A 57,671-nucleotide genomic window follows, 5' to 3' on the forward strand; every position below is an offset into this window, starting at 1 on the left:
TTCATCTCGATCTTGATGGTGCCGTCGCCCGAGCAGTTCTCGCAGCGGCCGCCCTTGACGTTGAACGAGAACCGGCCGGGCAGGTAGCCGCGGACCTTGGCCTCCTGGGTCTCCGCGAACAGCTTGCGCACGTGGTCGAAGACGCCGGTGTAGGTGGCCGGGTTGGAGCGCGGGGTGCGGCCGATCGGCGACTGGTCGACGTGCACCACCTTGTCGACCAGGTCGGTGCCGGTGATCCGGGTGTGCCGGCCGGGGACGCTGCGGGCGCCGTTCAGCTCGCGGGCCAGGTGCGCGTACAGGATGTCGTTGACCAGCGTGGACTTGCCGGAGCCGGAGACGCCGGTGACCGCGGTGAGGGTGCCGAGCGGGAAGGCGACCGTGACGTCCTTGAGGTTGTGCTCGCGGGCGCCGTGCACCACCAGCTGGCGCTTCTTGTCGCGCGGGCGGCGGGCCGCCGGGATCGGGATGGCGCGCTTGCCGGAGAGGTACTGGCCGGTCAGCGACTCGTCGTTGGCCAGCAGCTCCTTCAGCGAGCCGGAGTGCACCACCTTGCCGCCGTGCTCGCCCGCGCCGGGGCCGATGTCGACGATCCAGTCGGCGGTCTTGATGGTGTCCTCGTCGTGCTCGACGACGATCAGGGTGTTGCCGATGTCCCGCAGCCGGACCAGCGTCTCGATCAGGCGGTGGTTGTCGCGCTGGTGCAGGCCGATGGACGGCTCGTCCAGCACGTACAGCACGCCGACCAGGCCGGAGCCGATCTGGGTGGCGAGCCGGATGCGCTGGGCCTCGCCGCCGGAGAGCGTGCCCGCGGCGCGGTTGAGCGAGAGGTAGTCCAGGCCGACGTCGACCAGGAAGCGCAGCCGCTCCAGCACCTCCTTGAGCACCCGCTCGGCGATCTGCTTGTCCCGCCGGTCCAGCCGCAGCTCGCCGAGGAAGTCCGCGCAGTCGCTGATCGACATCGCGGAGACCTCGGCGATCGAGCGGTCCATCACCGTGACGGCGAGGACCACCGGCTTGAGCCGGCTGCCCTTGCAGGTCGGGCAGGGCACCTCGCGCATGTAGCCCTCGAAGCGCTCGCGCCCGGCGTCGCTCTCCGACTCGGAGTGCCGGCGGGTGACGAACGGGACGACGCCCTCGAACGCGGTGGTGTACGAGCGCTCGCGGCCGTAGCGGTTGCGGTAGCGGACCTCGACCTGGGTCTTGTGCCCGTACAGCAGCGCCTTCCTGGCCCGCACCGGCAGCCCGGCCCACGGGATGTCGGTGCGGAAGCCGAGCTCGCCGGCCAGCGCGTTGACCAGGCGCTGGAAGTACTCCTTGGTGGCGCCCTGCGACCAGGGGTGAATGGCGCCCTCGTCGAGCGACTTCTCCTCGTCGGGGACGATCAGCTCCGGGTCGACCTCCATCCGGTTGCCCAGGCCCGAGCAGTCCGGGCAGGCGCCGAAGGGGGAGTTGAAGGAGAAGGAGCGCGGCTCCAGCTCCTCGAAGGAGACGTCGTCGTACGGGCAGTAGAGGTGCTCGGAGAACATCCGCTCGCGCTCGGGGTCGTCCTCCGGGAGGTCGACGAAGTCGAGCACGACCATGCCGCCGGCCAGCTTGAGGGCGGTCTCCACCGAGTCGGTGAGCCGGCGCTTGGCGCCCGCTTTCACGGTGAGGCGGTCGATGACCACCTCGATCGTGTGCTTCTCCTGCTTCTTGAGCGTCGGCGGCTCGGTCAGCTGGACGGTCTGCCCGTCCACCCGGGCCCGGGCGTAGCCCTTGGACTGCAGGTCGGCGAAGAGGTCGACGAACTCGCCCTTGCGCTCCCGGACGACCGGGCTGAGCACCTGGAAGCGGGTGCCCTCGGGCAGCTCCAGCACCCGGTCGACGATGGCCTGCGGCGACTGCCGGGCGATCGGGCGGCCGCAGTGCGGGCAGTGCGGCTTGCCGATCCGGGCGAACAGCAGGCGCAGGTAGTCGTACACCTCGGTGATGGTGCCGACGGTGGAGCGGGGGTTGCGGTTGGTGGACTTCTGGTCGATCGAGACGGCCGGGGAGAGGCCCTCGATGAAGTCCACGTCCGGCTTGTCCATCTGCCCGAGGAACTGCCGGGCGTACGAGGACAGCGACTCGACGTAGCGCCGCTGGCCCTCGGCGAAGATCGTGTCGAAGGCGAGGGAGGACTTGCCGGACCCGGAGAGGCCCGTGAAGACGATGAGGGAGTCCCGGGGCAGGTCGAGCGAGACGTTCTTGAGGTTGTGCTCGCGTGCACCGCGGACGACGAGGCGGTCTGCCACTGCTACTGGCGCCTTTCTCCGGGTCGAAGTGGGATCGGGAGGAGGGTGGTGTGCTTCTTCCAGGATGCGCCCGCCAGCGTACTAGCTCATTCGTTCGAATCTGAGCCCGTCCAACGGCGGCCACCCGTACGGGTGAAGGGCACCCTCGCTCGACGGTAGCGCCAACGACTGACAACCGGCCCGGGCAACGCCCGGACCGGTCGCCGCACGGCCGCTCGAACGGGGACGGCCCGCAGGTGCGCCGGGGTGACGAGGGTCTCGTCGGTCCCCGTTCCGCCCTGCCCGCGCTCCCCCCGATGGAATGATGGTGACCGGTTGACGAGGGTCCAGAGCAGCGAACGAGGAGCGGCGTGATGACGTACCACGGAGCGGTGAAGGTCGGCGGGGCGCCGGACGTCCGGGAGCTGGCCCACCTGATCGTCACCAAGCTGGCGGTCGGCCCGCACGACAACAACGCCTACCTGCTGCGCTGCCGGGCCACCGACGAGCAGCTGCTGATCGACGCGGCGGCCGACGCCCCGGTGCTGCTGGAGACGGTCGGCCCCCGGCTGGCCGCGGTGGTCACCACCCACAGGCACCGCGACCACTGGGGCGCGCTGGCCGAGGTGGTGGCCGTCACCGGCGCCCGCACGATGGCCGGCCGGATCGACGCGGAGGGCATCGACGTGCCCACCGACCTGCCCCTGGAGGACGGCTCGGTGGTGCGCTTCGGGCAGGTCGAGCTGACCGTGCGCCACCTGGTGGGCCACACCCCGGGCGCGATCGTGCTGCTCTACGACGACCCGCAGGGCCACCCGCACCTGTTCACCGGCGACTGCCTGTTCCCGGGCGGGGTGGGCAACACCTGGGGCGACCCGGCCGCGTTCGACTCGCTGTTCCGGGACGTCAACGAGAAGGTCTTCGACGTGCTCCCGGACGAGACCTGGGTCTACCCCGGCCACGGCGACGACACCACCCTGGGCGCCGAGCGCCCGCACCTGCCGGAGTGGCGCGAGCGCGGCTGGTGAGCCGCGACCCCGGCCGGTGAACGCGGTGGGCCCCGTCGGACGCGCGTCCGGCGGGGCCCACCGCGTTCACCGGCCGGAGGTCAGGCGTCGACCTTCTCCGGCTCGGCGCCCTCCTCGGCCGCCTGCTTCTTCGCGGCGACCAGGCTGGTGACGGTGGTGACCGCCAGGGTCAGCACGATGAAGGCCAGCGAGACCGGGATGCTGATCTCCGGCACGTGCACGCCGCTCTCGTGCAGCGCGTGCAGGACCAGCTTGACCCCGATGAAGCCGAGGATCACCGACAGGCCGTAGGAGAGGTGGACCAGCTTCTTCAGCAGCCCGCCGATCAGGAAGTACAGCTGCCGCAGGCCCATCAGCGCGAAGGCGTTGGCGGTGAAGACGATGTACGGGTCCTGGGTGAGGCCGAAGATCGCCGGGATCGAGTCCAGCGCGAACAGCACGTCGGTGGTGCCGATGGCCAGCATCACGATCAGCATCGGGGTCATCAGCCGGCGGCCGTTCTCCCGGACGAACAGCTTGGTGCCGTGGTACCGGTCGGTGGAGGGGAAGCGCCGCTCGATCGACTTGAGCAGCCGGTTCTCCTCGAACTCCTCCTCTTCCTCCTCGGAGCGGGCCTCCTTGATCAGCTTCCAGGCCGTCCAGACCAGGAAGGCGCCGAAGAAGTAGAAGACCCAGGAGAACTGGGAGACCAGCGCCGCGCCGCCGGCGATGAAGACCGCCCGCAGCACCAGGGCGATGATCACGCCGAACATCAGCACCCGCTGCTGGTAGATCCTCGGCACCGCGAACTTGCCCATGATCAGGATGAACACGAACAGGTTGTCGACGCTGAGCGATTTCTCGGTGATGTAACCGGCGAAGAACTCACCGGCCGGCTTCCCGCCGCCGTACCACCAGAGGAAGCCGCCGAACAGCACGGCCAGGGCGACCCAGACCGCCGTCCAGACGCCGGCCTCCTTGATCGAGACCTCGTGCGGCTTGCGGCCGCCGATGAAGAAGTCGGCCACCACCAGGGCGATCAGCACCGCGATGGTGCCGCCCCACAGGCCCGCGGATACGTCCATGTCTGCTCCTCCGGCAGATAGGCGAACAATCGTCACTGCCGGAGGTCTCTTCCGCCGCGCGGCCCGCGCACCGCGGGCACCGCACGGCCAGCGCCCCGGGGCGCCGCGATGGGCGCCCGTGATGACGGGGTCGCTGAACGGGGAATACTCCCCTCCGCTCCCAGAAGGTTAACAGGAAGCCCAAGGGAAGGTAAAGAAGGTAAAGAAGCCCCTCCGCGGAACGGTCAGAGGAACGGCTCGATGAAGGGCAGCATGTCCCGGAAGGTGCGGCCGCTGGCGGGGGCGCCGATCGCGGTCATCTTCCAGCCGCCCTCGCCGTCCCGCGCGACCTTGGCCATGATCTGCCCGGTGTGCGGACCGCCGCCGGTCAGCTCGTAGCGGGCCAGCTCCTTGCCGGTGGTCTCGTCGACCAGCCGGCAGTGCGCGTTCTCCACCTCCAGGAAGTTCTGGCCGGTGTACGAGCTGACGGTGAACACGATCTGGGTGACCCGGCGCGGCACCTTGGCCAGGTCGACCAGGATGCTCTCGTCGTCGCCGCCCGCCCCCGCGCCGCCGACCAGGTTGTCGCCGGTGTGCTGCACCGAGCCCTCGTTGCTGATCAGGTGCGAGAAGAACACCACGTCGCTCATCACCTTGCCGTCGTACAGCAGGGCGGAGGCGTCGAGGTCGATCTCGCGGGGGCGGCGGCTGAAGAAGCCGCGCTTCCGGGGAGCGGACTTCCAACCGAGGCCCATCCGGACCACGGTCAGAGTCTCGCCGGTGGACTTCAACAGGCTGACGCTCTGGCCCTTGGCCAGGTTCACGGACACGCTGCCGACCTCTGCTTCCTCCGGGCCCCGCCCGGCGTCCTCGTCGAACATCCGACCGTGCCCGGAACGTTCGGACCCCGGGCAGACCGCGCCCCACCCTAACGCCGCAGCTCCGCCCCGGCGTCCCGGACGGACCGCACTGTGGCCAAACTACGACACACCGGCACCCGCCGGACGGGGATTTACCCGCCGCCCGGCGGTCTGACGCCGGATCAGGCCATTCCGGCCTCGCGCATCTGCCGCAGCTCGCGCTTGAGCTCCTTGACCTCGTCCCGCAGCCGGGCCGCCACCTCGAACTGCAGCTCGGCCGCGGCGGTGTGCATCCGGTCCGTCATGTCCTGGATCAGCTCGGCGAGTTCGGCCGCGGGCAGGCTCTTGGCGGGCTTGCGCTCGATGCCCAGCGACGGGACCGGCGCCTTGCCCTTGCCCTGCTGCCGGTAGCCGGTGGAGAGCAGCTCCTCGGTGTCGACGTCCTCCCCCGCCATGGTGGAGAGCAGGTCGCCGATCTTCTTCCGGAGCGGCTGCGGGTCGATCCCGTGCTCTTCGTTGTACGCCTGCTGGACGACCCGCCGGCGGTTGGTCTCGCTGATCGCCAGCTCCATCGCGGGGGTGATCTTGTCGGCGTACATGTGCACCTGGCCGGACACGTTGCGCGCCGCGCGGCCGATGGTCTGGATCAGCGAGGTGCCGGAGCGCAGGAAGCCCTCCTTGTCCGCGTCCAGGATCGCCACCAGCGAGACCTCGGGCAGGTCGAGGCCCTCGCGGAGCAGGTTGATGCCGACCAGCACGTCGTACTCGCCGGCCCGCAGCTCGCGCAGCAGCTCGATCCGGCGCAGCGTGTCGACGTCGCTGTGCAGGTAGCGGACCCGGATGTCGAGGCCGAGGAAGTAGTCGGTGAGGTCCTCGGCCATCTTCTTGGTCAGCGTGGTGACCAGGACCCGCTCGTCCTTCTCCACCCGCTGCCGGATCTCGTGCACCAGGTCGTCGATCTGGCCCTCGGTCGGCTTGACGACCACCTCGGGGTCGATCAGGCCGGTCGGGCGGATGATCTGCTCGACCTGGCCGTCGCCGCGGGCCAGCTCGTACTTGCCCGGGGTGGCCGACAGGTAGACGGTCTGGCCGATCCGCTCCTGGAACTCCTCCCACTTCAGCGGCCGGTTGTCCATCGCCGAGGGCAGCCGGAAGCCGTGCTCGACCAGCGTGCGCTTGCGGGAGGCGTCGCCCTCGTACATCGCGCCGATCTGCGGGACGGTGACGTGCGACTCGTCGATGACCAGGAGGAAGTCCTCCGGGAAGTAGTCGAGCAGGGTGTTCGGCGGGGAGCCGGGCTCGCGGCCGTCGAAGTGCATCGAGTAGTTCTCCACGCCCGAGCAGGTGCCGATCTGGCGGAGCATCTCGATGTCGTACGTGGTGCGCATCCGCAGCCGCTGGGCCTCCAGCAGCTTGCCCTGCTTCTCCATCCGGGCCAGGCTCTGCTCCAGCTCGGCCTCGATCCCGGAGATCGCCCGCTCCATCCGCTCCGGGCCCGCCACGTAGTGCGAGGCCGGGAAGACGTAGACCGAGTCGTCCTGGCTGATCACCTCGCCGGTCAGCGGGTGCAGCGTGTACAGCGCCTCGATCTCGTCGCCGAACATCTCGATCCGGACGGCGAGCTCCTCGTACACCGGGAAGATCTCGATCGTGTCGCCGCGGACCCGGAAGGTGCCGCGGGTGAACGCCAGGTCGTTGCGGGTGTACTGGATGTCCACGAAGCGGCGCAGCAGGGCGTCCCGGTCGATCTCCTCGCCGACCTTCAGCCGGACCATCCGGTCCACGTACTCCTGCGGGGTGCCGAGGCCGTAGATGCAGGAGACCGAGGCCACCACCACCACGTCCCGCCGGGTGAGCAGGCTGTTGGTGGCGGAGTGGCGCAGCCGCTCGACCTCCTCGTTGATCGAGGAGTCCTTCTCGATGTAGGTGTCCGTCTGCGGGACGTACGCCTCGGGCTGGTAGTAGTCGTAGTACGAGACGAAGTACTCGACCGCGTTGTTCGGCAGCAGCTCGCGGAACTCGTTGGCCAGCTGGGCGGCCAGCGTCTTGTTCGGCGCCATCACCAGGGTGGGGCGCTGCAGCTTCTCGATCATCCAGGCCGTGGTGGCCGACTTTCCGGTGCCGGTCGCGCCGAGCAGGACGACGTGCTCCTCCCCGGCGCGGACGCGGCGCTCCAGCTCGGCGATGGCCGCCGGCTGGTCGCCGTTGGGCTGGTAGGGACTGACGACCTCGAAGGGCGCCACGGACCGCTCGATACTCGTGATGGGACGCACGCCCCCCACCGTACGACCGGCCACCGACAGAGCGGGTGCTACTTCGCGGAGTCCCGGGCCAGCGCGACCAGCCGGGAGACCGCCCGCAGGTACTTCTTCCGGTAGCCGCCGCGCAGCATCTCCTCGGTGAACACCTCGTCGAACGGCACGCCCGAGGCGGTGACCGGCAGCTCCCGGTCGTACATCCGGTCGGCCAGCACCACCAGCCGCAGCGCGGTCGCCTGGTCGTCCACCTGCCGCACCCCGCGCAGGAACACCGCGCCGACCTCGTCCAGCAGCGCGCCGTACCGGCTGGGGTGCACCTCCTTCAGGTGCTCCAGCAGGGCGTCGAAGTCGTCCAGCGAGGCCCCCGGGGTGCGGGCCGCGCGGGCCGTCACCTCGGCGTCGTCGTACGGCGGCGGGGCCGCGGGCAGGCCGCGGTGCCGGTAGTCCTGGCCGTCGATCCGCACCGGGCGGAAGTGCGCGGACAGGCCCTGGATCTCCCGCATGAAGTCGGCGGCGGCGAACCGGCCCTCGCCGAGCTTCTCCGGCAGCGTGTTCGAGGTCGCGCACAGCTTGACCCCGTTCTCCACCAGCCGGCTCAGCAGCGTCGAGACCAGCACGGTGTCGCCCGGGTCGTCCAGCTCGAACTCGTCGATGCACAGCAGCCGGTGCGTGCTCAGCGTCCTCACCGCGCCCTGGAAGGTCAGCGCACCCACCAGGTTGGTCAGCTCGACGAACGTCCCGAACGCCTTCGGCCCCGGGACCGCGTGCCACAGCGAGGCCAGCAGGTGCGTCTTGCCGACGCCGTACCCGCCGTCCAGGTAGATCCCGGCCGGCCCGGTGGGCACCGGCGCCGACCGCCGGAACCAGCCCCGCTTCGGCGGCTCGGCGGCGCCGTTCAGCCCCGCCGCGAAGGACTCCAGGATCTGGACCGCCTCGTACTGGCTCGGCTGCGAGGCGTCCGGCAGGTAGCTGCCGAAACTCACCCCGGCGAAGCGCGGCGGCGGCACCATCTCCGCCACCAGCCGCTCGGCCGGTACCACCGGGCGCCGATCGGCCAGGGCTATCGCGGTGTGAATATCGGACTCCGAGGCAGCAGACACGAGACAACAGGGTACTCGCGCGGGAAAACCCGGTGCGAAACCAGGGGCGCCCGCGCAGCGGTCCCCCGGGCCCCCGGCTGGGAGACTCGGAGGCATGGAGCAACTGATCGGTGACACCCCCGGAACCCCCGGCGAGCTGGAGTGGCTGGCGCAGGCGTACGCGTACCCGGCCCGGGGGGCGTGGCTGCGGGCGAACATGGTCTCCTCGCTGGACGGGGCGGCCCGGCTGGAGGGCCTCTCGGAGGGGCTGTCCAGCGAGGCGGACAAGCGGATCTTCGGGGTGCTGCGGGCGCTGTGCGACGTGGTGCTGGTGGGGGCCGAGACGGTGCGGGCCGAGGGGTACCGGCCGGGGCGGGCCCGGCCGGAGTTCGCGGCGCGGCGGGCGGCGGCCGGCCAGTCGCCCGCGCCGGTGATCGCGGTGGTGTCGCGGAGCCTGGAGCTGGACCTCTCGGCGCCGCTGTTCACCGAGCCGCTGGTGCCGACCGTGGTGGTGACGACGGTCGACGCGCCGGCCGACAGGCTCGCCCGGGTCGCCGCCGCAGCCGATGTGATCACCGCAGGAACGGGCTCGGTGGACCTCCCCCGGGCGGTGGCCGCGCTCACGGAGCGTGGTTGGCGCCGCCAGCTCACCGAGGGCGGGCCCCGCCTGCTCGCACAGCTCGCGGCGGACGGTCTGCTGGACGAGTTGTGCCTGTCGGTGGCGCCCTTGGTGACGGCGGGTGATTCACCGAGGATCGTGAACGGGCCGGGAATCCCGGACGTCCGGCCGATGCGGCTGGTGTCATTGATCGAGGAGAAAGGTTTCCTCTTCACCCGCTACCTGCGACCGACCGATCCGGATCGCTCCCCGAGCGTCCCCGCCCTCGCCTGAGACAGATGAGACACATCCTGACCGATGTGGATCATGTGATCCGTGTGGCGCGTGTGCAGCGTGAGGAATCCTTCCTCCGGGCACTATGAAGGAATGGGGAGCAGGGAGCCGGACCCGGGGGCCCGCACCAGCGAAGGGACTCACGTGTTCAAGACCGTACTGATGATCGAGAAGGCACTCTCCGACGCCGACGTGGAGCTGGTCACCACGCTCCACGGCGAGGAGCAGGTCTCCTTCGTCGTCCTGATGCAACCCCGCGGCAAGCAGGACGAGTTGCTGCGCGCCCTGGACGACGTGGCCCTCGGCCATCTGGACAAGGCGGTGCACGAGCACGACGACGACGCGCAGGACGCGCCCACCCTTGCGGGCGAATCCCTGGAGCACAGCCTGCGCCACCTCCAGCGGGCCGGGGCGGAGGCGGTCGGCGAGGTGGTCGGGGCGCACCCGCTGGTGCGGCTGCGCGAGGTGGTGGAGGAGCACAAGGCCGACGAGGTGCTGGTGCTGACCTCGCCGCACTTCGTCGAGGAGTTCTTCCACCGGGACTGGGCCTCCCGCGCCCGGCACGAGGTCGGCGTGCCGGTGCTCAAGCTGTTCGCCAGCGAAACCTGACCGGGCTCCCGGTTAGGGCAGAATCGTCCCGTAGCTCCGTGAGTGTTTCGCGGAGCTACAGGACGATCCCGCCTCCTCACGCCCGTACGGAGCCAGCCTTGAACGACGCCGCCCACGACCTGCACGCCCCGCACTTCATCGGCATCGGCGGCGCCGGCATGTCCGGCCTGGCGAAGATCCTCGCGGTGCGCGGCGCGACCGTCTCGGGCTCCGACGCGAAGGAGTCGGAGACCGTGCGGGCGCTGCGCGAGCTGGGGGCGACGGTGTTCGTCGGGCACGCCGCGGAGCACCTGCCGGCCGGGACGAGCAGCGTGGTGGTCTCCAGCGCGATCCGGGCCGACAACCCGGAACTGGTGGCCGCGCGGGAGCGGGGCGTCCCGGTGGTGCACCGGTCGGACGCGCTGGCGGCGCTGATGGGCGGCCGCCGGGCGCTCGCGGTGGCGGGCACGCACGGCAAGACCACCACCACCTCGATGCTCGCGGTCAGCCTGGGCGAGCTGGGCCTGGAGCCCTCGTACGCGATCGGCGGCGACCTGGACGCGCCGGGGTCGAACGCGCACCACGGGGCGGGCGAGATCTTCGTCGCGGAGGCGGACGAGAGCGACCGCAGCTTCCACAAGTACGCGCCCGAGGTGGCGATCGTGCTGAACGTGGAGCTGGACCACCACGCCAACTACGCGTCGATCGAGGAGATCTACGAGTCCTTCGAGACCTTCGTCGGCCGGATCCAGCCCGGCGGCACCCTGGTGGTCTCGGCCGACCACGAGGGCGCCCGCGAGCTGACCCGCCGGGTGGCGGACCGGGAGGGCCTGAACGTGGTGACGGTCGGCGCCGCCGCGGACGCCGACCTGCGGGTGCTGGAGGTCGAGGCGCGCGGCATGACCAGCGAGGTGACGGTCGAGCTCGGCGGCGAGCCGCTGACCTTCACCGTCTCGGTGCCCGGCCGGCACTACGCGCACAACGCGGTCGCGGCGCTGGCCGCGGGCATCGCGCTGGGCGTCCCGGCCGAGGGCCTGGCGAAGGCGCTGGGCGCGTACACCGGGGTGCGGCGGCGGCTGCAGCTCAAGGGCGAGGCGCGCGGCGTCCAGGTGATCGACTCCTACGCGCACCACCCGACCGAGATGGCCGCCGACCTGGAGGCGATCCGGGAGGCGGCGGGCCCGGGCCGGGTGCTGGTGGTCTTCCAGCCGCACCTGTTCTCCCGCACCCAGCAGCTGGCCGAGGAGATGGGGCAGGCGCTGGCGCTGGCCGACGCCTCGGTGGTGCTGGACATCTACCCGGCCCGCGAGGACCCGATCCCGGGCGTCACCGCCGAGCTGATCATCGACGCGGCCCGCCGGGCCGGCGCCGACGTCCGGGCCGAGCACGACTTCGCGGCCGCCCCGACGCTGCTGGCCGCGCTGGCCGCCCCCGGTGACCTGGTGCTGACCATGGGCGCGGGCGACGTGACCAACCTGGGCCCGGAAATTCTGGCGGCCCTCGCGGACGTTGCACCTGCTGTCTGACGTCCCCGTTCCCAGCTGGAGACTGCCGTGAGCTACGAGGTCCAGAAGTCCGACGCCGAGTGGCGCGCCGAGCTGTCCCCGGAGGAGTACCACGTGCTCCGCGAGGCCGGCACCGAGCGGCCGTTCGTCGGCGAGTACACCGACACCAAGACGGTCGGCGTCTACGCCTGCCGGGCGTGCGGCGCCGAGCTGTTCAGCAGCGAGACGAAGTTCGACTCGCACTGCGGCTGGCCGTCGTACTACTCGCCGCTGGCCGGTGACTCCGTGGAGTACCTGGAGGACACCAGCCTCGGCATGCGCCGGGTCGAGGTGCGCTGCAAGAAGTGCGGCAGCCACCTGGGGCACGTCTTCGAGGGCGAGGGCTACGACACCCCGACCGACCAGCGGTACTGCATCAACTCGATCTCGCTGACGCTGAAGCCCGCCGAGTAGTACCCGCTCCCCGCACCGACGAGGGCCCTCCCCGGCCGCCGGGGAGGGCCCTCGTGCGCGTCCGGGCTCCCGGTCAGGACAGCCGGGTGCGCAGGAAGTCCAGCAGGGCGGCGTTGAAGCGTTCGGGCTGTTCGGCGCCCGGGAGGTGGCCGGCGTCGGGGACGACGGTGAGGTCGGCGTGCGGGACGAGGGCGCGGACGGCCTCGGAGTCGGCGACGGGGGTGTAGACGTCGTCGGCGCCGACCAGCAGCAGGGTGGGGACGGTGACGGTGCGCAGGGTGTCGCGGTAGTCGGGGCGCTCGGCCCGGCCGCGCAGGGCGGCGGCGGCGCCGCGCGGGTCGGTGTCGCGCATCATGGCGAGGACCCGGGCGGCCGTGTCGGGGAGGGCGGTGACGTTGTAGGGGGCGAGCATCTTGTCGATCACCTCGTCCGCGTAGCCGGCCATGCCCTCGGCGAGCAGCCGGTCGGCCATCCGGTTGCGGAACGCCTTGCCCTCCTCGGTCTCGGCGGGCGCCGAACTGTCGGACAGCACCAGCGCCAGCACGCGCTCCGGGTGGCGCAGGTGGAACTCCATGGCGATCTGGCCGCCCATCGAGACGCCGCCGACCACCGCGCGTTCGACGCCCAGGTGGTCGAGGAGGGCGGCGGTGTCGTCGGCGAAGTCGGCCAGCAGCACCTTGCCCGGCGTCACCCCGCTCTCGCCGTAGCCGCGCAGGTCGAAGGTGATCGCCCGGTACCCGGCCGCGGCGAGCGCGCGGACCTGCGGGTCCCACAGCGTGCGGTTGAACGGGTGGCCGTGGACCAGGACGACGGGGGTGCCGTCGGCCGGGCCGGTCTCGTCGTAGTGCAGCGTGGCGCCGTTCACCGTCGTGTGGCTCATCGAGGGCCTTCCGTCTCGCGTTCCGGAACCGTGTGCGTCCGGAGTGTCGGGCCAGGGTACGGCTGCGGGTGACCCGGGTCCCCGGCGGCATGGAAGACTGTTGCCCTTCCGAACGGTCTTGGACGTGGGTGGGGCGGGCGTGGCGCGGCGGCGGTCTTCCGGGGTGTGGTCGGTACTGGCTGAGGCGCAGCGCGAGCAGCACCGGCGCGCCGAGGCGCAGCGCAGGGCGGCGGCGGCCGCGCAGCGCGAGAACGAGCGGGCCCGGCGGGAGGCGCAGCGGGCGGCGGCCCGGGGCGAGCGGGAGGCGCTGAAGGCGTACCAGCAGGGGCGGGAGTCGGACACCGCCCGGCGGACCGCCGAACTGGACGAGCAGGTCGCCGAGTTGCGCGGGGTGCTGGCGGCGGGGCTGGCCGGGCCGGGGTTCTCGCTGGCCGTTCCGGACCGTCCGGCGGTGCCGCCGTTCGACCCCGGCCCGCTGGGCGCGCCGGTGCCGATGCCGGACCAGAACTGGTACCTGGTACCGGCCCCGACGGGTTCGCAGGCGTACCGGCCGGGGGCTCGCCGGCAGTGGGAGGAGCAGTCGGCGCAGGCCCGGGCCAGGTTCGAGTACGACTGGCAGGCGGCCTGGGCGGCCGAGCAGCACCGGCAGCGCCAACTCGCCGACTACCGGGCCCAGTACGACGCGTGGGCGGCCGAGCGGCACCGGCTGCTGGCCGAACAGGCTTCGCAGGCCGGGCAGTTGGCGGCGCGGCTGCGGGCGGGCGAACCGGCGGCGGTCGCCGAGTACTTCGAGGCGGTGATCGACTGGCGCGAGGACTGGCCGGACGGCTTCCCCGCCGACGGCGAGACCTCCTGGGACGCCCCCGCCCGCCGGCTGGTGGTGCGCTGGGAGCTGCCGCCGTACGAGGTGGTGCCGTCGGTGGGCCGGTACCGGTACGTCCGCTCCGACGACCGCGAGGACGAGATCGCCCGGCCGGTCGCCCAGCGCAAGGAGCTGTACCGGGAGGTGCTGGCGCAGTGCGCGCTGCGGGTGCTCGCGGAGGTGTTCCGGGCCGACCACGACGGGCTGCTCGCCTCGGTCGCCCTGAACGGCGTGGTGGTCGCCACCGACCCGGCGACCGGGCAGGAGGGCGAGCGCTGCCTGCTGGCCGTGGAAGCCGACCGGGACGCCTTCGCGGCGCTCGCCCTGGACCGGGTCGCCCCGCTGGACTGCCTGGTCGGCGCGCTGGGCGGGCGGGTCTCGGCCCGGCCGGAGAAGGCCGAGACGGTCCCCGAGGTTCCGGTTTCCGCTGCCGGGACGGCTGCCGGTGCCCCTTCGGGCGCGGACGCCCGGGCCGTCGCGGCCGCCGCGGACTCCACCGGCTCCACCAGCTTCACGGACTTCACGGACTTCACGGACTTCACGGACGGCGAGGGCCCCGACCTGTTCGAGATGGACCCGCTGGAGTTCGAGGAACTGGTCGCCGAACTGTTCCGCCGCCGGGGCCTGCGCACCAGCACCACCGCGCGCAGCGGCGACGAGGGCGTGGACGTGCTGGCCGAGGACCCGGACCCGATCACCGGCGGGAAGATCGTCATCCAGGCCAAGCGCTACCGGAAGACCGTCCCGCCGAGCGCCGTCCGGGACCTGGAGTCGACGATGCGGCGACAGGGCGCCAACCGGGGCATCCTGGTCACCACGGCGGGCTTCGGGCCGGGCTCGCGCAAGCACGCCGAGGGGCAGCCGCTCACCCTGGTGGACGGCCCGATGCTGCTGGAACTGCTCCGCGAGCAGGGCCTCCCGGGCCGGCTCGGCCCGGTGCTCCCCACCCAACGGACATCCTCCGCACGGGAGTTGACGCCTGGACAGAACACCGTACTGCCCGCCGAGGAGGTCCGCGTCCGATTCCGGGCGGGCGGCGCGGCGGCCGACCTGACCCTGTTGCTGCTGGACGCGGACGGCAAGGTCCGGCGCGACGAGGACTTCGTCTTCTACCACCAGCCGAGCGCGGAGGACGGCGCCGTCACGCTGCGCCCGGAGGAGCACCGCGCGAGCATCCGCACCGGCCGACTCCCGGACTCGGTGCGGCGGGTGGCGATCTCGATCAACCTGGAGACGGACGGCGACGGCACCTGCGCGGACCTGGTCGACCCCCGGGTGGAACTGCACTGCGGCGACGGCCACTGGCTGTTCCGTCCCCCCGCCGACCCCGCGGTCTCCGCGATGCTGGTCGCCGAGGTCTACCGGCACCCCGCCGACGGCTGGAAGCTCCGCGCCCTGGGCCAGGGCTGGTCCGACGGCCTGGCGGGCCTGGCCCGCGACCACGGCGTGGACGTCGCGTAGCCCGCGCCCCGGAGAGAGTCGCTGCGCGACCAGCCAGGCACCCACCGCAGGATCGCGGGGTGGCATCAACTCACCGCCCTCCCCGCGATCTCGCAGGCGTTCACCTGCCGCCGCGCGCAGTTCCCCGCGCCCCTGTCTGCATCATCCCGCCGCGCGCAGTTCCCCCCGCGCCCCCGTCCGCACCACACCACGACGCGCAGCGACTCCCCCTGGCGGGAGCCTATTCGCGGAGCGTCCGGGTGTGCTTCCACTCGGCCGCGCACTCGCGGTAGCCGAGCCAGGCGTTGATGGCCAGCATCGGGGTGTTGTCCGCGTCGTTCTGGGTGTAGGCGGCGGTGAGGCCGCGGGCCTTGGCGCGGTGCAGGGCGTGGACCTTGGCGAGTTTGGCCAGGCCGCGGCCGCGGTGGGTGGAGCGGGTCGCGGTGAAGGCGGACCAGTAGGTGCGGTGGCCGTCGGTCTGGGCGGCGGAGAAGGCGACCGGTTCGCCGTCCGCGAGGACGACCGAGGTGAGGGTGTGGTCCTGGTCGGGGCGCTGCCAGATCTCGGCGAGCCAGCTCTCGTACGGCTGGTCGTCGAGGGCCAGGTCGCCGGGCTCGGCGCGGGTGCCGTCGATGTCGACCAGGTAGATCGGGTACGGGTCGTCCAGGTAGTCGGCGGCGGTGCGCAGTTCGACGCCCGGCGGGGTGGGCGGCAGCGGGGGCAGCGGGGCGGTGAGGTCGAGGCCGGAGAAGCGGCCGGCCCGGCCGCTGCGCCGGTAGCCGCGGGCGGTGGCGAAGCCGAGGGCTTCGGGGGTGTCGTCGACCCAGCTGTGCGCGTCCCGGACGCCGAGGGCGGCGAGGTCCCGCTCGGCGGCGGCGAGCAGGGCGGTGCCGGCGCCGGCGCCGCGGTGCTCGGGGAGCACGCTGATGTTGAGGAAGCCCTGGTGGGAGGTGGTGCTCTCGGGGACCGGACCGAACCGCGCGGTGCCGACGACCCGGCCGTCCCGTTCGGCGACCAGCAGGTGGTAGTGCGGCAGGGCGGACTGCCAGGTGACCACCTCGGGGGTGGTGACCAGGTGCGGGCGGCCGGCCCGGTAGGCCGCGGCGGCGTCGGTGGCGTCGGCGGGTGCGAACGGACGGATGCGGTACGGCGTCGAAGTCATAGGCATGTCACGTTAGCCAGTCGTTCGTCCGTGCGCTGCTGAATTTCCCCCCACCCGGGCGGCGCTCCGTTCAGTACCGGTGGAACCTCAAGTTCAGCTCTGAGTTTCCGTTGTCCCGCTTGGCATCGGCCCGCCGTGGATACACCCTCGACTGCGGGGGGTCGGGCTTGCCGGAAAACCCCGGAAAGAGGGGGTGGAATATGTCTTCGTCCGATATTCCGCGATTGGGCACCGGAATCGGCTGGCGGCCCGAGATCGACACCGCGGTGGAGCGGCTGCCCGGCCTGGACTGGGTGGAGGTGGTCGCCGAGAACGTCTGCGCCGACCACCTGCCGCCCTCGCTGGCCGAGTTGCGCGCCCGCGGCGTCACCGTCGTCCCGCACGGCGTCTCGCTCGGCCTCGGGGACGCCGCCGCACCCGACCCGGCCCGGCTGGCCCGGCTGGCCGCGGTCGCCGAGTCGCTCGGGTCGCCGCTGGTCAGCGAGCACCTGGCGTTCGTCCGGGCGGGCGGCCTGGAGGCCGGGCACCTGCTGCCGGTGCCGCGCACCCGGGAGGCGCTGCGGGTGGTGGCCGCGAACGTCCGGATCGCCCAGCGGGAGCTGCCGGTGCCGCTCGCCCTGGAGAACATCGCCGCCCAACTGGCTTGGCCCGGCGAGGAGTTGACCGAGGCGCAGTTCCTCGCCGAGCTGGTCGAACGCACCGGTGTCCGGCTGCTGGTGGACGTCGCCAACCTGCACACCAACCGGGTCAACCTGGGCGTCGACCCGGCCGCCGAAATCGACCGGCTGCCGCTGGAGGCCCTCGCCTACGTGCACGTCGCCGGGGGCGTCGAGCGCGACGGCGTCTGGCACGACACCCACACCCACCCCGTCACCGCCCCCGTGCTGGAGGTGCTGGCCGAGCTCTGCGCCCGGACCGACCCGCCCGGGGTGCTGCTGGAGCGGGACGGCGCCTACCCGCCGCCCGCCGAACTGTCCGCCGAACTCGACGCGATCCGCCGCGTCCAGCACCTCCACCGCGTCCAGCACCTCCACCGCAGGGAGACCGCCCGTGTCTGAGCAGCACGAGTACCTGATCCGCGACCGCGAGGACGCCGAACTCGCCCTCGCCCGCACCCACCTGGCGCACCGCCAGCAGGAACTGCTGGCCGCCCTGGTGGCCGGCGCCCCGGCCCCCGCCGGCTTCGACCCGGAGCAGTTGCGCGTCCAGGCCGAGGGCCTGCTCGCCAAGCGCCGGGAGATCGCCGCCCACCTGGTGCCGGAACTGCCGGGGCTGCTCGGGGCGGACTTCGCCCCGCTGTTCGCCCGCTACTGCGCCGGTCGGCCGCTCACCGGCGGCCACCGCGCCGACGCCCGGGCCTTCGCCGCATGGGCCCTCGACACCCGTCCGGACGCCGCCTGGCACCCCGGACTGCGCCGCCTGCTGCACCCCACCGCCTCCCGGTGGAGCCGCCTGCTGCCGCGCCGCACCCGCGACCGCGCCGACCGGGCGCTCGCGTAACCGCACCTCACCACGCAGTAGAGAAAGGAACCACGGGGGAATGTGGAACTTCCGGTTCGTCCTGGCGTTCGCGCTGATCGCGTTCACCGTCGCCCTGTCCGCCGTCCACAACCGGCGCTACCGCCGGGTCACCGACCCGCAGGGCCTGCCCGGCCGCGGCCAACCGCTGCTGGACGTCGCCTTCCTGGCCGGCGGCCCGGCCCGGGCGGTCGACACCGCGCTGGTCCGGATGGAGCGCGAGGGCCGGGTGGTGGTCTCCCGGGCCCGCCGGGTCACCGTCACCGACGACCGGACGTCCGACCCGGTCGAGCGCGTGCTGGTCACCGCCGTCGGCGGGCGGGCCGGGCGCGACCTGTCGGTGCTGCGCGCCTCCGTGACGGGCAGCCCCGAGGTGCAGCGGATCGGCGACGGGCTGGCCGCCCGCGGCCTGATGCGCCACCCCACCGCGCTGCGCAACGCCCGGCGGGCCCGTCGGCTGGTGCTGCTGGCGCTGCTGGTCGCGATCGTCCTCGGCACGGTCTCCACCGTCCAGTGGGCGGGCTCGGCGGACCGGGACACCACCGCGCCCCCGTTCATCCCGTACTTCCTGCTCGTCCTGCTCACGGTCATCGTCCTGATCGCCACCCACCTCCCGAAGAGCCGGATCACCCCGGCCGGGCGGCGCCAGTTGCTGCTGGTCCGCGGCAGCGTCCCGTGGCGGCCGCGCGAGGTCGCCGCCGAGCACGCCGAGCTGGTCGGCGCGTTCGCCCTGGACGGCGCCGCCGCGCTGCGCCGGTCCGAGCACCGGGCGCTGCGGGACGCGCTGACCGGCCCGGACGCGACCACCCGCTCCTCCCGTTCCTCCCGCTCCTCCGGGTCGGACGGCGGCGCGGAGTACGCGGCCGGCGCCGGGGCGGCGGCGTGGTGCGGCACGGCCTCGTCCTCGTCCGGCGGTCACTCGGGCGGCTCCTCGCACCACTCCTGCGGTGGTTCCTCCTCGCACTCCTGCGGGTCCTCGTCGCACTCCTGCGGCTCGTCGAGCTCCTGCGGGTCGAGCTGCGGCGGGGGCGGCTGCGGCAGTTCGTGAACCGGCCGCCGAGTCACAGTTCGGTATCGCGGCCCGGCTATTTGTTCCGCTTCCGGCGCGCACAGGACTAGAACAAAAAGCATGTGGGTGTTGCTGCTGATCCCGTCCTGTGCCGCCGCGGTGCTCTCCTGCCTCCGCCTGGTACGGGTCGCCACGATCGCGGACGCCCTCACCGGCCGCGCCCCGCACCCCGGGCACCTCCCCGCGGGCGTCGGCCTGTACGAGACCGCGTACCTGGCCGGCGGCCCCGCCCGGGTGGTCGACCTGGCCCTGGTCCGGATGGCCGGGGTCGGCCGGCTGCACCTCGCCCACACCGGCTGGACCACCGTCGTCGACCCGCGGGGCCGCGGCCGCCTGGAGCGCGCGCTGATCGGCGCGATCGGCCCCGAGGGCCAGTGCCGCACCGCCCAGCTCAAGGCCGCGCTGGCCGCGCACCCCACCGTCCGCGACATCGGCGACCGGCTGACCTCGGCGGGGCTGGCGACGCCGGCCGTCGTCCGGGACCACGCCCTGCGGGCGATCCGGCAGGTCCGCTACGCCCTGGTCGGGGCGGCGGCGATGCTGCTGCTCACCGTCCTGCTGACCGCCCCCGACGGCACCGCCGCCCGCACCGCGGTCGCCTGGTACGCCCTCCCGCTGGTCCTCACCGGCGGCACCCTGCTGATGGCCCGGGTCGACGTCCACGCCTACACCGCGTGGGCCGCCCCCGCCGGGCAGACCCTGCTGCGCGCCCTCCCCTGCCGCCACACCCCCGCGACCGCCGACGACCTGCTCACCGCCGTCGCCATCTCCGGCCCGGCCGCCGTCCAGGACCCGCGCCTGCGCGCGGCCCTCGACTCCTGAGGCGAAACCGGAGAGCACCGCCAGGGGCTCGGGGAACGGCGAGGCCGAGTCTGCGAGAGGTTCACTGCCGGAGCGCGCATCGGCTTCCGGTTCTTGTCACCGCACGCAGCAGCACGAACCTCCGATGGGCTCCGGCCGTCAGCAGCACGGACCCGCCGTTCCCCAGGCCCCTGATTTCGCCCCCGCCGTTCGCACCCGAGCCCCTGATTTCGCTCTCGCTCAGTACAGACCGGCGAGCAGGTCCGCGACCGGCTTGCGGCGGCCGGTGAAGAAGGGGACCTCCTCGCGGACGTGCAGCCGGGCGCGGGAGGGGCGCAGGTCGCGCATCAGGTCGACGATGCGGTGCAGTTCGTCGGCCTCGAAGGCGAGCAGCCACTCGTAGTCGCCGAGCGCGAAGGAGGCGACCGTGTTGGCGCGGACGTCGGGGTAGCCGCGGGCCATCTTGCCGTGCTCGGCGAGCATCGCCCGGCGCTCCTCGTCGGGGAGCAGGTACCACTCGTAGGAGCGGACGAAGGGGTAGACGCAGACGTACTCGCGGGGCCGCTCGTCGGCGAGGAACGCCGGGATGTGCGACTTGTTGAACTCGGCGGGGCGGTGCAGCGCCATGTTCGACCAGACCGGCTCCAGGTGGCGGCCGAGCGAGGTGCGGCGGAAGCGGTTGTACGCCTCCTGCAGGTCGTCGGAGTCCTCGGCGTGCCACCAGACCAGGATGTCGGCGTCGGCGCGCAGCGCGGAGACGTCGTAGGTGCCGCGGACGACCACGTCCTTGGCGGCGAGCTGCTCGAAGAGGGCGTCGACCTCGGCGGCGAGCGCGGTGCGGTCCTCGGGGAGGGCGTCCTTGAGCTTGAACACCGACCACATGGTGTAGCGGATGACCTGGTTGAGGTCGCGGGCCTTCTTCTTCACGGGCTGCTCAGTGCTTTCGGTCATGATCCCATTGTCCCTTCTGCGCGGGTGCTGCCGGTGCCGGGGGTGAGGTGCTCGGCGGCGCGCCGGGCGCCGCCGATGACGGCGGGGATGCCGACGCCGTCGTACGCGGCGCCGCAGACGGCGATCGCGCCGAGCGCGTCGAGGTGGGTGCGGATCCGGGCGACCCGGTCGAGGTGGCCGACGGGGTACTGCGGGAGTCCGTCCCGCCAGCGGGTGACGGCGTGGTCGTACGGGGTGGCGCGCAGGCCGACGGCGGTGCGCAGGTCGGCGAGCGAGCGGGCGACGAGTTCGGCGTCGTCCAGGTCGAGGGCGGCGGCCTCGCGGTGGCGGCCGAGCGAGGTGCGCAGCAGGAAGGCGTCGGGGGCGGAGCGCTCCAGCCAGCCCCACTTGTTGCTGGAGAAGGTGGACGCCTTGATGCTGCGCCGGTCGACCGGGGGGACCAGGAAGCCGCTGCCGGTGAGCGGGCTGTCCGCGAGGTCGGCGCGGCGGAAGGCGAGGGTGACCAGGGCCATCGACGCGTACTCGACGGCGCGCAGTTCGGCGGCGGCGCCGGGGGCGTCGGCGGCGAGCAGCGCGGCGGCCTGCGGGGCGGGGACGGCCAGCACGACGGCGTCGGCGGCGAGTTCGCGTCCGGCGGCGGTGATCCGCCAGCCGTCGGGGGTGCGGCGCAGGGCGTCGACGGGGTGGCCGGTGAGCAGTTCGGCGCCGTGCGCGCGGCCGTGGGCGGCGACGGCGTCGGGGAGGGTGCCGAGTCCGCCGCGCAGGCCCTGGAAGACCGGCCCGGTGGCGGTGGCGCGGCTGCTGAGTTCGCGGATGGCGGCGGTCAACGGGCCGTCCTGCCGGGCGAGTTGGAGCAGCTGCGGGACGGCGGCGCGGATCGAGATCTCGTCGGCGTGCCCGGCGTACACGCCGCCGAGCAGCGGTTCGACCAGCCGGTCGACGACCTCGCGGCCGAGCCGGTCGGCGATGTAGCGGCCGATCGGGGCGTCCTCGCCGAGTGCGGCGGGCTGCTCGTGGCGGGCCCGTTCCAGGCCCTCGGGGGTGAGCACGCCGGAGGCCCGGAGCGCGTCCAGGTCGCCGGGGACGCCCATGAGTTGGCCGCCGGGCAGCGGGCGCAGGCCCTCCCGGGTCCAGATCGCGGCCTTGGCGGTGCTGGGCGGCTCCAGCCGTTCGCCGAGGCCGACCCGCCGGGCCAGGTCGACGGCCTCGGGGCGGCGGGCGAGCATCGACTCGGCGCCGAGGTCGACCCGGACGCCGCCGACCTCGCCGCCGCACAGCTTCCCGCCGAAGCGGGTGGACGCCTCCAGCACGGTCACCCGCACCGCTGCGTCCCCGAGGAAGGCGGCCGCGGCCAGGCCCGCGATGCCGCCACCGATCACCACGACGTGAGGTTTCGCCATGTCGACCAGTCTCCCAGCCCTTATCCGGATCCCCGGGATCGACCCCGGGCGGCCCGAGACCGGGACGAGTCCGCGGTGTGACCGATCCGGTACCGCGCGGGCGGGTCCGTTCCGGGGGCCGCCGCGTCACAGCCGCACGGGGGTGGGCGACCGGCCCGCCCCGGAGGACGGGGAGGGCACGGAATGGACCTGCGGGTACGCAGAGCGGGCGCGGCGGGGGCACTGGCGGCGGTCCTGCTGCTGGCCGGGTGCAGCGCGGACGCCGAGCACGCGTCGTCGTCGGACGCGGCGGCGGTCGCCCCCGCGGTCGGCGAGCGGGCGGCGGACACGGCGGCGGACGCCCCCGGCAAGGGCGACACCGCGCCCGGGGCCGGCGACACGGCGGGCACGACGGGCGCCGCGGGCGCCCCGGGGACGGACGGCGGGCCGGCGGCGACCGACCGCCGGATCGCCTACCAGGCGCAGTTGACCGTGCAGGTCGACTCGGTGGACGGGGCCCGCACCAAGGCCGTCGACCTGGTCACCGGGGCGGGCGGGTACGTCGCCGGAGAGGAGCTGCGCGGCGGCAAGGGCGACGACGTGCGGTCCACGCTGACCCTCAAGGTCCCGTCCGCGTCCTACCAGGGCACCCTGGACGGGCTGGCCGCGCTCGGCAAGCAGCTCAGCCTCACCAGCAAGGCGGACGACCTCACCCAGCAGATCGCCGACGTCGACAGCCGCCTCAAGTCGATGCAGGCCAGCGTGGACCGGGTGCGGGCGCTGATGGCCGACGCGAAGAGCCTGTCCGAGGTGGTGTCGCTGGAGAGCGAACTGACCCGGCGCGAGTCCGACCTGGAGTCCCTCCAGCGCCAGCAGCAGCAACTGTCCTCCCGGACCTCGCTGTCCACCGTGACCCTGCAACTGGTGACGCCCGCCCGGCCCCACGTCGCGCCGCACGAGGAGCGGACCGGTTTCTGGGGCTCCGTCGCCCACGCCCTCGCGGCCGGCTGGCACGCCCTGGTCGCCCTGGTCCGCGGCCTGTTGATGGCGCTGGCCGCCGTCGCCCCGTTCCTCGTCCTGCTCGCCCCGCTCGCCTGGCTGCTCCGGCGCCGCCTGCGCTCCCGCCGCGCCGGGGCCCCCGCCGTCCCGCCCCGCCCGACGCACACGCCGGACGCCGACGCGGACACCGGCGCCGACGCGGACACCGGCGCGGACGCGGACGCCGACCAGGGCGCCGGCGGGGGCGTCGACGGCAGGGCGTGACCCGGGTGGCGGCCCGGTCAGTGGGGGGTCGCGTCCGGCCCGTCCCCGTCGGGGCGGGCCGGGGGCCGGGCGGGCGCCTTCCGCTCCGCCTCCGCCTCCGCCTCCCGACGGCGGGCCTCGCTCCGGTCCACCTGGTTGGCGACGAACAGCACGAAGGTCGACACCGGCATGACCAGCCCGGCGAGCGACCAGTCGTCGCCGAAGACCCCCCTGCCGAACATCCACAGGATCCCCGCCAGGCCGAGCAACCGCAGCAGACAGCTCATGACCCCTCCCCGTGAGGCACGGTAGTCAGCCGGGCGCTCGGTGTAAACAGGGCCGCTGCCGCCCCCGACCGCCTAACTCGCCTCCACCGCACGGCCCTTGGTGGCGCGCAGGGCCGCGAGCGCCGCGCACGGGACGGCGACCAGGGCGCAGAGCAGGGCGGTGCCGGCGAGGGCGGTCCAGGGGAGGACGAGCGGGACGGGGGCGCCCGCGCGGTGCAGGGCGGCGTCCATGGTGGCGAGGGTGGTGAGGGTGGCGGCGGTGCCGAGGAGGGCGCCGACCGCCGTGACGAGGAGCGTCTCGGCGGCGACCAGCCGCAGGACGCGGGCCCGGGTGGCGCCGGCCAGGCGGAGCAGGCCGAACTCGCGGCGGCGGTCGGTGGTGGTGGTGAGCGCGGTGTGGGCGAGGGCGATCGCGGTGTAGAGCAGGGCGAGGGCGAGGACGGCGGCGATCCGGCGGATCCGCTGCGGGTCGTCCGCCGGGTGGTGGGCCGCCAGCCAGGCCGCGCGGGTCTCGGCGGCGGCGCCGTGCGTCCGGGCCAGGGCGGTGACCGCTCCGGCGGGGGCGCCCAGGACGTCGATCCGGTCGGTCCGGGCGCCGGGCGCGTTGCGCGGGGTGACGTAGACGGGGTTGCCGCCCGTCCCCTCGCGCAGGACGGCGGCGACCCGCAGTTCGCGCCGGGTGCCGTCGGCGAGCACCACCCGGACCCGGTCGCCGACCCGCGGGTCCCCCCACTCCGCGGCGAGCAGCACGCTGTCGTCGTCGAGCGCCGCGGGGTCGCCGGCGGCGACGGGCAGCCGGGTGGTGGCGGTCAGCGCGGCCGGGTCGGCGACGGCCCGGCCCTCGGCGCGGACGGCCGTCCCGTCCGTCTCGACGACCGCGAGCGGGGTCGCGGCGCTCGGCGAGACGACCGCCCCGGGCAGTGCCCGCAGCGCGGCGGTCAGCCGGTCGGCGCCGTCGGCGCCGGGGGTGAGCAGCAGTTCGGCGGCGGTGCGGGCGCGGGCTTCTGCTGCGCGGGCCGCGGCGACGGTGGCGGGGGCGCCGACCAGGGTGCCGGCCAGCGCGGTGGCGAGCAGGACGGGGGCGGCGGTGGCGCCGGTGCGGCGCAGGCCGCCGAGCGCGGCGGCCCGGACCAGCCGGGGCGGCCGGACGGCGGGGCCGGTGAGCAGACGCAGCAGCGGGCGGGCCAGCGCGGGGGCGAGCAGCGCGGTGGCGGCGATCAGCAGCATCGGCTGCAGGGTGTAGGTCTTGCGGTGCAGCAGTTCGGCGGGGTCGCCGACCAGCGCGGCGGCCACCACGGCGGCGTACCCGGCGAGCAGCGCGAGGGCGGCCAGCCGGCGGCCGGCGGTCATCACCCCCCGGTCGACGTCGGCCTCGCGGAGCGCTTCGAGCGGGCGGACCCGGCCGGCCCGCCGGGCGGCGACGGCGGTGCCCGCGAGGGCGATCAGCGGGCCGGTGCAGAACGCGGTGGCCGACGGCCAGCCGGGGGTGCCGGTCCGGAAGCCGGCCGGGGCGAGGCCGGCGGCACCGAGCGCGTGCGCCAGGGCGGGGGTGGCGGCCCGGCCGAGCGCGCAGCCGGTGGCGGCGGCGAGCAGGCCGAGCAGCCCGGACTCCAGCAGGACGGTGCGGGTGAGCTGGCCGCGGGTGGCGCCGGCCAGGCGGAGCAGGCCGAACTCGCGGCGGCGCCGGGCGATCCCGTAGGAGGCGGTGGAGGCGACCACGAACCCGGCGGTGAACAGGCTGACCCCGCAGGTGGTGCCGAGTTGGGCGATCAGCGCGGTGCGGTCCTCGCCGGGCGGCAGGCCGACGGCCGCGGCGAGGCCGGACAGGGTGGCGGCGATCAGCGCGACGCCGAGGGCGAGTGCGGTGAACGCCCCGAGCAGGGCGGTCCGTCCGGCGTGCAGGGAGCGCACGGCGATCCTGGTCAGTGCGGTCGTCATGGGCTCCAGCCAAGCGGCGGGCGGCCGTCCGCACATTGACGCCAGGTCCACCCCGAAGAGTGGAGACAGCCCTACCGACAGCGGCCGGGGCGGGCTCCTAGGGTGGGACCGTCTCGTGGAGGGAGGTGCCGGGTGTCCGGCTGCTGGCGGGCGCTGCGGCGTCCGGGGTTCCCGCTGACGGCCTGGCCGTGGCGTTCGGCGGCGTACCTGCTGGCCTGCGGGCTGTCGGGGGCGGTGCTGTGCGCGGTGCTGCTGCTGTGGGCGGCGGTCGGCGGGGTGCTGTCGGTGCTGCTGGTGGGGGTGCCGCTGCTGGCGGCGCTGCCGCTGGCGGGGCTGGTGTCCGGGGCGTGGGAGCGGCGGCTGGTCCGCTGGATGGGCGGGCCGCCGGTGCCCGATCCGCACCGGGTGCCCGACGGTCCGGGCCCGCGGGCCTGGCTGCGCGCCCGGTACGCCGAGGCGGCGACCTGGCGGGAGGCCGGCGGGGCGGCGCTGTCGGCGTTCCTGCTCTGGCCGCTGGAGCTCTCGGTGCTGGCGGGGGCGCTGCTGCTGCCCGCCTGGCTGGTGACGACGCCGCTCCAACTGGCCCTGGACGGCGAGCAGGTGAACGTGCTGAAGGTCTGGCAGCTGCACGCCGCGGGCCCGGCCTGGGCGGTGGCGGCGGCGGGCGCCGCGCTGCTGGCCCTGGCCGGGTACCCGCTGACGGTCGCGGCGGGCGCCCGGGCCGCGCTGGCCCGGCTGCTGGCGGGCGGTCAGGAGCGGGTCGGCGAGCTGGTCCGCTCCCGGGCCCGGCTGGTGGACGCGTTCGAGGCCGAGCGCCGCCGAATAGAGCGGGACCTGCACGACGGCGCGCAGCAGCGGCTGGTCGCCCTGTCGATGTCGCTGGGCCTGGCCCGGCTGGACGCGCCACCGGGCGGTCCGCTGGCCCACCGGCTGGCCGCGGCGCACGCCGAGGCGGACGCGGCGCTGGCCGAGCTGCGCGAGCTGGTGCACGGCATCCACCCCCGGGTGCTCGCCGACCGCGGCCTGCCGGACGCCTGCGCCGACCTGGCGGACCGCTCGGTGCTGCCCGTCGCGGTGGACGTCTCGCTCCCGGGCCGGCTGCCGGCGGCCGTCGAGTCGGCGGGCTACTTCGCGGTCGCCGAGGCGCTGGCGAACGCGGCCCGGCACGGCGGCGGGTCGACGGCCCGGGTGCACGGCCGCTGGTCCGCCGGCCGCCTGCGGCTCGACGTCGCGGACGACGGCACCGGCGGCGCCGACCCCGCCCGCGGCACCGGGCTGACGGGGCTGGCCGACCGGGTCGCGGTGGTGGGCGGCAGACTGTCCGTCAGCAGCCCGCCGGGCGGCCCGACCCTGCTGCGTGTGGAGATCCCGTGCACCCCGACGACCGACGACCGCTCCGCCTCGTCCTCGCCGAGGACTCCGTCCTCCTCCGGGAGGGCCTGACCGGCCTGCTGGAGCGCTTCGGCCACACCGTCGCGGCGGCGGTCGGCGACGCGGACGCCCTGCTCGCGGCGGTCGCCGAGCACCGCCCCGACCTGGTCCTGACCGACGTCCGGATGCCCCCCGGCCTCGCCGACGAGGGCCTGCGCGCCGCGCTGCGGCTGCGCGCCGAAAAGCCGGCCCGGCCGGTCCTGGTCCTCAGCCAGTACGTGCAGCGCTCCTACGCGGCCGACCTGCTGGCCAGCGGCGACGGCTCGGGCGTCGGCTACCTGCTCAAGGACCGGGTCGGCCACGTCGAGGAGTTCCTGGCCGCGGTCGACACCGTCGCCGCGGGCGGCACGGTGGTCGACCCCGAGGTGGTCCGCCGCCTGCTGACCCGCCGCCGCGACCCGCTGGAACGGCTCACCCCCCGCGAGCGCGAGGTCCTCGAACTGATGGCCCGGGGCTGCTCGAACGCGGAGATCTGCCGCCGCCTGACGGTCTCGGAGGCCGCGACCTCCAAGCACATCGGCAGCATCCTGCTCAAACTCGACCTGCCCCCCGCCGAGGACACCCACCGCCGCGTCCTGGCCGTCCTCGCCCACCTCGGCCAGGAGGAGTAGGCGAAACCAGGGACGCGAAACCAGGGGCCCGGGGAACGGCGGGCCGTGCTGGGCATCGGCCCCGTCAGGGGCCCGGGGATCGGCGGGTCGATGCTGCTGGCGGCCGGAGCCCATCGAAGTGTCCGTGCTGCTGCGTGCCGTAAACAGAACCCGAAGCAGACGCGCGCCACGGCAGTGAACCACTCGCAGCCACGGGCTCGCCGTTCCCCGAGCCCCTGATTTCGCTCGCGCGAGCCCCTAGCGGGCGCTCGCCTCGTGGACGAAGGCGACCAGCCGGGTGAGCGCGTCCGGGTCCATGGTGGGCATGACGCCGTGGCCGAGGTTGAAGATGTGGTGGCTGCCGCCCAGGGCCTGGGCCGCGTGCAGGACTTCGCGGGCCTTGGTCTCGACGACGTGGGTGGGGGCGTAGAGGACGGCGGGGTCGAGGTTGCCCTGCAGGCCCTTGCCGGGGCCGACCCGGTTGGCGGCCTCGTCGAGCGGGACGCGCCAGTCGACGCCGACGATGTCCGCGCCGGCCTGGCCCATCAGGCCGAGCAGTTCGCCGGTGTTGACGCCGAAGTGGATCCGCGGGACGCCGAAGGGCTCGACCGCGTCGAAGACCTTCGCGCTGGCGGGCATCACGGAGCGGCGGTACTCGTCGGGGGCGAGCGCGCCCGCCCAGGAGTCGAAGAGCTGGACCGCCGAGGCGCCCGCCTCGATCTGGATCTTCAGGAAGGCGGAGGTGATCTGCGCGAGCCGGTCGACGAGCTCGGCCCACAGCTCCGGCTCGCCGTACATCATCGCCTTGGTGTTCTCGTACGACTTCGAGGGGCCGCCCTCGATCAGGTAGCTGGCCAGCGTGAAGGGCGCGCCGGCGAAGCCGATCAGCGGGGTGGCGCCGAGTTCGGCGACCAGCAGGCCGACCGCCTCGGTGATGTAGGGCATGTCGTCGGGTTCGAGCGGGCGCAGCCGCTGGAGGTCCGCCCGGGTGCGGATCGGGTCGGCGATGACCGGGCCGACGCCGCCCTTGATCTCGACGTCGATGCCGACGGCCTTGAGCGGGACGACGATGTCGGAGAAGAAGATGGCCGCGTCGACCTTGTGCCGGCGCACCGGCTGCAGGGTGATCTCCTGGACCAGGTCGGGCCGCATGCAGGCGTCGAGCATCGGGACGCCCTCGCGCACCTTGAGGTACTCGGGCAGCGAGCGGCCGGCCTGCCGCATGAACCAGACGGGGGTGTGCGGCACCGGCTCGTTGCGGGCGGCGCGCAGGAAGACGGAGTCGTACGCGGCGCCGCGGGGCCGCTGACCGGACTGGGCTGCGGGGGTCTCACTCACGGGTCACATCCTCGCACGCGGCCGGTGCGCCCCCGTCCGGACGGAGGGCGCGGACCGGCAAAACGGACACCTCGGACGGTGATCGCACGAGCGGCGGTCGCGACCTGGTCGATTTCCGGGTTTTCGGCACGCCGGAGGTACGAAAGTGCTCGGATTGCGGGTCCGCGCCGCCTAGGCTTCCGGTCATGGCAGCGGTCGGCGGGCAATCCGCGCAGGGTGGAGGAACGGGCAGGGAGTCGGCGCCGATCGAGTTCCGCGACGCGGTCGAGGCGCTGACCGGGGCGCGGTTGCGTCCCGAGGTACGGCTGTCCCCGCAGCCCGCCCCCCGTCGGCTGGCCCCACACTCCTTCGCGCTCTCCGCCTCGGTCGAGGTGGACGGCGAGGAACTGGCGGACGGCACCCTGGTGCTGCTGCACGATCCGGCCGCGCCGGAGGCGTGGAACGGGGACTTCCGGGTGGTCACCATGACCCGGGCCGAGCTGGAGCCGGAGATGGCGGGCGACCCGCTGCTGTCCGAGGTCGGCTGGACCTGGCTGCTGGACGCGCTGCAGGCGCAGGCCGCCGGGTACGCCGAGCCGTCCGGCACGGTGACCAGGTGCCACTCGCAGTACTTCGGGGCGCTGGCCGAGCGCGGCGCGTCCACCGAGATCGAACTGCGGGCGTCCTGGACGCCGGCCGACCGCCGCTTCGAGCGGCACCTGGCCGCCTGGGCCGACCTGCTGTGCGTGTGCGCGGGGCTGCCGCCGTCCGCGCCGGCGCCGCTGCCGGCCGACGGGCCGGTCGCGCTGGGCGGAGTGGTGCCGATGCCGGCCCGCCGCCGGCCGCGCAACTCGCACTGACCCCGACCGCTCCGCCGGCCCGACCGCTCCGCCGGCCCGACCGCTCCGCCGGCCCGGCCGGCCCCGGTCCCGGCCGCTCCCCCGGTGGCCGCCGACCCCGTCGGCGGCCACCGGCCGCTGAGCGGCCGTCAGGCGTTCCGGACACCTCAGGGGGACAACCCCGCGCCCCGGGCCCGGTGCCACCCGCAGGACTGACGGAGCGTGACTTCCCTGGCACTCTTGGTCAATTACCTGCGCGTTCACGATCGACAGGTCGTCGATATCGATCGAACCTGTGCGATTTCCAGGCATGTCGTACCGGTCATCTGCGCGATTTGTCCGTATTGTTACTCACCAGATCGTGATCACCCGCTAAAGCCGGGCACGGTTGATGCCGAAGGTGTCAGTGACCCTTTCCAGACGCGGAACGCTCCGACCGCCCCCTCGGGGTTCGTCCGCCACTCCCCCCGGAGGCCTCAGGTGTCGGTCCTTCTCGAGCACCCCGCAAGCGTGGTCGCCTACCGTCCGACGAAGCCCACCGCCATGGTGGTCATCGCAGATCCCCGGGTCCGGAACACGGTGACCCGGCACCTATGGGCGCTCGGTGTCCGCGACGTCATCGAGGTCTCCTCGATCGCCGAGGCCCGGCCGCGGGTCTCCACCCCGCGCGACATCTGCATCGCGGACGTGCACCTGCCCGACGGTTCCGGCCTGACCGTGCTGGCCGAGACCCGCGCCGCGGGCTGGCCCAACGGCCTGGCGCTGTCCGCCGCCGACGACATCGGCGCAGTCCGCTCGGCGCTGGCCGGCGGCGTCAAGGGCTACGTGGTGACCGGTACCCGCACCAACATGCCGATGCCCGGCCGCCCCGGCCTGCCGATCGGCGCCGGCCTGGCCGGCCGGATGCGCCGCCCCGGCATCCCCGGCCACCACCACCCCGGTGCGCCCGGCCACCACGGCGCCCCCGGCCAGCCCGGTGCCGCCCCCGGCGCCCCGGGTGCGCCCGGCGCGCAGCCGTCCGCCTACCGCGAGCTGTCCGGCCGCGAGGTGGAGGTGCTGCGACTGGTCGCCGAGGGCCAGTCGAACAAGGCGATCGGCGTGGCGATGGGCCTGTCGGCGCTGACGGTGAAGAGCCACCTGGCGCGCATCGCCCGCAAGCTGGGCACCGGCGACCGGGCCGGCATGGTGGCCGTGGCGCTGCGCACCGGCATCATCCACTGACCCACATCGTCGCTGGTGGCGGCCCGGAGGAACGTTTCCTCCGGGCCGCCGCCGTGCCCGCCCGGCACCCGCCCGGCACCCACCCCTGGCCCGCCCCGGGCCCGCCCCGCGGCGGGCCTCCACGCCGACCGTGACGGCCCGTCAGCGGGACCGCGCACCGCACCGGCGCGGACCCCGAACTCCGGACCAATCGGGGCTGGCATATGTCCGAACATCGTCCGACCAGTCAGACAACACTCCCGGCGGCGACACACGACGTACCCTTGGGGGGTGACCGACGCCGTAGCCTCCATCCCCGAAGAGACCGCCCCGGTTCCGCTCCTCGAACCCAGGGACGGACTCCCACCGGTGGTGTCTGACGAAGCGGCCCTCGCCGCCGTCGTCGAGTCCTTCCGCGGCGGCACCGGGCCGGTCGCCGTCGACGCCGAGCGCGCCTCCGGCTACCGCTACGGCCAGCGCGCCTACCTGATCCAGCTGCGCCGCCAGGGCGCGGGCACCGCGCTGATCGACCCGATCGCCTGCCCCGACCTGACCGGCCTGAACGCCGCGCTCGCCGACACCGAGTGGGTCGTGCACGCCGCCACCCAGGACCTGCCCTGCCTGTTCGAGGTCGGCATGCACCCGGGCGTGCTCTTCGACACCGAACTGGCCGGCCGGCTCGCCGGGTTCCCCCGGGTCGGCCTCGGCCCGATGACCGAGAGCGTGCTGGGCCTGTCACTGGCCAAGGAGCACTCCGCGGTCGACTGGTCCACCCGCCCGCTGCCCGAGCCCTGGCTGCGCTACGCCGCGCTGGACGTCGAGGTGCTGGTCGACCTGCGGGACGCGCTGGAGGCCGAGCTCGACCGGCAGGGCAAGCTCGACTGGGCCCACCAGGAGTTCGCCGCGCTGGCCGCCGCGCCGCGCCCCGCCCCGCGGGTCGACCCCTGGCGGCGCACCTCCCAGCTGCACAAGGTCCGCCGCCGCCGGCAGCTGGCCGCCGTCCGCGAGATGTGGCTCACCCGGGACCGGATCGCCCGCGAGCGGGACGTCTCCCCCGGCCGGGTGCTGCCCGACGCCTCGATCGTGAACGCCGCGCTCGCCATGCCCGCCAACGCGCCCGCGCTGATCGCCGTCCAGGGCTTCGGGCCCCGGGTCAACCGCCGCCAGCTCGACCAGTGGCTGGCCGCGATCGAGCGCGCCCGGGAGATCCCCGAGGCCGCGCTGCCGCCCGCGACCGCCCCGCACGACGGGCCGCCGCCGCCGCGCGCCTGGGCCGAGAAGGACCCGGTCGCCGCGGCCCGGCTCAGCGGCGCCCGGGCCGCCGTCACCGCCCTCGCCGAACAGCACCACCTCCCGGCGGAGAACCTGATCACCCCGGACCTGGTCCGCCGCGTCGCCTGGGAACCCCCGGCCGATCCGGACGCCGAGACCATCGGCCTCGCCCTGCGCGCGCTGGGCGCCCGCGCCTGGCAGACCGAGCTGGTGGGGCCGGCCCTGGAGAAGGCGTTCCGGGAGGCGTCCGCGTAAGCCCGCCGGGGGCCGGGGGACGGCGGGTCCGTGCTGCCGTGCGTCTTGAACCGAACCGGAAGCGGATGCGCTGGGCGGCAGTGAACCTCTCGCAGCCACGGGCTCGCCGTTCCCCGAGCCCCTGCCGGTGATCTCCCGCCGTTCTCACCGTCACGTCCGCGGCTTCTTGCCGGGCGTTGTTACTCATGGGTAGATTGGTGGGCGTAGCGGCGCCGCTGGTGCGTGCGCTCACTGTCATGTCCCCCTGGGAGGAGAGCCCCCGTGCCTCGTACCGCGAGGGACGTCGTCTTCGTCGACGGCGTCCGCACCCCGTTCGGCAAGGCCGGCCCGAAGGGCATCTACCACGAGACGCGCGCCGACGACCTGGTCGTCAAGTGCATCCGTGAGCTCGTGCGCCGCAACCCGAGCCTGCCCGTCGAGCGGATCGACGAGGTCGCCGTCGCGGCCACCACGCAGATCGGCGACCAGGGCCTGACCATCGGCCGCACCGCCGCGCTGCTCTCCGGCCTGCCGAAGTCCGTCCCGGGCTACGCGATCGACCGGATGTGCGCCGGAGCGATGACGGCGGTCACCACCACCGCGGGCGGCATCGCCTTCGGTGCGTACGACATCGTGGTCGCCGGTGGCGTCGAGCACATGGGACGGCACCCGATGGGCGAGGGCGTGGACCCGAACCCGCGGTTCGTCTCGGAGAAGCTGGTCGACGAGTCCGCCCTGTTCATGGGCATGACCGCGGAGAACCTGCACGACCGCTTCCCGCACATCACCAAGGAGCGCTGCGACGCGTTCGCGGTGCGCTCGCAGGAGAAGGCCGCCAAGGCGTACGCCAACGGCGACATCCAGCCGGACCTGGTGCCGATCGCGATCCGCAACACCAACCCCGAGGTCGGCGAGACCGGCTGGGGCCTGGCGACGGTGGACGAGCCGCTGCGCCCGGGCACCACGATGGAGTCGCTGGCGGGTCTGAAGACCCCGTTCCGTCCGCACGGCAACGTGACCGCGGGCAACGCGGCCGGCCTGAACGACGGCGCCACCGCCTCGCTGCTGGCCGCCGAGGACGTGGCCCGCGAGCTGGGCCTGCCGGTCAAGATGCGCCTGGTGAGCTACGCGTTCGCGGGCGTCGAGCCCGAGGTGATGGGCATCGGCCCCGTCCCGGCGACCGAGAAGGCGCTGGCCAAGGCCGGCCTGACCATCGACGACATCGGCGCGTTCGAGGTCAACGAGGCCTTCGCGGTGCAGGTGCTGGCGTTCCTGGACCACTACGGCATCGCGGACGACGACGAGCGGGTCAACCCGTACGGCGGCGCCATCGCGTTCGGCCACCCGCTGGCCTCCTCGGGCGTGCGCCTGATGACCCAGCTGGCCCGCCGCTTCGAGCAGCGTCCCGACGTCCGCTACGGCATCACCACCATGTGCATCGGCTTCGGCATGGGCGGCACCGTCATCTGGGAGAACCCCCACTTCGAGGGTGGTAAGTGACCATGAGCACCACTGAACTGCTGCAGCGCGCCGCCGGGCTGTTCCCCGGCGAGGTCGTCACCACCGCGCACGTGCGCCACCTGGACCTGCCGCTGCGGGCCGGCAAGCTGGCGCTGATCACCCTCGACAACGGCTTCGACCACACCAAGCCGACCACCTTCGGCCCCGGCTCGCTGGCCAAGCTCGCCGAGGCGCTGGACCAGGTCGAGGCGGAGGCGGCCGAGGGCGAGGTGGTCGCGGTCGCGATCACCGGCAAGCCGTTCATCTTCGCGGTCGGCGCCGACCTCAAGGGCGTCGAGCTGCTCACCGAGCACGCCGACGCGCTGGCCATCGGCAAGGGCGGCCACGACGTCTTCAAGCGGATCGCCGCGCTGCCCGTCCCGTCCTTCGCGTTCTACAACGGCGCGGCGATGGGCGGCGGCGTCGAGGTCGGCCTGCACTGCACCTACCGCACCGTCAGCGCGGGCGTCCCGGCGTTCTCGCTGCCCGAGGTCTTCCTCGGCCTGGTGCCCGGCTGGGGCGGCTGCACCCTGCTGCCGAACCTGATCGGCCCCGCCAAGGCGGTCAAGGTCATCGTCGAGAACGCGATGGCCCAGAACCGGCAGCTCAAGGGCAAGGACGTGTTCGAGCTCGGCATCGCGGACGCGATCTTCGAGCCGGCCGACTTCCTGGAGCAGTCGCTGCTGTGGGCCGCGAAGGTGCTCACCGGCGGCGTCACCGTCGAGCGCGAGGAGTTCGACCGCGGCAAGGCGTGGGACGACGCCGTGCTGTGGGGCCGCTGGGTCGCCGACGCCAAGGTGCACGGGGCCGCCCCGGCCGCCTACAAGGCGCTGGACATCATCCAGCAGGCCAAGGACGGCGACCTGCAGGCCGGCTTCGACGCCGAGGACGCCGCGCTCGCCGACCTGATCATGAGCGGTGAGCTGCGCGCCGGGCTGTACGCCTTCAACCTGGTGCAGCGCCGCGCCAAGCGGCCGTTCGGCGCGCCGGACAAGTCGCTGGCCCGCCCGGTCTCCAAGGTCGGCGTGGTCGGCGCCGGCCTGATGGCCTCCCAGCTGGCGCTGCTGTTCGCCCGCCGACTGGAGGTGCCGGTGGTGCTCACCGACATCGACCAGGAGCGGATCGACAAGGGCGTCGGCTACGTCCACGCCGAGATCGACAAGCTGCTCGACAAGGGCCGGATCGGCAAGGACAAGGCCAACAAGCTCAAGGGCCTGGTCTCCGGCCACCTCGACAAGGCCGTCGCGTTCGGCGACGCCGACTTCGTGATCGAGGCCGTCTTCGAGGAGATGGGCGTCAAGCAGAAGGTGTTCGCCGAGCTGGAGGCGGTGGTCTCGCCGACCGCCGTGCTGGCCACCAACACCTCCTCGCTGTCGGTCACCGAGATGGCCTCCAAGCTCCAGCACCCGGAGCGCGTGGTCGGCTTCCACTTCTTCAACCCGGTCGCGATCCTCCCGCTGCTGGAGATCGTCCGGGCCGAGCAGACCGACGACGCCTCGCTGGCCACCGCGTTCGGCGTCGCCAAGAAGCTGAAGAAGACCGCGGTGCTCGCCAAGGACGCCCCCGCGTTCGTGGTCAACCGGATCCTGACCCGCTTCATGGGCGAGATCCAGAGCATCATCGACGAGGGCACCCCGTTCGAGACCGTCGAGGCCGCGGTCAAGCCGCTCGGCCTGCCGATGTCCCCGATCGCCCTGCTCGAACTGGTCGGCCCGGCCATCGCCCTGCACGTCTCCGAGACCCTGCACGGCGCGTTCCCGGAGCGGTTCGCCGTCTCCGCGAACCTCGGCAAGGTCGTCGAGGCCGGCAAGCGCGGCTTCTACGTCTGGCAGGACGGCGCCCAGGTCCTCGACCCCGAGGTGCTGGCCCTCCTCACCGTCGGCGACAGCGTCCTCACCGAGGAGCAGGTGCGCGCCCGCGCCCTGGAGGCCGTCGCCCAGGAGATCGGCCTGATGCTGGAGGAGGGCGTGGTCGGCGAGGCCCAGGACATCGACCTCTGCATGATCACCGGCGCCGGCTGGCCCTTCCACCTCGGCGGCATCACCCCCTACCTCGACCGCGAGGGCGTCTCCGAGCGCGTCAACGGCAAGAAGTTCCTGGCCCCCGGCCTGGCTTCGGTCCCCGCCTGACCCGCCCCCCAGCGCCGCCGGGCGGCACCCCGTTCCACCGAGGACGGAGTGCCGCCCGGCGGCCTTTCCGTGTGCTGCCGGTCTTTCGGTACGAGGGGGCGTGGGGCGCGTGCTGGTCCTGGTGCCGGGCGCGGTGGAACTGCCGGGGTGCCCGGAACCGCCACTGCCGGGGTTCCGGCCCGGGCCCCTGGTCGCCGCGCTGACCGGATGGATCAGCTGAACGAAGCGCGGTTACAGGGGCTCGGGGAACGGCGAGGCCGTGGCTGCTGACGGTTCACTGCCGGAGCGCGCATCGGCTTCGGTTCCCTTAAAGACACGCAGCAGCACGGACCTCCGATGGGCTCCGGCCGCCAGCAGCACGGACCCGCCGTTCCCCGAGCCCCCCGGTGGTGCTCTCCTCCGGACTCACTTGCCCTTGAGGCGGTAGATGACCGTGTCGCCGGTGACGCCGACGACCTCGTAGTAGGTGTCGAGGAGGCTGGCGATCCGCGGGACCTTGTCGGGTTGGTAGGGGGCGGTGCCGGAGTCGTCGACGAAGACGCGGGGGAGGCCGTTGGTGGTGATCTCGGTGTCGAAGGTCTGCCAGGCGTCGGAGACGGAGTACTCCTCGCCGACCTTCTCGCCGCCCTTGCCGCCGCTGAAGTTGGTGAGGAAGCCGGCGGTGAGGTAGCGGCTGGCGGGGCGGCGGTCGGCGAGCCAGTAGAGCTCGGGGTGCATGCCCCAGACCAGGACGGTGTCCTTGGGGGTGGTCTGGGCGGCGACGGCGGTGGCGACCTCGGTGGTCTGGGTGAGGCGCTGGCCGGGCCAGAAGACGGCGAGGGCGAGGAAGGAGGTGCTGGCGAGGGCGGAGTACGCGGCGACCGGGCGCCAGGGGACGGCGGAGGTGGCGACCGCGCCGACGCCGAGCAGGACCAGCGGGGGCATCAGCTGGAGGTAGTAGTGGCCGAAGAAGTGGAAGCCGACCGAGACGGCGATGGCCGAGGAGAGCAGCCACACCCACAGGTCGGCGGTGGATCCGCGTTCGGGGCCGCGGGCGGGGAGGGGTCGGCGGCGGCGGCGCAGCCACAGGCGGTGGGCGTGGGGCAGCAGGAAGGCGAGGGCGGCGCTCATCAGGATCGCCGAGTTGCCGAGCGCCCGGCCGAGCATCTGCGGCCAGTTGTTGCCGAGTCCGGCGTAGTCGCCGGAGCCGGTGACGACCCAGAACAGGAAGCCCTTGGGCTTGGTGAGGATGGCGGCGACCAGCGCTATCGGCAGCGCGAAGCCGAAGCCGATCTTGGCGAGGGCCTGCGGCCAGGGGACGCCGCGGCGGCGGGTGTCCTGGAGGAGCATCCAGAGCACCGGGAGCATCACGGCGCCGCCGGTCTGCTTGGTGAGCGAGCAGAGGGCGACGGCGATGCCGGCGGCCAGCCAGCGGCGGCGTTCCGCGTAGCGGAAGGCGAGCACCATGGCGGGCAGCATGAAGACTTCGAAGGTGGCGGCCTGGGTGTCCTCCGGGGAGAGGCCGATGGAGACCAGGAGGTAGAGGGCGCCGGCGTAGCGTCCGGCCCGGTCGCCCCAGCGGCCGCGGGCGATGGAGGCGAGCAGGACGGCGGTGGTGAGGTGGGCGCCGATCGCCAGGGCGCGCAGCGGCCAGAGCGAGACGGAGCCGAAGAGGGCGAAGCACGCCTCGTACAGCCAGGGCAGCAGCGGGGGCTTGCGGTCGACGACGGTGTCGTAGAGGACGCCGCCGTCGGCGAGCATCCGGGCCTGGGTGGCCAGGTAGCCCTCGTCGGGGCTCCACACCGGGCGGAGGAAGGACGGGAGGTGGGTGACGGTGGCCAGGACCGCGAGCAGCGGGACCAGTCTGGTCCAGTACCCGGCGCGGACGTGCCCGTGGAGGCGGTCGGCGAAGGCGCGTGGGCGGCTCGTGGCGGTGTTGGACACGGATGACAACCTACCGGGCGCGAACGGGCGGAGGAGCACCAGTCCAGGAATGAGTATGACGGTCCGACAATGGGCGCACCGGCGGGCCGTCGTTGCGGCTCCCGGACGGTGCGCCCACGGAGGTTCCGGAGGATCAGCTCCGGGCGAAGGAGCGGGCGCTGATCAGTGCTTCGATCTTCGCGGCGATCGCCGGGCCGGTGAGCCCGATCTCCGTCATGATCTCGGCGCGCGAGGCGTGGTCGAGGAACTCCTGCGGGATGCCGAAGTCGCGCAGCGGGACGTCCACGTCGGCGTCGCGCAGGGCCTGGGCGATCGCGGAGCCGACGCCGCCGGCCCGGCCGTTGTCCTCGACGGTGACCACCAGGCGGTGCTGGGCGGCCAGGCCGGGCAGCGCGGCGTCCACCGGCTTGACCCAGCGCGGGTCGACGACCGTGCTGGTGACGCCCTGCTCGGCGAGCAGTTCGGCGGCCTCCAGGCAGATCGGGGCCATTGCGCCGACCGAGACGATCAGCACGTCGGCGGCCCGGTCCGCGGAGTCCTGCTCGGGGCGGCGCAGCACGTCCATGCCGCCGACCTGGCCGACGGCGGGCACCGACGGGCCGACGCTGCCCTTGGAGTAGCGGACCACGGTGGGGGCGTCGGCCACCTCGACGGCCTCGCGCAGCTGCAGGCGGACCTGTTCGGCGTCGCGCGGGGCGGCCAGCCGCAGGCCGGGGACGACCTGGAGGATCGACATGTCCCACATGCCGTTGTGCGAGGCGCCGTCGGTGCCGGTGACGCCGGCCCGGTCGAGCACGAAGGTGACGCCGAGCCGGTGCAGGGCGACGTCCATCAGCACCTGGTCGAAGGCCCGGTTGAGGAAGGTCGCGTAGACCGCGACGACCGGGTGCAGGCCGTTGGTGGCCAGGCCGGCGGCGCACACCGCGGCGTGCTGCTCGGCGATGCCGACGTCGAAGATCCGCTCCGGGTACGCCTTGGCGAACGGGGCCAGGCCGACGGGGTGCAGCATCGCGGCGGTGATCGCGACGATGTCGCGGCGCTCGCGGCCGAGCGCGACCATCTCCTCGCCGAACACGGACGTCCAGTCCTTGCCGGAGGTCTTCACCGGCAGGCCGGTGTCGGGGTGGATCACGCCGACCGCGTGGAAGCGGTCCTCGTCGTTGTTCTCGGCGGCGTGGTAGCCGCGGCCCTTCTCGGTGATGCAGTGCACGATGACCGGGCCGCCGAAGCCGCGCGCCTTGGTGAAGGCCGACTCCAGTGCCTGCAGGTCGTGGCCGTCGATCGGGCCGATGTACTTGAGGCCGAGGTCCTCGAACATGCCCTGCGGGGCGATGAAGTCCTTCAGGCCCTTCTTGGCGCCGTGCAGGGTGTCGAACATCGCCTGGCCGACCACGGGGGTGCGCTGCAGGGCGTCCTTGCCCCAGGACAGGAAGCGCTCGTAGCCCTGGGTGGTGCGCAGCGTGGAGAGGTGGTTGGCGAGGCCGCCGATGGTCGGCGAGTAGGAGCGCTCGTTGTCGTTGACGACGATGACGATCGGCAGGTCGCGGCTGTCGGCGATGTTGTTGAGCGCCTCCCAGGCCATGCCGCCGGTGAGCGCGCCGTCGCCGATCACGGCGACCACGGGGCGGTCCTTGTGGCCCTGGATCTTGTTGGCCTTGGCCAGGCCGTCGGCGTAGCCGAGCACGGTGGAGGCGTGCGAGTTCTCGATCACGTCGTGCTCGGACTCGGTGCGCGAGGGGTAGCCGGACAGGCCGCCCTTCATCTTGAGCCGGGAGAAGTCCTGCCGGCCGGTCAGCAGCTTGTGGACGTAGCTCTGGTGGCCGGTGTCGAAGAGGATGCGGTCGCGCGGGGAGTCGAAGACCCGGTGCATCGCGAGCGTGAGCTCGACCACGCCGAGGTTGGGGCCGAGGTGGCCGCCGGTCTTGGAGACCTCCTCCACCAGGAAGCCGCGGATCTCCTCGGCGAGCGCCGCCAGCTGCGCGGGCGTGAGTCGATCGAGATCGCGCGGTCCCCGAATGCGGGTCAGCAGGGCCACCCGTTCCTCCTCGTCCAAGTTCTCGCGCCCGCATGGGCCCGGAGGGCGTACGCCCCGCTTGAGTCTAATGTCCATTACCGGCCCGTAGTGCGGCGGGCAACCCGACCAGCTCTTCGGGTGGCCGTGCGCGGAACGCGCCGAACCGCGCGACCGGCCCCTGGTATGGGGGCGCGGGCGCGCGGTTCGGGGTGGGGCCGGGGGTCAGCCGCGGCCGTGGGACTTCTGGGTCCGGCGGGAGACCGAGTCCAGGACCACCGCGGCGAGCAGCACCGCGCCGGTGATCATGTACTGGATGGCCTGCTGGGCGTGGACCATGTCCAGACCGGTGGTGATGGACTGGATGACCAGCGCGCCGAGCAGCGCGGACCAGGTCTTGCCGCGGCCGCCGAAGAGGCTGGTGCCACCGATGACGGCGGCGGCGATGGCGCTCATCAGGATGTTGCCGCTGCCCAGCGCCTTGTCGGCGGAGCCCTGCTGGGAGGCGATGAACAGGCCGCCGAAGCCGGCCAGGCCGGCCGAGATCATGTAGACCGAGATCCGCACCCAGGCGACGTTGATGCCCGAGCGGCGGGCCGCCTCGATGCCGCCGCCGACCGCGAAGATCTGCCGGCCGTAGGCGGTGCGGCGCAGCACGAAGTCGCCGAGGGCGACGACGCCGACCAGGATCACCAGCGGCAGCGGCAGGCCGCTGTCCTGGTTGAGCATGTAGGCGGCGACCAGCAGCACGACGCCGATCACGCCGGTGCGCAGCGCGATCTCGCTGATCGGGCGGGCGGGCAGGCCGGCCGCGGCGCGGCGGCGGGAGTCGAGCAGCTGGCCGCCGCCGAACAGCACGATGGTGACGATCGCGAACAGCCAGGCCCAGATGATGTCGCCGTCGCCCAGGAAGTAGGTGTCCAGGTTGGCGACGACGCCGTCCATCGGGTTGTTGACGGTGCCGAGGGTGCCCAGGACGAGCATCTGCAGGCCGTTCCAGGCCAGCATGCCGGCCAGGGTGACGACGAACGCGGGGACGCCGATCTTGGCGAAGAAGTAGCCGTGCAGGGCGCCGATGGCGATCGCGGAGCCGACCGCCAGCAGGATGGCGAGCCACTCGTTGAGGCCCTGGCGGACCGACAGCACCGAGGTGATGGCGGCGGTGGCGCCGGCCACCGAGCCGAGCGAGAGGTCGATCTCGCCGAGCAGCAGCACGAACACCACGCCGACCGCGATCAGGCCGGGGCCCGCGATCCACTTGGTGATGTTGGTGAGGTTGTCGGCGTTGAGGAAGGAGCCGGTCTTGAACTGGAAGATCGCGGCGATCACGATCAGGCCGACGACCACCGGCAGCGAGCCGAGCTCGCCGCTGCGGATCTTGCGGGTGAACTCGTCGAAGTAGCCGGCCAGGCCCTCCTTGCGGACCAGCAGGCGCGGGTCCACCGCGGGGGCGGCGGGGGTGGTGGGGGTCTCGGTGCTCACTTGGCTTCCTCCGCGATTCGGGCCTGACGACGTGTCACCGCGTTGTCGGTGGCGCCGGTGATGGCGGAGATGATCTCCTCGTGCGAGGTGCCGGCCACCTCGAAGCTGCCGTTGTTGCGGCCCAGGCGGAGCACCGCGACGGTGTCCGCGACGGCCTTGACGTCGGCCATGTTGTGGCTGATCAGGATCACGCCGAGGCCGCGCTGGCGGAGCCGCTCGACCAGGTCCAGGACCTGGGCGGTCTGCTCGACGCCGAGGGCCGCGGTGGGCTCGTCCAGGATGACGATCTTCGGGTCGCCGACCAGGGCGCGGGCGATCGCGACCACCTGGCGCTGACCGCCGGACAGGCCCGCGATCGGGATGCGGACGCTGGGGATGCGGATGGAGAGCGTGTCGAGGAGCTCGCGGGCGCGCTTCTCCATCGCGACCTCGTCCAGGGTGCCGAAGCGCTTGATCTCGCGGCCGAGGAAGAGGTTGCCGACCACGTCCAGGTTGTCGCAGAGCGCGAGGTCCTGGTAGACGGTGGCGACGCCCAGCTGCTGGGCGTCCTGCGGGCGGTTGATGCTGACCGCCTTGCCCTCCCACTCGATGACGCCCTCGTCGATCGGGTGGACGCCCGCGATGGTCTTCACCAGGGTGGACTTACCGGCACCGTTGTCGCCGACCAGGGCGACGACCTCGCCCGCGTTGACCTCCAAGTGCACGTCGGTGAGCGCCTGAACGGCACCGAAGCGCTTGGAGACCCCGCGCAACGCCAGTACGGGTGCGCCTGTCACGTGAACCAACTCCTTGAGTCCCGTGCCGGACCTGACGTTTCCGGCACGGCCGTCCCGCGTGCCGGGCCGGGCACGCGGGGTAGTACTGAGGGGTGAAGCGGTGCGGGCGGGGGCTCCCGTGTGGTCAGGGAGCCCCCGCCCGGCGGGTGTTACTGCAGGCCGGCCGCGGTGCAGGCGGCGGCGTAGTCGGCGGTGCAGATGTCCGCGACCTTGTAGAGGCTGTCGGCGATCACGGTGTCCTTGATGTTCGCCTTGGTGACGACCTTCGGCTCCAGCAGCTGGGCCGGGATGCCCTTGTCGGTGTCGCTGTCGACGGTCGAGGTGGCGATGGACTTGATGTCCTGGCCCTGCAGCAGGTTGACCGCGAGCTGGGCGGCCGAGTCGGCCAGCGGCTTGTACGCCTTGTAGATGGTGTACGACTGCTCGCCGGAGACGAGGCGCTGGATGGCGTCGAGGCCCGCGTCCTGGCCGCCGACCGGGACGTTGATGCCCTGGGACTTCAGCTGGGTGATGATCGCGGCGGCCATGCCGTCGTTGGCGGAGTAGACGGCCTGGAAGCCGTCCTTGCCGAGCTGCGAGATCGCGGCGCCGACCTTCTGGCCCGCGACGGTGGGCTTCCACTCGCCGCTCTGCTCGTAGACGATCTTCTTGACCTTGCTGTCCAGCACCTTGTGGGCGCCGGCCTTGAACTGACCCGCGTTCGGGTCGGCGTCGTCACCGTTGATCATCACGACGTTGGCCTCGGCGGCCTTGTCGCCCAGCGCGGTGACCAGGGCCTCGCCCTGGAGCTCGCCGACCTTCTCGTTGTCGAAGGAGACGTACGCGGAGACCGGGCCGGTGGCCAGGCGGTCGTACGCGATGACCTTGACGTTCTTCTTCGCGGCCTCGGCGACCCACGCCTGGGTGGACTTGGCGTCGAACGCGTCGAGGATGATCACCTTGACGCCCTGGGCGATCAGGGTGTCGAACTGCTGCTTCTGCTTCGAGGCGGAGCCCTCGGCGTTGTTGTACTCGACCTTGCAGTCGGCGCACAGCTCCTTGACCTTGGCCTCGATGAACGGCTTGTCGAAGGACTCGTAACGGGTCGAGGACGCGTTCTCCGGCAGGAGCAGGCCGATCGACTTGTTGTTGCTCGAACCTGCGTCGCTGCTCTTCTTGTCGTCGCCGGCCTTGCCGCAGGCGGCCATGGTCAGAGCCATCGAAACAGCGACAGTGCCGACGGCGACGCGACGCATCATTGCGTTCATGGTGGGGGGAGCCTCCCTGACAGAGCCGCGAAAAGTTGCGGCGAGGTGGGCAGGAGTCAACCCCGTTACCGAGCTTGTCGTCAATAAGTAAAACCGGGAGGCCGTTGATTCAAACCTTTTCGTTATCTTCCTGAAGGCTCAGTTGATACCGAGCGAGTCCGCCGGCCCACCCGCGGGGGTCTCAGAGCACCCCCGTCTCCCCCATCTCGCTCATCACCAGGGCCAGCGCGCCGAGCACCTCGGCCCGGCCGCCGAGCGTCCCCGGGACCACCGACAACTGCCGGGCCGCGCTGGGGATCGCGTACCGCGCCACCGAGTCCCGGATCGGGGAGAGCACCAGGTCACCGGCCTCGGCGAGGTCCCCGCCGAGGATCACCCGGCGGGGGTTGAGCAGGTTGCACAGGGTCGCCACGCCCATGCCGATCTGCCGGCCCGCGTCGGCGATCACCCGGCGGCAGCCCAGGTCGCCCTGCTGGGCCAGCCGCACCACCTTGCCCAGGCTCAGCTCGCCCGGGTGGTTGGCGTTCAAGAGGTTGAGCAGGTAGCGGGAGCCCACGAAGGTCTCCAGGCAGCCGCGGTTGCCGCAGCGGCACACCGGCCCCGCCTCGTCCAGCGTGATGTGGCCGATCTCGCCCGCGGTGCCGCCCGGGCCCCGGTAGATCTGGTTGTTGATCACCAGGCCGGAGCCCACGCCACTGGCCACCTTGATGTACGCCAGGTCGCTCAGGCCCCGCCCGGCGCCCCAGACCAGCTCGCCCAGCGCGCCCAGGTTGGCGTCGTTGTCCACGTGCACCGGCATGCTCAGCCGCCCGGTCAGCTCCTGGCCCGGCACCACGCCCGTCCAGCCCGGCAGGATCGCGCTCGAACCGAGCGCCCCGGTCTCCACGTCGATCGGGCCCGGCACGCCCAGGCCCACCCCGATCACCTTGTCCGCCGGGAAGCCGGCCTGCCCCAGCAGCCGCTCCACCATCCGTTCGGCCCGGTCGAAGCCCTGCTGCGCGGAGACGTCCACGTCCAGCGGCTCGCTCTCCTCGGCCAGCACCCGGTGCGCCAGGTTGCCCACCGCCACCCGCAGGTGGGTGTGGCCGAAGTCCACGCCCACCACGATCCCGGCGTCCCCGCTCAGCGACACGCTGCGCGCCCGCCGCCCGCCCGAGGAGGTGTCGGCCACCACCACGGTGCCGGACTCCTTGAGCTCGCGGACGATGTTGGACACCGTCGCGGCCGACAGCCCCGTGCCCCGGGCGATCTCCGCCTGGGTCAGCGATCCGGCCATCCGCACGGCTCGCAGCACCCGTTCGAGATTCGCCCGGTGCAGTGAGGACTGCGATCCCGGTGTGTCCGTCGACATGTTCCACCCTCCAGGGCGCACTTGCTGTTCGTGAGAAGTTCAGCTTCAACTTCTGAACTCTATGCTCCGGCACTGCTCGGAGGGGGAGTCAAGCACGAACACGGATCGTTACCCGCATGGGAGGATTCCCGGTAACCCGAGCCCTGACGAAGGAGTCCTGCGAGTGCCTGGCACCAACTTGACCCGTGAGGAAGCCCGCACCCGGGCCGCACTCCTGGCCGTGGACGCGTACGAGATCGAGCTCGACCTGAGCTCCGCACGCGAGGGCGGCACCTTCCGGTCCACCACCGTGGTCCGTTTCACCAGCACCGAACCCGGCGCCTCCACCTTCATCGACCTGGTCGCGCCCGCCGTGACGGAGATCGTCCTCAACGGCCGCGCCCTGCCGCTGGAGAACTTCGCCGACAGCCGCATCGCGCTGCCCGGCCTGGCCGCCGAGAACGAGCTGCGGGTCGTCGCCGACTGCGCCTACACCAACACCGGCGAGGGGCTGCACCGCTTCGTCGACCCCGCCGACGGCGAGACCTACCTGTACACCCAGTTCGAGGTCCCGGACGCCCGCCGCGTCTTCGCCAACTTCGAGCAGCCCGACCTGAAGGCCACCTTCGCCTTCACCGTCACCGCCCCCGCCGGCTGGGTGGTGGTCTCCAACTCCCCCACCCCCGAACCGGCCGGCGACGGCGACACCCGGGTGTGGACCTTCGAGCCCACCCCCCGGATGTCCACCTACATCACCGCGCTGATCGCCGGCCCGTACGTCGGCGTCTTCGACAGCTACGACAACGGCGCCCAGCACGTGCCGTTCGGCGTCTACTGCCGGCCGTCGCTGCGCGAGTTCCTGGACGCGGACGCGATCTTCGCGGTCACCCGGCAGGGCTTCGACTACTTCCAGGAGAAGTTCGACTTCCCCTACCCCTTCGCCAAGTACGACCAGCTGTTCGTCCCGGAGTTCAACGCCGGCGCGATGGAGAACGCGGGCGCCGTCACCTTCCGCGACCAGTACGTCTTCCGCTCCAAGGTCACCGACGCCTCCTACGAGGCCCGCGCCGCGACCATCCTGCACGAGCTCGCCCACATGTGGTTCGGCGACCTCGTCACCATGGAGTGGTGGAACGACCTGTGGCTGAACGAGTCCTTCGCCACCTTCGCCGAGGTCGTCTGCCAGGCCGAGTCCCCCGCCTCCCAGTGGCCGCACTCCTGGACCACCTTCGCCAACCAGATGAAGACCTGGGCGTACCGGCAGGACCAGCTGCCCTCCACCCACCCGATCATGGCGGAGATCAACGACCTGGAGGACGTCCAGGTCAACTTCGACGGCATCACCTACGCCAAGGGCGCCTCGGTGCTCAAGCAGCTGGTCGCCTACGTCGGCCAGGACGCCTTCTTCCAGGGCGTGCGCGCCTACTTCAAGCGCCACGCCTGGGGCAACACCCGGCTCGCCGACCTGCTCGGCGCCCTGGAGGAGGCCAGCGGCCGCGACCTGCGGACCTGGTCCACCGCGTGGCTGGAGACCGCCGGCATCAACGTGCTCCGCCCCGAGCTGTCGGTGGCGGCGGACGGCACCATCGAGTCCTTCGCCGTCCTGCAGGAGGCCCCCGCGCTGCCCGCCGGCGCCCGCGGCGAGGCCGTGCTGCGCCCGCACCGGATCGCCGTCGGCCTGTACGAGCTCGTCGACGGCAAGCTGGTGCGCACCGACCGGATCGAGCTCGACGTCGACGGCGAGCGCACCGCCGTCCCGCAGCTGACCGGCCGGCCGCGGCCCGCCGTGCTGCTGCTCAACGACGACGACCTCTCCTACGCGAAGGTCCGGCTCGACGCCGACTCGCTCGCCGTGGTCACCGCGCACCTCGGCGACTTCGCCGACTCGCTGCCGCGCGCCCTGTGCTGGGCCTCCGCCTGGGACATGACCCGCGACGGCGAACTCGCCACCCGCGACTACCTCGCGCTCGCCCTCTCCGGCCTGCAGCGCGAGAGCGACATCGGCGTGGTCCAGTCCGTCCAGCGCCAGGTCAAGCTCGCCCTGGAGCTGTACGCCGACCCCGCCTGGCGCGAGGAGGGCCTGCAGCGCTGGGCCGCCGCCGCCCAGACCGCCCTGCACGAGGCCCCCGCCGGCAGCGACCACCAGCTCGCCTGGGCCCGCACGCTGGCCGGCGCCGCCCGCACTGACGACCAACTCGCCCTGCTCGCCGGGCTGTTGGACGGCAGTGTGGAGATCGACGGCCTCGCCGTCGACACCGAACTGCGCTGGGCCCTGCTCGGCCGACTGGCCGCCACCGGGCGCGCCGACGAGGCCGCGATCGACGCCGAACTCGCCCGCGACAACACCTCCTCCGGGCAGGAGCACGCCGCGACCTGCCGCGCGGCCCGGCCCACCGCCGAGGCCAAGGCCGCGGCCTGGGCGTCGGTCGTCGAGTCCGACACCCTCACCAACTACGTCCAGGAGGCCGTCATCGCCGGCTTCCAGCAGCCCGACCAGCGGGACCTGCTGGCCGCCTACACCGAGAAGTACTTCGCCTCGGTCAAGCAGGTGTGGGAGACCCGCAGCCACGAGATCTCCCAGCAGATCATCGGCGGGCTCTACCCCTCCTACGCGGTCTCCCGGGCCACCCTGGACGCCACCGACGCCTGGCTCGCCACCGCGGACCCGGCGCCGGCACTGCGCCGCCAGGTCGTCGAGGCGCGGGCGGGCGTGGAGCGAGCGCTCAGGGCTCAGGCCGCCGACCGGTAAGGGCAGCGGGAGAGCACCGATAGGGGCTCGGGGAACGGCGAGGTCGTGGCTGCTGCCGGTTCACTGCTGTTGCGTGCTTTGGCTTCTGGATCTGCTTCAGGCACGCAGCAGCACGGACCTTCGATGGGCTCCGGCCGTCAGCAGCATCGACCCGCCGTTCCCCGGGCCCCTATTTCGCCCCCAGGATCACCGTGAAGGTGGTGCGGCCCGGGGTGCTGTCGAGGGTGACGGTGCCGTGGTGGGCGTGGACGACGGCCTGGACGATGGCGAGGCCGAGGCCGGTGGAGCCGGTGCGGCGGGAGCGGGCGCGGTCGCCGCGGGTGAAGCGGTCGAAGACGTGGGGGGCCAGTTCGGCGGGGATGCCGGGGCCGTCGTCGGTGACGGTGAGGCGGCCGTCGGGGGCGAGGCCGAGGGTGACGGTGGTGCCGTCGGGGGTGTGGGTGCGGGCGTTGGCCAGCAGGTTGGTGACGACCTGGGCGAGGCGGTGCGGGTCGCCGGGGACGGTGACGGGTTCGACGGGGAGTTCGAGCAGCCAGCGGTGGCCGGGGGCGGCGGCCTTCGCGTCGGCGGTGCAGTCGAGGACGATCCGGGTGAGGTCGGTGTCCTGGACGGCGAGCGGGCGGCCGGCGTCCAGGCGGGCGAGCAGCAGCAGGTCCTCGACGATGGCGCCCATCCGGCGGGACTCGGCGCTGATCCGTTCCAGCGAGTGCCGGACCGGCGCGGGGACGGGGCCGGGGTGCCGGAGGGCGAGTTCGGCGTGGCCGCGGACGGTGGCGACGGGGTTGCGCAGTTCGTGGCTGGCGTCGGCGGCGAAGGCGCGCAGGCGCTCCTCGACGTTCTGGCGGCGGGTCAGGGCGTCCGCGACGTGGCCGAGCAGGCGGTTGAGGGCGGTGCCGACCCGGCCGACCTCGGTGCGCGGGTCGTCGTCGGGGACGCGTTCGGCGAGGTCGACGGCGCCGTTGGCGAGCGGCAGCGCGGAGACCCGTTCGGCGGTGGCGACGACCCGGTCCAGCGGGCGCAGGGCGAGCCGGACGGCGAGGGTGCCGGCGGCCGCGGCGGCGGTGAGCGCGGCGGCGAAGACCACGAGTTCGATCAGCAGCAGGTGCCGCACGGTCTCGTCGACGGGGTGCAGCGGCAGGCCGGTGACCAGGGTGTCGTGGTCGTAGCCGGTGACGGCGGCGACCCGGTAGTGGCCGAGCGCGGAGAGGTCGAGGTCGCGCGGGTGGCCGTCGGCGGGCAGGGCGCGCAGCGCGCCCAGGTCGGCGGCGTCCAGCGGGACGGCGGCGTCGGCGGAGTTCCTGGTGAGCGGGACGGGGTCGTCGTCGCCGGGCGGGACGCCGCCCACCACCGCGGCGTGGGTGAGGCCGCCGTCGACCAGCCGGGCGCCGAAGGTGCCGGGCGACTGGGCCCGGGTGTCGTGGCCGCTCTGGCCGGGGTGTTCGAGGCTGGCGGCGTAGCGGCCGCCGGCGGCGGAGAGCTGCTGGTCGAGGCGGTCGACCAGGAAGTGGCGCAGCGCCTCGCAGGTGGCCAGGCCGACGCCGGCGCAGATCAGCACCAGCAGGACCAGGACACCGGCCACCAGCCGGGCCCGCAGGGTGCGCGGGGGGACGCGCGGGACGGGGACGCGCAGGACGGGGACGCGCGGGACGGGGCGGCTCATCCGGTGGCCGCCCGCAGGACGTAGCCGGCGCCGCGGACGGTGTGGATCATCGGGGACCGGCCGGCGTCGATCTTGCGGCGCAGGTAGCTGATGTAGAGCTCGACCACGTGGGCCTGGCCGCCGAAGTCGTAGGACCAGACGGCGTCCAGGATCTGGGCCTTGCTGAGCACCTGGCGGGGGTGCTCCATCAGGTAGCGCAGCAGGGCGAACTCGGTGGGGCTGAGGTCGACGGGTTCGCCGCCGCGGCGGGCCTCCCGGGTGGCGGGGTCGAGCCGCAGGTCGCCGACGGCGAGGGTGCCGGGGGCGGCGGGTCCGGGGGGTGCGGTGCGGCGCAGCAGGCCGCGCAGCCGGACCACCACCTCCTCCAGGCTGAACGGCTTGGTGACGTAGTCGTCGCCGCCGGCCGCGATCCCGGCGATCCGGTCCTCGACGGCGTCGCGGGCGGTGAGGAAGAGCACCCGGACCTCGGGGTCGGTGGTGTGGACGCGGCGCAGCACTTCGAGTCCGTCGAAGTCGGGGAGCATCACGTCCAGCACCACGGCGTGCGGGTGCCACTCGGCGGCGGCGGCCACGGCGTCCAGGCCGCCGGTGACGCCGCGGGCCTGCCAGCCCTCGTAGCGCAGCGCGCCGCAGAGGACCTCGACCAGGTCGGGTTCGTCGTCGACCACCAGGACCCGCCAGGGGGTGTCCGCGTGCTGCATGGGGGGCATCCTGCCGTTCCGGGATGAGAAAGCGGTGAGATCGTCGGACCGTGCGGAGCCTTGGTACCACTGCTCCGAGCTGCGGCGATACCCTTCCCGGACGCCCGGTAGGACGATCGGTTCATAGGGAACTGAGAGCTTCCGGTGACACCGTGGGCCCGGCACCACCGAAGGAGGGCCCGTTGACCGCTGTCTCCACCCCCGCCCGGGCCGCCCGGCGCGCCGCACCCCGCCGCCGCGCCCTGCCCCCGGACGCCGTCCGGCGCGGCGCGCTCGCCCTGATCGTGCTCGGCGCGCTCGGCGTCCTCGCCCTGTGGTGGGCCGACACCCCGCGGGTGGCCGGCGCCGCCGACTGGCTCACCAACGCGGGCCGGATCACCGGCCTGCTGGCCGGCTACGCCGCGCCCGTCCTGCTGCTGCTGATGGCCCGGGTCCCGCTGCTGGAGCGCGAGGTGGGCGCGGACCGGCTGGCCCGCTGGCACGCGTACGGCGGCCGCTACCTGGTCTCGCTGGTCACCGTGCACGTGCTGACCGTGATCTGGGGCTACGCGCTGACCGACGGGCATGGCCTGTGGGACCAGGGCGTCGAGATGGTGTTCCACTTCCCCGACATGCTCAAGGCCACCTTCGCCACCCTGCTGCTGCTCGGCACCGGCGCGGTCTCCGCCCGGGCCGCCCGCCGCCGGATGGGCTACGAGGTCTGGTACTACCTGCACCTGGCCACCTACCTGGCCGTCGCGCTCGGCTTCGCCCACCAGCTCACCACCGGCGCCGACCTGACCGACGGCCCGGCGAAGGCCGGCTGGTACCTGCTGTACTTCGGCACCGCCGCCGTCCTGGGCTGGTACCGGCTGCTCAGCCCGTACCTGCGCGACCGGCGGCACCGGCTGGAGATCGCCGAGGTGCGCGCCGAGGGCCCGGGCGTGGTCTCGGTCTTCCTCACCGGCCGGCACCTGGACGAACTGCGCGCCGAACCCGGGCAGTTCTTCCGGCTCCAGTTCCTCACCCCGCAGCTGCGCTGGGCCGCCAACCCGTACTCGCTCTCCGCTCCCCCGCACCCGCGCTTCCTGCGCTTCACCGTCAAGGGCCTGGGCGCCCACAGCGCGGCGCTCGCCGCGCTCGCCCCCGGCACCAAGGTCCGCGCCGAGGGGCCGTACGGGGCGTTCACCGAGCGGCGGCACCGCGGCGGGCCGGTGCTGCTGCTCGGCGCGGGCGTCGGCGTCACCCCGCTGCGCGCGCTGGTCGAGACCCTCCCCGGCCGGCTCACCCTGGTGCAGCGCGCCCGCCGCCCGGAGGACGTGCTGTTCCGCCGCGAGCTCGCCGCCGTCTCCGCGCAGCGCGGCGTCCGGGTGCACGAACTGCTCGGCGGCCGGGCCGAGGTGGGCGACCTCGGCGCGGCGCTGCGCCGGCTCGTCCCCGACCTGGCCCGGCACGAGGTCTACCTGTGCGGCCCGGAGGAGTTCACCGCCGACGCCGTCCGCGCGCTGCGCGCCGCCGGGGTCCGGGCCGACCGCATCCACCACGAGTCCTTCGCCTTCTAGGAGCCCCCGCCATGCGACGCGCCGTCATCACCGCCTCCGCGACCGCCGCCGGGGTCGTCCTGCTGCTCTCCCTCAAGCCCCACGACGCCTCCCCCGCGCACGCCATCTCCGCCTCGAACGCGAACACCGGGAACGCCGCGGGCACCGGCAGCGGCACCGGCGCCGGGACGGGCTCGACCGGCGGCGCCACGGACACCGCGCAGGGCGGCGGGGCCGCGCAGACCGTCACCGGCACCGCGGTCAACACCCGGTACGGGCCGGTGCAGGTCAAGGTCACCCTGGACGGCGGGAAGATCAGCAAGATCGACGTGCTCCAGTACCCCACCCGGGACCGCCGCGACCAGGAGATCAACAGCTACGCCATCCCGGTCCTCAACCAGGAGGCGCTCGCCGCGCAGAGCGCCGACATCGACGTGGTCTCCGGCGCGACGTACACCAGCGACGGCTACACCCGCTCCCTGCAGAGCGCGCTCGACCAGGCGAAGAAGTGACCGCCAACCACGTCGAGCACGTGATGGGGACGGTGTTCTCCATCGCCGTCCGCGACCCCGGGCCGGAGACCGGCCCGGCGATCCGGCGGATCGTGGAGCGGCTGCACCGGATCGACGCGGTGTTCTCGACCTACCGGCCGCAGAGCGAGGTCAGCCGGATCGACCGCGGGGAACTCGCCCTCGCCGAGGCCGACCCGGAGGTGCGGCAGGTGCTGGCCCGGTGCGCGGAACTCACCGCGGAGACCGGCGGGTACTTCACCGCGCGGCCCGGCGGACGGCTCGACCCCAGCGGCTACGTGAAGGGCTGGGCCGTCGAGGAGGCCTCCCGCACGCTGCGCGGGTCCGGCTCGGCCCACCACTGCGTCAGCGGCGGCGGGGACGTCCAGACCGCGGGCGGTCCGTGGCGGATCGGGATCGCCGACCCGCACCGCGAGGGGGCCGTGGCCCGCGTCGTCACCGGCCACGACCTGGCCGTCGCCACCTCCGGCACCGCGGAGCGCGGCCCGCACATCATCGACCCGCACACCGCCCTGCCCGCGGACTCCTACGCCTCGCTCACCCTGGTCGGCCCCCACCTCACCCGCACGGACGCCCTCGCCACCGCGGCGTTCGCGATGGGCGCCCCACGGGGGCTGCGCTGGCTCGCCGCGAAGGGCGTCCGGGCGCTGGCGATCCACCCGGACGGGCGGCAGGAGACGACGAACTGGTGAAACCAGGGGCTCGGGGAACGGCGAGGCCCAGTCTGCTGACGGTTCACTGCCGCCCAGCGCATCGGCTTCCGGTTCCGTCAAAGACACGCAGCAGCACGAACCTTCGATGGGCTCCGGCCGTCAGCAGCACGGACTCGCCGTTCCCCGAGCCCCTGACGGGGCCACTGCGGTTACTTCTTCTTGCTGCCCGGGATCATGCAGAGGCCCGCGATCACCGCGAAGGCGACGATCGGGAGGGCGACGAACAGGCCCAGGGTCTGACCGACGCTCAGGCCGGTACCCGGGTTGTCGCCGTCGTCGCGCGTGAGCGCCATCGCGGGGGACGACATGACCATCATCAGCGTGGCCGCCGCGGTGACCGCACCGGCGCGCATTGCGTTCCTCTTGTCCACGTTTCCCAAGGTACCGGCCCCCTACACCGCTGCGCCCGGCGGGGTGCGCCTGTCGGCGTGTCCCGGCGGCGGGAGGTCGGGCGGGGTGTTCAGCGGGGCGAGGGTGGCGGCGATGCCCGCGGTGCCGGGGGCGGTGGCCAGCGCGTCGAGGGTGCGGGGGGTGCCGGTGGCGTCGGCGACCGGGAGGCGCCAGTTGGGGTACTGGTCCCAGGTGCCGGGGAGGTTCTGCGGGCGGGGGTCGCCGACGGTGTCGGGGAGCCAGACGCCGACCAGTTTGGCGGGGGTGGCCAGCAGGTAGGCGTACAGCGCCTCGGGGGTGGCCGGTTCGCCCTCGGCGAGCAGCCCGATCCGGACGAGTTCGCGCTGCCAGTCGGCGAGTTCGGCGGCGGCGGCGTCCTGTTCCTCGGCCAGCGGGCGGGCCAGCAGGCCGAGGCGGTGGCGCAGTTCGACGTGCTCGCCGGTGAGCCGGGCGGCGGTGGAGGGCAGGTCGTGGGTGGTGAGGGTGGCCAGGCAGCCGGGGCGCCAGTGCTCGGGGGGCAGCACGGCGCCGTCGGCCTGCCAGTCCCGTTCGAACCAGAGCACGGAGGTGCCGAGCACGCCGTGGTCGGCGAGGCGTTCGCGCACGCCGGGTTCGACGGTGCCGAGGTCCTCGCCGATGACGGCGGTGCCGGCCCGGTGGGCCTCCAGGGCGAGGACGGCGAGCATCGCCTCGGCGTCGTAGCGGACGTAGGTGCCCTGGGTGGGGAGGGCGCCCTCGGGGACCCACCAGAGCCGGAACAGGCCCATCACGTGGTCGATCCGGATCGCGCCGGCGTGCCGGGCGGCGGAGGCGATGAGCGCGGCGAACGGGGCGTACCCGGCCTCGGCGAGCGCGTCGGGGCGCCAGGGCGGCAGGCCCCAGTCCTGGCCGTGGGCGTTGAAGGCGTCCGGCGGGGCGCCGGTGGAGATGCCGGCGGCGAGCACGTCCTGCAGGGCCCAGGCGTCGGCGCCGTCGGGGTGGACGCCGACCGCGAGGTCGTGGATCAGGCCGATCGGCATGCCCGCGTCGGTGGCGGCCCGCTGGGCGGCGTGCAGCTGCTCGTCGACCAGCCAGGCCAGCCAGCGGTGGAACTCGATCCGGTCCTTCAGTTCGGCCTTGGCGGCGGCGACCTGCGGGTTGGCGGGGTGGCGCAGGCCCTTGGGCCAGGAGTGCCAGCCGCCGCCGTGCGCCTCGGCCAGCGCGTTCCACACCGCGTACCGCTCCAGCCACTCGCCCTCGCGCCGGACGAACGCCCGGTACGCGGCCTCCCGGCCGACCCCGCGCGGCACGGTGTGCAGCAGTTCGAGGGCCCGGCGCTTGAGCGACCACACCGAGTCCCGGTCGATCAGGGCGTCGTGCTCCAGCACCTCCTCGCGCAGCAGCCGGGCCCGGTGGGCGAGTTCGCGGGCCTCCTCGTGCCGGGCGTACTCGGGGACGGCCTCGATCCGCAGGTGCACCGGGTCGGCGAAGCGGCGCGAGGAGGGGCGGTACGGGGACGGGTCGGAGGGGGCGCCGGGCATGCCCGCGTGCAGCGGGTTGATCTGCAGGAAGCCCGCGCCGAGTTCGGCGCCCGCCCACTGGGCGAGCTCCGCGAGGTCGGCCAGGTCGCCCATGCCCCAGGAGCGTTCGCTCAGCACCGAGTACAGCTGGGCGAGGAAGCCCCAGCTGCGGCCCCGCGGCTCGGGGATCCGCGGCGGGGCGACCACCAGGGCGGCGCGGGCGGCGCGCCCGTCCGCCCGGACGGCCAGGACGTGCCGGCCGGGCGGCAGGTCCTCGGGCAGCCAGTGCGCGTGCTCGACCGTCAACTCCCAGGGTTCGCCGCCCTGTTCGAGCTCGATCCGGACCTCGGCCCCGGCCGGCAGGTCGAGCGCGGTGCGCCGCCCCTGCCAGGCGACCACGGTGGGCGGCAGCAGGCGCCGGGCGCTCTCCGTGCGGTGCCGCTCCAGGGCCTCGGCGGCCAGTTCGGGCGTCCCGGCGTCGATCCCGAGCGCGGCCAGCACGGCGGTCAGCGTCCGCGCCCCGACCTGCACCGGGCCCGCCCCGGCGTCGTAGCAGGTGTCCACCCCGTGGGCGTGCGCGAGCGCCGTCAACTCCGGTGGGGCCGGCGGGTTGTCCTCCGCCGGGACCTGTTCGAATCCCGCCTGCTCCCGGTCAAGGTATGCGGCCACCAGGCGCACTCCGTCCTCGGGTTGCTCCCCGACGCCGACGATGTAGACAGGCACAGTCCTACCCGCGCCGCCGCCCGCCGACCCCGACCGACACGGCCCGCGCCCCGCACCGGTCGGGTGAACGTCCGCCCGCCCGGTTGCCGACCCGGCGGACCTCCGTCCTTTTCGGTTGATAACGGACATAGCTGCCAAGGGCGTTGACAGCGGCGCGGGTAGCTGGTGGGGTGGGCGGGCCGGACGGCCGCGGGGGGCCGGGCCGGAGCGGCGGGGGGCCGGTGAGCTGGGCGTTTCGGGCGAGGAGGCTCCGGTGCAGGCGCGGGTGTCGGTGGCGGCCGGGCGGCGGCTGCGACAGGGTTTGGAACGCAGCGCGGCCCTGCGCGAGGTGCTGAACCACCCGGCGGCGCTGGCGGCCCGCCGGACGGCGGCGCGGACGGCCCGGCAGGTGGCGCCGCGGACCGCGGACCGGCTGATCTCCGACCTCAAGGGCACCGAACCGCTGCTGGCCTCGGTGCGCGCCGAGCGCCGCACCGGCCGGCGGGGCAGCGCGCTGCGGATCGCGGCCACCCTGTCGGCGGCGGCGGTGGTCGGCGGCCTGCTGCTCCCCGCGCCGGGCTTCGCCGCGGAGCCGGGCCTCCGCCAGGACCCGGGCAGCAGCGCCGCGGACACCGCTGACGCCGCGCCCGCCGCCGAGGCGCCGCCGGCGCTGGGCTCGCTGACCGAACCCCGGGTGTTCCCGCGCCCGCAGGAGTCGCGGGTCGGCGGCGAGCCGGTGGCGGTGCCCCGGCAGGTGACGGTGGTGCTGGCGGACTCCGCCGACGGCCCGGCGGTGGACGCGGTGCGCGCGCTGCTGGCCCGGGCGGGCGCGACCGAGGTGCGGACCGCGGCGCAGGCCCCCGAGCACCCGGCGGCCGGGTCGCTGGTGGTGTACGTCGGCGGCCCGTACGAGGGCGCGGGCGGGGCGGTCGACCGGGCGCTGCGGCAGATCGCGGTGGCGGACGGGCTGAAGGACACCGAGGTGCCGCAGCTGGCGGGCCTGCCCGCGGGCGGCTACCTGCTGGCGGCCGGCCGGCTGCCCGCGGACGACGGCGCGGGCGGCGCGTACGGCGCGGTGGTGCTGGCCGGGGTGGACGGCGCGGGCACCTTCTACGCGGCGCAGAGCCTGGCCCAGCTGCTCGCCCCGATCGGCCCGGGGCAGGGGCAGGGCGGCGGGGGCGACCGGGGCTTCCCGGGCGTGCTGCTGCGGGACTGGCCCTCGGGCGCGGCCCGGCGCGGCACCGCGGAGTCGTTCTACGGGGCGCCGTGGAGCTCCGAGCAGCGGCTGGCGCTGGTGGACTTCCTGGGCCGCACCAAGCAGGACTACTTCCTGTACGCGCCGGGCGGCGACCCGTACCGCTTGCAGCGCTGGCGGGAGGCGTACCCGCGGCGGGAGGCGGCCGAGCTGGCGGAGCTGACGGCGCGGGCCCGGGCCAACCACGTGACGGTGGCGTACTCGGTCGCGCCGGGGCAGTCGTTCTGCTTCTCCTCGGGCAAGGACGCGGACGCGCTGGTCGCCAAGCTGGACGGGCTGTGGGGGCTGGGCGTGCGGGAGTTCCAGCTGGACTTCCTGGACGTGTCGTACGACGAGTGGCACTGCGGGGCGGACCGGCGCACCTTCGGCACCGGGCCGGTGGCGGCGGCGAAGGCCCAGAGCGCGCTGGTCGCGACGGTGCGGCAGCGGCTGCTGGAGCGGCACCCGGAGCTGGCGCCGCTGTCGGTGGTGCCCACCGAGTACCTGAAGCAGGGCACGACGCCGTACCGGGCGGCGCTGGCGGCCGGGCTGCCGGACGGGGTGCGGGTGGCGTGGAGCGGCGGCGCGGCGATCCCCGGGAAGGTGACGGCCGATCAGATCGACTCCACCGCCGGCCTGTTCGGGCGTCCGCTGGTCACCATGGACAACTACCCGGTCAACGACTCGGCGCCGGACCGGCTGTTCCTGGGCGGCTACGCCGGGCGGGACGCCGAGGTGGCGCGCCGCTCGGCGGTGCTGCTGACCGCGGCGATGAGCCAGCCGGTGGCGTCCCGGATCCCGCTGGCCACGGCCGCCGACTTCGGCTGGCAGCCGGACGGCTACCGGCCCGAGGAGTCGCTGGCCGGGGCGCTGCGGCTGCTGACCGCGGGGCCCGCGGAGCAGGCCGCGGCGGCGGCGCTGGCGGGCAACAGCTCCTCCTCGCCGCTGGACGGCCGGGAGTCGGCGTACCTGGCGCCGCTGGTGGAGCGGTTCTGGGCGGCGGCCGAACCGGCCTCCGGCGCGCCCGCCGACCCGGCCGGGCTGCGGGCGGCCGCGCAGCCGCTGCGCGAGGCGTTCGGCGTGATGGCGGACGCGCCGCGGACGCTGGCGGGCGACCCGCTGGCGCAGGACGCGGCGCCCTGGCTGGCCCGGCTGTCGGCGTACGGCGCGGCGGGCCGGGCGGCCGTGGACATGCTGCTGGCCCA

Annotated in this window: 43 protein-coding genes and 1 pseudogene (2 of these 44 cut by a window edge); 22 read left to right on the forward strand and 22 right to left on the reverse strand. The window is 73.8% G+C overall.

Features of this window, described 5'->3' with window-relative positions:
- On the reverse strand, positions 1 to 2,273 hold the 5' portion of the coding sequence (uvrA, locus tag ABD345_RS16545) for an excinuclease ABC subunit UvrA (RefSeq protein ID WP_344552900.1). The gene continues 604 nt to the left of window position 1, outside the view; the window shows 2,273 of its 2,877 coding nt (coding positions 1-2,273); the start codon lies at positions 2,271 to 2,273; its stop codon lies beyond the left edge, outside the window.
- Positions 2,274 to 2,626: 353 nt separating this feature from the next.
- Here uvrA and ABD345_RS16550 point away from each other — a divergent pair, with 353 nt between their 5' ends.
- Entirely contained in the window at positions 2,627 to 3,280 is a 654-nt protein-coding gene (locus ABD345_RS16550) for an MBL fold metallo-hydrolase (protein WP_344552901.1), read from the forward strand.
- An 80-nt stretch (positions 3,281 to 3,360) separates the two neighbouring features.
- On the opposite strand, the gene ABD345_RS16555 is transcribed toward ABD345_RS16550, so the two are convergent.
- From ABD345_RS16555 to zapE, 4 genes are all read right to left on the reverse strand, one after another.
- On the reverse strand, positions 3,361 to 4,344 hold the full coding sequence (locus ABD345_RS16555) for a TerC family protein (protein WP_344552903.1): 984 nt from the start codon (positions 4,342 to 4,344) through the stop codon (positions 3,361 to 3,363).
- 224 nt (positions 4,345 to 4,568) lie between these two features.
- A complete protein-coding gene (locus ABD345_RS16560) occupies positions 4,569 to 5,153 on the reverse strand; it encodes a TerD family protein (protein WP_344552904.1) in 585 nt (194 codons plus the stop codon).
- A 212-nt stretch (positions 5,154 to 5,365) separates the two neighbouring features.
- Complete coding sequence (uvrB, locus tag ABD345_RS16565) at positions 5,366 to 7,456, reverse strand: excinuclease ABC subunit UvrB (RefSeq protein ID WP_344552905.1); 2,091 nt, start codon at positions 7,454 to 7,456, stop codon at positions 5,366 to 5,368.
- A 38-nt stretch (positions 7,457 to 7,494) separates the two neighbouring features.
- Positions 7,495 to 8,541 carry a cell division protein ZapE gene (gene zapE, locus ABD345_RS16570; protein WP_344552906.1) on the reverse strand — a complete coding sequence of 349 codons (1,047 nt, stop codon included), beginning with the start codon at positions 8,539 to 8,541 and terminating at the stop codon, positions 7,495 to 7,497.
- Between the two features lie 94 nt (positions 8,542 to 8,635).
- Between zapE and ABD345_RS16575 the strand changes: the two genes are divergently transcribed.
- The 4 genes from ABD345_RS16575 (at position 8,636) to msrB (ending at position 11,958) form a co-directional block, all read left to right on the forward strand.
- The gene (locus tag ABD345_RS16575) at positions 8,636 to 9,412 is read left to right on the forward strand and encodes a pyrimidine reductase family protein (RefSeq protein ID WP_344552907.1); all 777 of its coding nucleotides are present in this window, start codon (positions 8,636 to 8,638) and stop codon (positions 9,410 to 9,412) included.
- A gap of 144 nt (positions 9,413 to 9,556) precedes the next feature.
- Complete coding sequence (locus ABD345_RS16580) at positions 9,557 to 10,021, forward strand: indole-3-glycerol phosphate synthase (RefSeq protein WP_344552908.1); 465 nt, start codon at positions 9,557 to 9,559, stop codon at positions 10,019 to 10,021.
- Between the two features lie 98 nt (positions 10,022 to 10,119).
- The gene (gene murC, locus ABD345_RS16585; RefSeq protein ID WP_344552909.1) at positions 10,120 to 11,526 is read left to right on the forward strand and encodes a UDP-N-acetylmuramate--L-alanine ligase; all 1,407 of its coding nucleotides are present in this window, start codon (positions 10,120 to 10,122) and stop codon (positions 11,524 to 11,526) included.
- Positions 11,527 to 11,553: 27 nt separating this feature from the next.
- Positions 11,554 to 11,958, forward strand: a complete 405-nt coding sequence (gene msrB / locus ABD345_RS16590) for a peptide-methionine (R)-S-oxide reductase MsrB (RefSeq protein ID WP_344552910.1) — start codon at positions 11,554 to 11,556, stop codon at positions 11,956 to 11,958.
- Positions 11,959 to 12,031: 73 nt separating this feature from the next.
- Here the strand turns inward: msrB and ABD345_RS16595 are convergent, their stop codons facing one another.
- Positions 12,032 to 12,838 (reverse strand): alpha/beta fold hydrolase, encoded by an 807-nt coding sequence (locus ABD345_RS16595; protein ID WP_344552911.1) that lies wholly within the window; start codon positions 12,836 to 12,838, stop codon positions 12,032 to 12,034.
- Between the two features lie 163 nt (positions 12,839 to 13,001).
- Here ABD345_RS16595 and ABD345_RS16600 point away from each other — a divergent pair, with 163 nt between their 5' ends.
- A complete protein-coding gene (locus ABD345_RS16600; RefSeq protein WP_344552913.1) occupies positions 13,002 to 15,161 on the forward strand; it encodes a restriction endonuclease in 2,160 nt (719 codons plus the stop codon).
- Between the two features lie 220 nt (positions 15,162 to 15,381).
- Here the strand turns inward: ABD345_RS16600 and ABD345_RS16605 are convergent, their stop codons facing one another.
- A complete protein-coding gene (locus ABD345_RS16605) occupies positions 15,382 to 16,302 on the reverse strand; it encodes a GNAT family N-acetyltransferase (RefSeq protein WP_344552914.1) in 921 nt (306 codons plus the stop codon).
- 200 nt (positions 16,303 to 16,502) lie between these two features.
- Between ABD345_RS16605 and ABD345_RS16610 the strand changes: the two are divergent.
- From ABD345_RS16610 to ABD345_RS16620, 3 genes and pseudogenes are all read left to right on the forward strand, one after another.
- A pseudogene (locus ABD345_RS16610) lies at positions 16,503 to 17,802 on the forward strand (MbnB/TglH/ChrH family RiPP precursor modification enzyme).
- Between the two features lie 40 nt (positions 17,803 to 17,842).
- Positions 17,843 to 18,868: a TIGR04222 domain-containing membrane protein gene (locus ABD345_RS16615; protein ID WP_344552915.1), complete on the forward strand. Its 1,026-nt coding sequence runs from the start codon at positions 17,843 to 17,845 to the stop codon at positions 18,866 to 18,868.
- Positions 18,869 to 18,949: 81 nt separating this feature from the next.
- Positions 18,950 to 19,711 carry a TIGR04222 domain-containing membrane protein gene (locus ABD345_RS16620; RefSeq protein ID WP_344552916.1) on the forward strand — a complete coding sequence of 254 codons (762 nt, stop codon included), beginning with the start codon at positions 18,950 to 18,952 and terminating at the stop codon, positions 19,709 to 19,711.
- Positions 19,712 to 19,930: 219 nt separating this feature from the next.
- On the opposite strand, the gene hemQ is transcribed toward ABD345_RS16620, so the two are convergent.
- Together hemQ and hemG are read right to left on the reverse strand one after the other, a co-directional pair.
- Positions 19,931 to 20,641 (reverse strand): hydrogen peroxide-dependent heme synthase, encoded by a 711-nt coding sequence (gene hemQ, locus ABD345_RS16625; RefSeq protein ID WP_344552917.1) that lies wholly within the window; start codon positions 20,639 to 20,641, stop codon positions 19,931 to 19,933.
- The gene (gene hemG / locus ABD345_RS16630; RefSeq protein WP_344552918.1) at positions 20,638 to 22,041 is read right to left on the reverse strand and encodes a protoporphyrinogen oxidase; all 1,404 of its coding nucleotides are present in this window, start codon (positions 22,039 to 22,041) and stop codon (positions 20,638 to 20,640) included. Before hemG ends, hemQ begins: the two co-directional genes overlap by 4 nt.
- A gap of 183 nt (positions 22,042 to 22,224) precedes the next feature.
- Here hemG and ABD345_RS16635 point away from each other — a divergent pair, with 183 nt between their 5' ends.
- On the forward strand, positions 22,225 to 23,283 hold the full coding sequence (locus ABD345_RS16635) for a DUF4349 domain-containing protein (RefSeq protein ID WP_344552919.1): 1,059 nt from the start codon (positions 22,225 to 22,227) through the stop codon (positions 23,281 to 23,283).
- A gap of 17 nt (positions 23,284 to 23,300) precedes the next feature.
- Here ABD345_RS16635 and ABD345_RS16640 read toward each other — a convergent pair whose 3' ends face one another.
- Together ABD345_RS16640 and ABD345_RS16645 are read right to left on the reverse strand one after the other, a co-directional pair.
- Positions 23,301 to 23,549 (reverse strand): hypothetical protein, encoded by a 249-nt coding sequence (locus ABD345_RS16640; protein WP_344552920.1) that lies wholly within the window; start codon positions 23,547 to 23,549, stop codon positions 23,301 to 23,303.
- 72 nt (positions 23,550 to 23,621) lie between these two features.
- Positions 23,622 to 25,487: an FtsX-like permease family protein gene (locus ABD345_RS16645; RefSeq protein ID WP_344552921.1), complete on the reverse strand. Its 1,866-nt coding sequence runs from the start codon at positions 25,485 to 25,487 to the stop codon at positions 23,622 to 23,624.
- 132 nt (positions 25,488 to 25,619) lie between these two features.
- Between ABD345_RS16645 and ABD345_RS16650 the strand changes: the two genes are divergently transcribed.
- Together ABD345_RS16650 and ABD345_RS16655 are read left to right on the forward strand one after the other, a co-directional pair.
- Complete coding sequence (locus tag ABD345_RS16650) at positions 25,620 to 26,930, forward strand: sensor histidine kinase (RefSeq protein ID WP_344552923.1); 1,311 nt, start codon at positions 25,620 to 25,622, stop codon at positions 26,928 to 26,930.
- Positions 26,858 to 27,529, forward strand: a complete 672-nt coding sequence (locus ABD345_RS16655) for a response regulator (protein ID WP_344552924.1) — start codon at positions 26,858 to 26,860, stop codon at positions 27,527 to 27,529. The genes ABD345_RS16650 and ABD345_RS16655 overlap by 73 nt, the downstream gene beginning before the upstream one ends.
- Before the next feature lie 237 nt (positions 27,530 to 27,766).
- Here the strand turns inward: ABD345_RS16655 and hemE are convergent, their stop codons facing one another.
- Complete coding sequence (gene hemE / locus ABD345_RS16660) at positions 27,767 to 28,846, reverse strand: uroporphyrinogen decarboxylase (RefSeq protein ID WP_344552925.1); 1,080 nt, start codon at positions 28,844 to 28,846, stop codon at positions 27,767 to 27,769.
- A gap of 185 nt (positions 28,847 to 29,031) precedes the next feature.
- On the opposite strand from hemE, the gene ABD345_RS16665 reads away from it, so the two are divergent.
- From ABD345_RS16665 to ABD345_RS16685, 5 genes are all read left to right on the forward strand, one after another.
- Positions 29,032 to 29,685 carry a DUF3000 domain-containing protein gene (locus ABD345_RS16665; protein WP_344552926.1) on the forward strand — a complete coding sequence of 218 codons (654 nt, stop codon included), beginning with the start codon at positions 29,032 to 29,034 and terminating at the stop codon, positions 29,683 to 29,685.
- Positions 29,686 to 30,144: 459 nt separating this feature from the next.
- A complete protein-coding gene (locus ABD345_RS16670) occupies positions 30,145 to 30,885 on the forward strand; it encodes a response regulator transcription factor (RefSeq protein ID WP_033255075.1) in 741 nt (246 codons plus the stop codon).
- A 270-nt stretch (positions 30,886 to 31,155) separates the two neighbouring features.
- The gene (locus tag ABD345_RS16675) at positions 31,156 to 32,391 is read left to right on the forward strand and encodes an HRDC domain-containing protein (protein ID WP_344552927.1); all 1,236 of its coding nucleotides are present in this window, start codon (positions 31,156 to 31,158) and stop codon (positions 32,389 to 32,391) included.
- 261 nt (positions 32,392 to 32,652) lie between these two features.
- A complete protein-coding gene (locus ABD345_RS16680; protein WP_344552928.1) occupies positions 32,653 to 33,870 on the forward strand; it encodes a thiolase family protein in 1,218 nt (405 codons plus the stop codon).
- A 2-nt stretch (positions 33,871 to 33,872) separates the two neighbouring features.
- A complete protein-coding gene (locus ABD345_RS16685; protein ID WP_344552929.1) occupies positions 33,873 to 35,999 on the forward strand; it encodes a 3-hydroxyacyl-CoA dehydrogenase NAD-binding domain-containing protein in 2,127 nt (708 codons plus the stop codon).
- A gap of 405 nt (positions 36,000 to 36,404) precedes the next feature.
- Here the strand turns inward: ABD345_RS16685 and ABD345_RS16690 are convergent, their stop codons facing one another.
- From ABD345_RS16690 to ABD345_RS16715, 6 genes are all read right to left on the reverse strand, one after another.
- The gene (locus ABD345_RS16690) at positions 36,405 to 37,922 is read right to left on the reverse strand and encodes a glycosyltransferase family 39 protein (RefSeq protein ID WP_344552930.1); all 1,518 of its coding nucleotides are present in this window, start codon (positions 37,920 to 37,922) and stop codon (positions 36,405 to 36,407) included.
- 133 nt (positions 37,923 to 38,055) lie between these two features.
- Positions 38,056 to 39,957, reverse strand: a complete 1,902-nt coding sequence (gene dxs, locus ABD345_RS16695) for a 1-deoxy-D-xylulose-5-phosphate synthase (protein WP_344552931.1) — start codon at positions 39,955 to 39,957, stop codon at positions 38,056 to 38,058.
- 201 nt (positions 39,958 to 40,158) lie between these two features.
- The gene (locus tag ABD345_RS16700) at positions 40,159 to 41,415 is read right to left on the reverse strand and encodes a sugar ABC transporter permease (RefSeq protein WP_344552932.1); all 1,257 of its coding nucleotides are present in this window, start codon (positions 41,413 to 41,415) and stop codon (positions 40,159 to 40,161) included.
- A complete protein-coding gene (locus ABD345_RS16705; RefSeq protein ID WP_344552933.1) occupies positions 41,412 to 42,200 on the reverse strand; it encodes an ATP-binding cassette domain-containing protein in 789 nt (262 codons plus the stop codon). Before ABD345_RS16705 ends, ABD345_RS16700 begins: the two co-directional genes overlap by 4 nt.
- Before the next feature lie 140 nt (positions 42,201 to 42,340).
- The gene (locus ABD345_RS16710; RefSeq protein ID WP_344552934.1) at positions 42,341 to 43,438 is read right to left on the reverse strand and encodes a substrate-binding domain-containing protein; all 1,098 of its coding nucleotides are present in this window, start codon (positions 43,436 to 43,438) and stop codon (positions 42,341 to 42,343) included.
- Between the two features lie 181 nt (positions 43,439 to 43,619).
- Positions 43,620 to 44,789, reverse strand: a complete 1,170-nt coding sequence (locus ABD345_RS16715; RefSeq protein WP_344552935.1) for an ROK family transcriptional regulator — start codon at positions 44,787 to 44,789, stop codon at positions 43,620 to 43,622.
- 163 nt (positions 44,790 to 44,952) lie between these two features.
- On the opposite strand from ABD345_RS16715, the gene pepN reads away from it, so the two are divergent.
- On the forward strand, positions 44,953 to 47,517 hold the full coding sequence (gene pepN, locus ABD345_RS16720; RefSeq protein WP_344552936.1) for an aminopeptidase N: 2,565 nt from the start codon (positions 44,953 to 44,955) through the stop codon (positions 47,515 to 47,517).
- A gap of 169 nt (positions 47,518 to 47,686) precedes the next feature.
- Here the strand turns inward: pepN and ABD345_RS16725 are convergent, their stop codons facing one another.
- Positions 47,687 to 49,177: a sensor histidine kinase gene (locus tag ABD345_RS16725; RefSeq protein ID WP_344552937.1), complete on the reverse strand. Its 1,491-nt coding sequence runs from the start codon at positions 49,175 to 49,177 to the stop codon at positions 47,687 to 47,689.
- Positions 49,174 to 49,887 carry a response regulator transcription factor gene (locus ABD345_RS16730; protein WP_344552938.1) on the reverse strand — a complete coding sequence of 238 codons (714 nt, stop codon included), beginning with the start codon at positions 49,885 to 49,887 and terminating at the stop codon, positions 49,174 to 49,176. The genes ABD345_RS16725 and ABD345_RS16730 overlap by 4 nt, the downstream gene beginning before the upstream one ends.
- A 173-nt stretch (positions 49,888 to 50,060) precedes the next feature.
- Between ABD345_RS16730 and ABD345_RS16735 the strand changes: the two genes are divergently transcribed.
- Genes ABD345_RS16735 through ABD345_RS16745 form a run of 3 tightly spaced genes read left to right on the forward strand, consistent with a single transcriptional unit; the run spans position 50,061 to position 52,620 of the window.
- The gene (locus tag ABD345_RS16735) at positions 50,061 to 51,419 is read left to right on the forward strand and encodes a ferredoxin reductase family protein (protein ID WP_344552939.1); all 1,359 of its coding nucleotides are present in this window, start codon (positions 50,061 to 50,063) and stop codon (positions 51,417 to 51,419) included.
- Positions 51,420 to 51,430: 11 nt separating this feature from the next.
- Entirely contained in the window at positions 51,431 to 51,910 is a 480-nt protein-coding gene (locus tag ABD345_RS16740; RefSeq protein WP_344552940.1) for an FMN-binding protein, read from the forward strand.
- Positions 51,907 to 52,620 carry an FAD:protein FMN transferase gene (locus ABD345_RS16745; protein WP_344552941.1) on the forward strand — a complete coding sequence of 238 codons (714 nt, stop codon included), beginning with the start codon at positions 51,907 to 51,909 and terminating at the stop codon, positions 52,618 to 52,620. Before ABD345_RS16740 ends, ABD345_RS16745 begins: the two co-directional genes overlap by 4 nt.
- A 170-nt stretch (positions 52,621 to 52,790) precedes the next feature.
- Here ABD345_RS16745 and psbW read toward each other — a convergent pair whose 3' ends face one another.
- On the reverse strand, positions 52,791 to 53,012 hold the full coding sequence (gene psbW / locus ABD345_RS16750; RefSeq protein ID WP_344552942.1) for a photosystem II reaction center protein PsbW: 222 nt from the start codon (positions 53,010 to 53,012) through the stop codon (positions 52,791 to 52,793).
- Between the two features lie 21 nt (positions 53,013 to 53,033).
- The gene (gene malQ, locus ABD345_RS16755; RefSeq protein ID WP_380274831.1) at positions 53,034 to 55,199 is read right to left on the reverse strand and encodes a 4-alpha-glucanotransferase; all 2,166 of its coding nucleotides are present in this window, start codon (positions 55,197 to 55,199) and stop codon (positions 53,034 to 53,036) included.
- A gap of 307 nt (positions 55,200 to 55,506) precedes the next feature.
- On the opposite strand from malQ, the gene ABD345_RS16760 reads away from it, so the two are divergent.
- Positions 55,507 to 57,671: the 5' portion of a glycoside hydrolase family 84 protein gene (locus ABD345_RS16760; protein ID WP_344552943.1), read on the forward strand. The gene runs 1,669 nt beyond the window's last position; 2,165 of the gene's 3,834 nt are visible here — the first part of the coding sequence; the start codon lies at positions 55,507 to 55,509; its stop codon lies beyond the right edge, outside the window.

This window comes from Kitasatospora saccharophila (genome assembly GCF_039529925.1).
In the GTDB taxonomy this organism is placed as follows: domain Bacteria; phylum Actinomycetota; class Actinomycetes; order Streptomycetales; family Streptomycetaceae; genus Kitasatospora; species Kitasatospora saccharophila.

Bases quoted from the DNA above. Each gene is read 5' to 3' on its own strand.
- ABD345_RS16550 (WP_344552901.1), top strand. From the start codon at position 2,627: ATGACGTACCACGGAGCGGTGAAGGTCGGCGGGGCGCCGGACGTCCGG.
- ABD345_RS16555 (WP_344552903.1), bottom strand. From the start codon at position 4,344: ATGGACGTATCCGCGGGCCTGTGGGGCGGCACCATCGCGGTGCTGATC.
- ABD345_RS16575 (WP_344552907.1), top strand. From the start codon at position 8,636: ATGGAGCAACTGATCGGTGACACCCCCGGAACCCCCGGCGAGCTGGAG.
- ABD345_RS16595 (WP_344552911.1), bottom strand. From the start codon at position 12,838: ATGAGCCACACGACGGTGAACGGCGCCACGCTGCACTACGACGAGACC.
- ABD345_RS16605 (WP_344552914.1), bottom strand. From the start codon at position 16,302: ATGACTTCGACGCCGTACCGCATCCGTCCGTTCGCACCCGCCGACGCC.
- ABD345_RS16615 (WP_344552915.1), top strand. From the start codon at position 17,843: ATGTGGAACTTCCGGTTCGTCCTGGCGTTCGCGCTGATCGCGTTCACC.
- ABD345_RS16620 (WP_344552916.1), top strand. From the start codon at position 18,950: ATGTGGGTGTTGCTGCTGATCCCGTCCTGTGCCGCCGCGGTGCTCTCC.
- hemQ (WP_344552917.1), bottom strand. From the start codon at position 20,641: ATGACCGAAAGCACTGAGCAGCCCGTGAAGAAGAAGGCCCGCGACCTC.
- hemG (WP_344552918.1), bottom strand. From the start codon at position 22,041: ATGGCGAAACCTCACGTCGTGGTGATCGGTGGCGGCATCGCGGGCCTG.
- ABD345_RS16635 (WP_344552919.1), top strand. From the start codon at position 22,225: ATGGACCTGCGGGTACGCAGAGCGGGCGCGGCGGGGGCACTGGCGGCG.
- ABD345_RS16640 (WP_344552920.1), bottom strand. From the start codon at position 23,549: ATGAGCTGTCTGCTGCGGTTGCTCGGCCTGGCGGGGATCCTGTGGATG.
- ABD345_RS16645 (WP_344552921.1), bottom strand. From the start codon at position 25,487: ATGACGACCGCACTGACCAGGATCGCCGTGCGCTCCCTGCACGCCGGA.
- ABD345_RS16665 (WP_344552926.1), top strand. From the start codon at position 29,032: ATGGCAGCGGTCGGCGGGCAATCCGCGCAGGGTGGAGGAACGGGCAGG.
- ABD345_RS16685 (WP_344552929.1), top strand. From the start codon at position 33,873: ATGAGCACCACTGAACTGCTGCAGCGCGCCGCCGGGCTGTTCCCCGGC.
- ABD345_RS16710 (WP_344552934.1), bottom strand. From the start codon at position 43,438: ATGAACGCAATGATGCGTCGCGTCGCCGTCGGCACTGTCGCTGTTTCG.
- ABD345_RS16715 (WP_344552935.1), bottom strand. From the start codon at position 44,789: ATGTCGACGGACACACCGGGATCGCAGTCCTCACTGCACCGGGCGAAT.
- ABD345_RS16725 (WP_344552937.1), bottom strand. From the start codon at position 49,177: ATGAGCCGCCCCGTCCCGCGCGTCCCCGTCCTGCGCGTCCCCGTCCCG.
- ABD345_RS16730 (WP_344552938.1), bottom strand. From the start codon at position 49,887: ATGCCCCCCATGCAGCACGCGGACACCCCCTGGCGGGTCCTGGTGGTC.
- ABD345_RS16740 (WP_344552940.1), top strand. From the start codon at position 51,431: ATGCGACGCGCCGTCATCACCGCCTCCGCGACCGCCGCCGGGGTCGTC.